60 protein-coding genes and 1 pseudogene (2 of these 61 running past the window's edge) are annotated in these 57,671 nt (G+C 44.7%); 39 read left to right on the plus strand and 22 right to left on the minus strand.

The window, feature by feature from the left end; translation table 11 throughout:
- Positions 1-174: the end of a DUF817 domain-containing protein gene (locus ON01_RS12315; protein WP_010531353.1), read on the plus strand. It extends 591 nt beyond the left edge of the window; the window shows 174 of its 765 coding nt (coding positions 592-765); its start codon lies beyond the left edge, outside the window; it ends in the stop codon at positions 172-174.
- Here ON01_RS12315 and ON01_RS12320 read toward each other — a convergent pair.
- Positions 155-922: a uracil-DNA glycosylase family protein gene (locus ON01_RS12320; protein WP_010531354.1), complete on the minus strand. Its 768-nt coding sequence runs from the start codon at positions 920-922 to the stop codon at positions 155-157. The two genes, ON01_RS12315 and ON01_RS12320, sit on opposite strands and share 20 nt — an antisense overlap.
- 339 nt (positions 923-1,261) lie before the next feature.
- Between ON01_RS12320 and ON01_RS12325 the strand changes: the two genes are divergently transcribed.
- From ON01_RS12325 to ON01_RS12340, 4 genes are all read left to right on the plus strand, one after another.
- Complete coding sequence (locus ON01_RS12325; RefSeq protein WP_010531355.1) at positions 1,262-2,269, plus strand: DUF3231 family protein; 1,008 nt, start codon at positions 1,262-1,264, stop codon at positions 2,267-2,269.
- Between the two features lie 180 nt (positions 2,270-2,449).
- Positions 2,450-3,010 carry a CBO0543 family protein gene (locus ON01_RS12330; protein WP_010531356.1) on the plus strand — a complete coding sequence of 187 codons (561 nt, stop codon included), beginning with the start codon at positions 2,450-2,452 and terminating at the stop codon, positions 3,008-3,010.
- A gap of 66 nt (positions 3,011-3,076) precedes the next feature.
- The gene (locus ON01_RS12335) at positions 3,077-3,598 is read left to right on the plus strand and encodes a CBO0543 family protein (RefSeq protein WP_010531357.1); all 522 of its coding nucleotides are present in this window, start codon (positions 3,077-3,079) and stop codon (positions 3,596-3,598) included.
- A gap of 82 nt (positions 3,599-3,680) precedes the next feature.
- Positions 3,681-4,217 (plus strand): hypothetical protein, encoded by a 537-nt coding sequence (locus tag ON01_RS12340; protein WP_010531358.1) that lies wholly within the window; start codon positions 3,681-3,683, stop codon positions 4,215-4,217.
- Between the two features lie 9 nt (positions 4,218-4,226).
- Here ON01_RS12340 and ON01_RS12345 read toward each other — a convergent pair whose 3' ends face one another.
- Entirely contained in the window at positions 4,227-5,192 is a 966-nt protein-coding gene (locus tag ON01_RS12345) for a calcium/sodium antiporter (RefSeq protein WP_010531359.1), read from the minus strand.
- Positions 5,193-5,366: 174 nt separating this feature from the next.
- On the opposite strand from ON01_RS12345, the gene ON01_RS12350 reads away from it, so the two are divergent.
- From ON01_RS12350 to ON01_RS12365, 3 genes are all read left to right on the plus strand, one after another.
- On the plus strand, positions 5,367-5,981 hold the full coding sequence (locus ON01_RS12350) for an NUDIX hydrolase (protein WP_010531360.1): 615 nt from the start codon (positions 5,367-5,369) through the stop codon (positions 5,979-5,981).
- 289 nt (positions 5,982-6,270) lie between these two features.
- Positions 6,271-7,176 (plus strand): hydroxymethylglutaryl-CoA lyase, encoded by a 906-nt coding sequence (locus ON01_RS12355; protein ID WP_010531361.1) that lies wholly within the window; start codon positions 6,271-6,273, stop codon positions 7,174-7,176.
- A 316-nt stretch (positions 7,177-7,492) separates the two neighbouring features.
- Positions 7,493-8,080: a helix-turn-helix domain-containing protein gene (locus ON01_RS12365; protein ID WP_010531363.1), complete on the plus strand. Its 588-nt coding sequence runs from the start codon at positions 7,493-7,495 to the stop codon at positions 8,078-8,080.
- Positions 8,081-8,121: 41 nt separating this feature from the next.
- Here ON01_RS12365 and ON01_RS12370 read toward each other — a convergent pair whose 3' ends face one another.
- From ON01_RS12370 to ON01_RS12385, 4 genes are all read right to left on the minus strand, one after another.
- Positions 8,122-9,354, minus strand: coding sequence for a dicarboxylate/amino acid:cation symporter (locus ON01_RS12370; protein ID WP_010531364.1), 1,233 nt, complete (start codon positions 9,352-9,354; stop codon positions 8,122-8,124).
- Positions 9,355-9,512: 158 nt separating this feature from the next.
- Entirely contained in the window at positions 9,513-10,292 is a 780-nt protein-coding gene (locus ON01_RS12375; protein ID WP_010531365.1) for a CAP domain-containing protein, read from the minus strand.
- 78 nt (positions 10,293-10,370) lie between these two features.
- A complete protein-coding gene (locus ON01_RS12380; protein ID WP_010531366.1) occupies positions 10,371-10,550 on the minus strand; it encodes an H-type small acid-soluble spore protein in 180 nt (59 codons plus the stop codon).
- Positions 10,551-10,572: 22 nt separating this feature from the next.
- On the minus strand, positions 10,573-10,758 hold the full coding sequence (locus tag ON01_RS12385) for an H-type small acid-soluble spore protein (protein WP_010531367.1): 186 nt from the start codon (positions 10,756-10,758) through the stop codon (positions 10,573-10,575).
- A gap of 158 nt (positions 10,759-10,916) precedes the next feature.
- Between ON01_RS12385 and ON01_RS12390 the strand changes: the two genes are divergently transcribed.
- Both ON01_RS12390 and ON01_RS19530 read left to right on the plus strand, forming a co-directional pair.
- A complete protein-coding gene (locus ON01_RS12390; RefSeq protein ID WP_010531368.1) occupies positions 10,917-12,194 on the plus strand; it encodes an MFS transporter in 1,278 nt (425 codons plus the stop codon).
- Positions 12,195-12,216: 22 nt separating this feature from the next.
- Positions 12,217-12,372 carry a hypothetical protein gene (locus tag ON01_RS19530; RefSeq protein ID WP_010531369.1) on the plus strand — a complete coding sequence of 52 codons (156 nt, stop codon included), beginning with the start codon at positions 12,217-12,219 and terminating at the stop codon, positions 12,370-12,372.
- Positions 12,373-12,384: 12 nt separating this feature from the next.
- Here ON01_RS19530 and ON01_RS12395 read toward each other — a convergent pair whose 3' ends face one another.
- On the minus strand, positions 12,385-14,769 hold the full coding sequence (locus tag ON01_RS12395) for an immune inhibitor A domain-containing protein (RefSeq protein WP_010531370.1): 2,385 nt from the start codon (positions 14,767-14,769) through the stop codon (positions 12,385-12,387).
- Between the two features lie 352 nt (positions 14,770-15,121).
- Here ON01_RS12395 and desA point away from each other — a divergent pair, with 352 nt between their 5' ends.
- The 9 genes from desA (at position 15,122) to ON01_RS12435 (ending at position 21,929) form a co-directional block, all read left to right on the plus strand.
- Positions 15,122-16,156: a Delta(5) desaturase DesA gene (gene desA / locus ON01_RS12400; RefSeq protein WP_010531371.1), complete on the plus strand. Its 1,035-nt coding sequence runs from the start codon at positions 15,122-15,124 to the stop codon at positions 16,154-16,156.
- Between the two features lie 135 nt (positions 16,157-16,291).
- Positions 16,292-17,425: a sensor histidine kinase gene (locus ON01_RS12405; RefSeq protein WP_010531372.1), complete on the plus strand. Its 1,134-nt coding sequence runs from the start codon at positions 16,292-16,294 to the stop codon at positions 17,423-17,425.
- On the plus strand, positions 17,422-18,021 hold the full coding sequence (locus tag ON01_RS12410) for a response regulator transcription factor (RefSeq protein ID WP_010531373.1): 600 nt from the start codon (positions 17,422-17,424) through the stop codon (positions 18,019-18,021). The genes ON01_RS12405 and ON01_RS12410 overlap by 4 nt, the downstream gene beginning before the upstream one ends.
- A 66-nt stretch (positions 18,022-18,087) precedes the next feature.
- Positions 18,088-18,222, plus strand: coding sequence for a hypothetical protein (locus ON01_RS20090; protein ID WP_010531374.1), 135 nt, complete (start codon positions 18,088-18,090; stop codon positions 18,220-18,222).
- Positions 18,223-18,282: 60 nt separating this feature from the next.
- The gene (locus ON01_RS12415; RefSeq protein WP_010531375.1) at positions 18,283-18,813 is read left to right on the plus strand and encodes a D-glycero-alpha-D-manno-heptose-1,7-bisphosphate 7-phosphatase; all 531 of its coding nucleotides are present in this window, start codon (positions 18,283-18,285) and stop codon (positions 18,811-18,813) included.
- 75 nt (positions 18,814-18,888) lie between these two features.
- The gene (locus tag ON01_RS12420) at positions 18,889-19,632 is read left to right on the plus strand and encodes a hypothetical protein (RefSeq protein ID WP_010531376.1); all 744 of its coding nucleotides are present in this window, start codon (positions 18,889-18,891) and stop codon (positions 19,630-19,632) included.
- Positions 19,633-19,795: 163 nt separating this feature from the next.
- Entirely contained in the window at positions 19,796-19,999 is a 204-nt protein-coding gene (locus ON01_RS12425) for a CDGSH iron-sulfur domain-containing protein (RefSeq protein ID WP_029329112.1), read from the plus strand.
- A gap of 185 nt (positions 20,000-20,184) precedes the next feature.
- Positions 20,185-20,832 (plus strand): SDR family oxidoreductase, encoded by a 648-nt coding sequence (locus tag ON01_RS12430; protein ID WP_010531378.1) that lies wholly within the window; start codon positions 20,185-20,187, stop codon positions 20,830-20,832.
- A gap of 170 nt (positions 20,833-21,002) precedes the next feature.
- Complete coding sequence (locus ON01_RS12435) at positions 21,003-21,929, plus strand: nucleoside hydrolase (RefSeq protein WP_010531379.1); 927 nt, start codon at positions 21,003-21,005, stop codon at positions 21,927-21,929.
- 264 nt (positions 21,930-22,193) lie between these two features.
- On the opposite strand, the gene ON01_RS12440 is transcribed toward ON01_RS12435, so the two are convergent.
- Both ON01_RS12440 and ON01_RS12445 read right to left on the minus strand, forming a co-directional pair.
- Complete coding sequence (locus ON01_RS12440; RefSeq protein WP_029329113.1) at positions 22,194-23,234, minus strand: C45 family autoproteolytic acyltransferase/hydrolase; 1,041 nt, start codon at positions 23,232-23,234, stop codon at positions 22,194-22,196.
- 214 nt (positions 23,235-23,448) lie between these two features.
- On the minus strand, positions 23,449-24,861 hold the full coding sequence (locus ON01_RS12445) for an alanine/glycine:cation symporter family protein (protein WP_010531381.1): 1,413 nt from the start codon (positions 24,859-24,861) through the stop codon (positions 23,449-23,451).
- 488 nt (positions 24,862-25,349) lie between these two features.
- Here ON01_RS12445 and ON01_RS20275 point away from each other — a divergent pair, with 488 nt between their 5' ends.
- The 5 genes and pseudogenes from ON01_RS20275 to ON01_RS12465 all read left to right on the plus strand — a co-directional run bounded on the left by ON01_RS20275 (position 25,350) and on the right by ON01_RS12465 (position 28,216).
- A complete protein-coding gene (locus ON01_RS20275) occupies positions 25,350-25,430 on the plus strand; it encodes a putative holin-like toxin (RefSeq protein ID WP_483466324.1) in 81 nt (26 codons plus the stop codon).
- Positions 25,431-25,708: 278 nt separating this feature from the next.
- The gene (locus ON01_RS12450; protein WP_029329114.1) at positions 25,709-25,909 is read left to right on the plus strand and encodes a hypothetical protein; all 201 of its coding nucleotides are present in this window, start codon (positions 25,709-25,711) and stop codon (positions 25,907-25,909) included.
- 336 nt (positions 25,910-26,245) lie between these two features.
- Positions 26,246-27,061: a type II pantothenate kinase gene (gene coaW, locus ON01_RS12455; RefSeq protein ID WP_010531382.1), complete on the plus strand. Its 816-nt coding sequence runs from the start codon at positions 26,246-26,248 to the stop codon at positions 27,059-27,061.
- Positions 27,062-27,214: 153 nt separating this feature from the next.
- A complete protein-coding gene (locus ON01_RS12460; protein WP_010531383.1) occupies positions 27,215-27,571 on the plus strand; it encodes a hypothetical protein in 357 nt (118 codons plus the stop codon).
- An 88-nt stretch (positions 27,572-27,659) separates the two neighbouring features.
- Positions 27,660-28,216 (plus strand): annotated as a pseudogene (locus tag ON01_RS12465) (sugar O-acetyltransferase).
- A 67-nt stretch (positions 28,217-28,283) separates the two neighbouring features.
- On the opposite strand, the gene ON01_RS12470 reads toward ON01_RS12465, so the two are convergent.
- The gene (locus ON01_RS12470; protein ID WP_010531386.1) at positions 28,284-28,784 is read right to left on the minus strand and encodes a CarD family transcriptional regulator; all 501 of its coding nucleotides are present in this window, start codon (positions 28,782-28,784) and stop codon (positions 28,284-28,286) included.
- Between the two features lie 140 nt (positions 28,785-28,924).
- Here ON01_RS12470 and ON01_RS12475 point away from each other — a divergent pair, with 140 nt between their 5' ends.
- Both ON01_RS12475 and ON01_RS12480 read left to right on the plus strand, forming a co-directional pair.
- Positions 28,925-29,353 carry a MarR family winged helix-turn-helix transcriptional regulator gene (locus ON01_RS12475; RefSeq protein WP_010531387.1) on the plus strand — a complete coding sequence of 143 codons (429 nt, stop codon included), beginning with the start codon at positions 28,925-28,927 and terminating at the stop codon, positions 29,351-29,353.
- A 349-nt stretch (positions 29,354-29,702) separates the two neighbouring features.
- A complete protein-coding gene (locus ON01_RS12480; RefSeq protein WP_010531388.1) occupies positions 29,703-30,377 on the plus strand; it encodes a phosphatase PAP2 family protein in 675 nt (224 codons plus the stop codon).
- Positions 30,378-30,440: 63 nt separating this feature from the next.
- On the opposite strand, the gene ON01_RS12485 is transcribed toward ON01_RS12480, so the two are convergent.
- Positions 30,441-31,853, minus strand: coding sequence for a M20/M25/M40 family metallo-hydrolase (locus ON01_RS12485; RefSeq protein WP_010531389.1), 1,413 nt, complete (start codon positions 31,851-31,853; stop codon positions 30,441-30,443).
- Positions 31,854-32,302: 449 nt separating this feature from the next.
- Here ON01_RS12485 and ON01_RS12490 point away from each other — a divergent pair, with 449 nt between their 5' ends.
- The 4 genes from ON01_RS12490 to ON01_RS12505 all read left to right on the plus strand — a co-directional run bounded on the left by ON01_RS12490 (position 32,303) and on the right by ON01_RS12505 (position 35,226).
- Positions 32,303-32,863, plus strand: coding sequence for a protease complex subunit PrcB family protein (locus ON01_RS12490; RefSeq protein ID WP_010531390.1), 561 nt, complete (start codon positions 32,303-32,305; stop codon positions 32,861-32,863).
- 11 nt (positions 32,864-32,874) lie between these two features.
- Positions 32,875-33,036, plus strand: a complete 162-nt coding sequence (locus ON01_RS12495; protein ID WP_010531391.1) for a GNAT family N-acetyltransferase — start codon at positions 32,875-32,877, stop codon at positions 33,034-33,036.
- 151 nt (positions 33,037-33,187) lie between these two features.
- A complete protein-coding gene (locus ON01_RS12500; protein WP_010531392.1) occupies positions 33,188-33,493 on the plus strand; it encodes a coiled-coil domain-containing protein in 306 nt (101 codons plus the stop codon).
- A 116-nt stretch (positions 33,494-33,609) separates the two neighbouring features.
- On the plus strand, positions 33,610-35,226 hold the full coding sequence (locus ON01_RS12505) for an FMN-binding glutamate synthase family protein (RefSeq protein ID WP_010531393.1): 1,617 nt from the start codon (positions 33,610-33,612) through the stop codon (positions 35,224-35,226).
- A gap of 47 nt (positions 35,227-35,273) precedes the next feature.
- Here ON01_RS12505 and yidC read toward each other — a convergent pair whose 3' ends face one another.
- The 4 genes from yidC to ON01_RS12525 form a co-directional block, all read right to left on the minus strand.
- Complete coding sequence (gene yidC, locus ON01_RS12510; RefSeq protein ID WP_010531394.1) at positions 35,274-36,080, minus strand: membrane protein insertase YidC; 807 nt, start codon at positions 36,078-36,080, stop codon at positions 35,274-35,276.
- Complete coding sequence (locus ON01_RS12515) at positions 36,026-36,403, minus strand: hypothetical protein (RefSeq protein WP_010531395.1); 378 nt, start codon at positions 36,401-36,403, stop codon at positions 36,026-36,028. Before ON01_RS12515 ends, yidC begins: the two co-directional genes overlap by 55 nt.
- A gap of 104 nt (positions 36,404-36,507) precedes the next feature.
- Positions 36,508-38,028 (minus strand): murein biosynthesis integral membrane protein MurJ, encoded by a 1,521-nt coding sequence (gene murJ / locus ON01_RS12520; protein ID WP_010531396.1) that lies wholly within the window; start codon positions 38,026-38,028, stop codon positions 36,508-36,510.
- An 18-nt stretch (positions 38,029-38,046) separates the two neighbouring features.
- A complete protein-coding gene (locus tag ON01_RS12525; RefSeq protein ID WP_010531397.1) occupies positions 38,047-39,087 on the minus strand; it encodes an ATP-grasp domain-containing protein in 1,041 nt (346 codons plus the stop codon).
- A gap of 258 nt (positions 39,088-39,345) precedes the next feature.
- Between ON01_RS12525 and ON01_RS12530 the strand changes: the two genes are divergently transcribed.
- Positions 39,346-40,614 (plus strand): CynX/NimT family MFS transporter, encoded by a 1,269-nt coding sequence (locus ON01_RS12530; protein ID WP_010531398.1) that lies wholly within the window; start codon positions 39,346-39,348, stop codon positions 40,612-40,614.
- Between the two features lie 258 nt (positions 40,615-40,872).
- Here the strand turns inward: ON01_RS12530 and ON01_RS12535 are convergent, their stop codons facing one another.
- The 5 genes from ON01_RS12535 to ON01_RS12555 all read right to left on the minus strand — a co-directional run bounded on the left by ON01_RS12535 (position 40,873) and on the right by ON01_RS12555 (position 47,728).
- A complete protein-coding gene (locus ON01_RS12535) occupies positions 40,873-42,411 on the minus strand; it encodes a solute symporter family protein (RefSeq protein ID WP_010531399.1) in 1,539 nt (512 codons plus the stop codon).
- Positions 42,408-42,761 carry a DUF485 domain-containing protein gene (locus tag ON01_RS12540; protein ID WP_010531400.1) on the minus strand — a complete coding sequence of 118 codons (354 nt, stop codon included), beginning with the start codon at positions 42,759-42,761 and terminating at the stop codon, positions 42,408-42,410. Before ON01_RS12540 ends, ON01_RS12535 begins: the two co-directional genes overlap by 4 nt.
- A 418-nt stretch (positions 42,762-43,179) precedes the next feature.
- A complete protein-coding gene (locus ON01_RS12545; protein ID WP_010531401.1) occupies positions 43,180-43,938 on the minus strand; it encodes a LytR/AlgR family response regulator transcription factor in 759 nt (252 codons plus the stop codon).
- Between the two features lie 500 nt (positions 43,939-44,438).
- Positions 44,439-46,187 (minus strand): LytS/YhcK type 5TM receptor domain-containing protein, encoded by a 1,749-nt coding sequence (locus ON01_RS12550; protein WP_010531402.1) that lies wholly within the window; start codon positions 46,185-46,187, stop codon positions 44,439-44,441.
- Complete coding sequence (locus ON01_RS12555) at positions 46,184-47,728, minus strand: solute symporter family protein (RefSeq protein WP_010531403.1); 1,545 nt, start codon at positions 47,726-47,728, stop codon at positions 46,184-46,186. The genes ON01_RS12550 and ON01_RS12555 overlap by 4 nt, the downstream gene beginning before the upstream one ends.
- Before the next feature lie 280 nt (positions 47,729-48,008).
- On the opposite strand from ON01_RS12555, the gene ON01_RS12560 reads away from it, so the two are divergent.
- The 4 genes from ON01_RS12560 to ON01_RS12575 all read left to right on the plus strand — a co-directional run bounded on the left by ON01_RS12560 (position 48,009) and on the right by ON01_RS12575 (position 52,549).
- A complete protein-coding gene (locus ON01_RS12560) occupies positions 48,009-48,623 on the plus strand; it encodes a PH domain-containing protein (protein WP_010531404.1) in 615 nt (204 codons plus the stop codon).
- A gap of 305 nt (positions 48,624-48,928) precedes the next feature.
- Entirely contained in the window at positions 48,929-50,065 is a 1,137-nt protein-coding gene (locus tag ON01_RS12565) for a hypothetical protein (protein ID WP_010531405.1), read from the plus strand.
- 22 nt (positions 50,066-50,087) lie between these two features.
- A complete protein-coding gene (locus ON01_RS12570) occupies positions 50,088-50,474 on the plus strand; it encodes a reverse transcriptase-like protein (RefSeq protein WP_029329117.1) in 387 nt (128 codons plus the stop codon).
- A gap of 149 nt (positions 50,475-50,623) precedes the next feature.
- Entirely contained in the window at positions 50,624-52,549 is a 1,926-nt protein-coding gene (locus ON01_RS12575; protein WP_010531407.1) for an FUSC family protein, read from the plus strand.
- A gap of 23 nt (positions 52,550-52,572) precedes the next feature.
- Here the strand turns inward: ON01_RS12575 and ON01_RS12580 are convergent, their stop codons facing one another.
- Positions 52,573-53,199 (minus strand): metal-dependent hydrolase, encoded by a 627-nt coding sequence (locus tag ON01_RS12580; protein ID WP_010531408.1) that lies wholly within the window; start codon positions 53,197-53,199, stop codon positions 52,573-52,575.
- A gap of 176 nt (positions 53,200-53,375) precedes the next feature.
- Here ON01_RS12580 and ON01_RS12585 point away from each other — a divergent pair, with 176 nt between their 5' ends.
- The 4 genes from ON01_RS12585 to ON01_RS12600 all read left to right on the plus strand — a co-directional run bounded on the left by ON01_RS12585 (position 53,376) and on the right by ON01_RS12600 (position 56,707).
- Positions 53,376-54,356, plus strand: coding sequence for a superoxide dismutase (locus ON01_RS12585; protein WP_010531409.1), 981 nt, complete (start codon positions 53,376-53,378; stop codon positions 54,354-54,356).
- Positions 54,357-54,854: 498 nt separating this feature from the next.
- Positions 54,855-55,328, plus strand: a complete 474-nt coding sequence (locus tag ON01_RS12590) for a hypothetical protein (RefSeq protein WP_010531410.1) — start codon at positions 54,855-54,857, stop codon at positions 55,326-55,328.
- Positions 55,325-55,834, plus strand: a complete 510-nt coding sequence (locus ON01_RS12595; RefSeq protein WP_010531411.1) for a hypothetical protein — start codon at positions 55,325-55,327, stop codon at positions 55,832-55,834. The genes ON01_RS12590 and ON01_RS12595 overlap by 4 nt, the downstream gene beginning before the upstream one ends.
- Positions 55,835-55,918: 84 nt before the next feature.
- Positions 55,919-56,707 carry a Cof-type HAD-IIB family hydrolase gene (locus ON01_RS12600; RefSeq protein WP_010531412.1) on the plus strand — a complete coding sequence of 263 codons (789 nt, stop codon included), beginning with the start codon at positions 55,919-55,921 and terminating at the stop codon, positions 56,705-56,707.
- A 169-nt stretch (positions 56,708-56,876) separates the two neighbouring features.
- Here ON01_RS12600 and ON01_RS12605 read toward each other — a convergent pair whose 3' ends face one another.
- On the minus strand, positions 56,877-57,671 hold the 3' portion of the coding sequence (locus tag ON01_RS12605; protein ID WP_010531413.1) for a S8 family peptidase. The gene runs 411 nt beyond the window's last position; only the last 795 of its 1,206 coding nucleotides appear in the window; its start codon lies beyond the right edge, outside the window — the gene reads right to left on this strand; the stop codon is at positions 56,877-56,879.

Genomic DNA, 57,671 nt, shown 5'->3' on the forward strand with positions numbered 1-57,671 from the left:
TTTATATGGATCGCCGAAAATATCGCAACGTTCTTTGGAGCTTGGGAATACCCAAACCAGACCGATGCGTGGAGCATCGTCCACCTGGGCAAGATGAGTTCTTGGCTCTTATTAGTGATTGTTAGCTTTCTTATCGTAGCGACGTTAAAGCAAGTTAAGGAGAAATTCCACTAGAAGGTATTCCGTCACCCCATGTTTTTACTTTTGCTTGAAGCTGTACTTTTTGTTGCCGGAACTGATTGACGCGATGCCCGTTTGCCCCGGATGGATGGGGAAATCCGGTTAAATAGGAATGATCAGGCAGTTTATGTTCCTTTGCCAGTCTTGACATTACGCGGTCCGCTGTTTTTCCAAGCGGGATGACAAGTGCAGGCGGTGTTATTTCTGCCAATTCTTTCGGGAATTCAGTGTAAGCGTAATGCTGCAATATAGGTGAACGATCGATAGATGGCTGATGTCCCGTATAGTTTTTTCCTTTTATAAACACTGGGTATTTGATAATCGATGTGGTATGCAGGAGGATCCTGTTTATCCCAAACAAGTCAGCTGAGCCTGGGATGTCGAGTACTTCTGGAATACCGCATTTATCAAGCATGTTAATAAGGTTTTTTCGCATGGAGCCAGCGAAACCGGCTGCTTGTTTGGTTTCCTTTAGGCATGCTTCCAGTGGCTTATCGGCCGCAAGACTTTTGATGAATTGCTCGTAAGCGGTCTTCATTTGATGCCATCCCGGGGTGATGCCGGCAATCACAACCTTTGCCCCGATGTTAATGTGCTCGTTATGGGGGGCGTAGTACATGCCGAGACCCCCATCTTTTTTTATTAAAAACGAATCCGCTGATAAGTCGTGCTTGGTCAACGGTTTGTCAGTGTCCAATGTTCGAATTGCCGGCAAAAATTTTTGGAGTCTTTCGTGTGACATTGATCTAACCTCCTTGTGTTACCTACATTAAACCATTTTGACGGCTATTACACCATTATAATGAATAGAGCCAAAGATGGTTTTGCCGTATGGTGCGATGACACATGTGGATTGTGACAATGGTACGTTTTCGATTTTGGAGAGCGGTGTGGAATCGTTATAATAAGCGAACTTAATAAGACTCTTTCTAAAAACAACCTCGATGAAAGGTTGTTTTTTATTTAATATAGTGCTCTTTGAAATGCTTGCAGGTTACAAACGGTCAAGCCCTTGGAACGAATAATTTAGATTTTGAGTCAAATAATAACAACAGAATGATTATTCTGGAGGAATCGAATGATGGCAAACGAATCAGCTGTTCAGTTGACTTCTGCCGAGCTATCGCAGATCTGGACATCCTACCTAAATGATACGGCATCCATATGTATCCTGAAATATTTTTTGAAAACGTGCGAGGATCCTGACGCACATAACATTTTAGAACACGCTTTAAAATTGTCCGAGGGGCACGTCGCGAAACTGACGACTATATTCAACGGGGAAGATTATCCGGTGCCTGCTGGTTTTTCGGAAAACCAGGACTTAAATATCGAAGCACCAAGGCTGTTTTCCGATCAATATTTACTCCATTTCATGTTTCAAATGTCACAAATATCACTGAATGCGTACAGTGTCGCCAAGTCATTGGCTGTCAGACCCGATATTGATGCCTATTTTGCCGAGTGTCTGCAAGAATCCAAAGAATTAGACACGATGGCAAAACAGGCTTTACTTTCAAAAGGACTTTTCGTCCGCTCGCCATTCATTCCGTACCCGGATAAAGTGGATTATGTCAAAAAACAATCCTTTCTGACTGGGTGGTTTGGGGAAAGACGGCCGCTCTTGTCATTGGAGATCGCAAATCTGTATGCCAATTTCCAGCGTAATGCGTTGGGGAGTGCGACATTGGTGGGGTTCAGCCAAATTGCACAAACCAAAAAGGTCGGGCAATTTTTTACTCGAGGCAAAAAAATCGCAGATAAACATAATGAAATATTCGGTTCTATATTACGGGAGGATGATTTGCCTGTACCGATGACATCCGATACATTTGTAACTGAATCAAAAGTTCCGCCCTTTTCCGATAAAATGATGCTGTTTATCGTGACGGCGCTCATCGGCCTGGGTGTTGGCTATTATGGAACAAGTATTTCCACGAGCCTTAGACGTGACTTAACAGTACATTATGATCGGTTTATCCACGAAATTCTGAAGTACTCGGAAGATGGTGCTAACCTGCTTATTGATCATGGGTGGATGGAAGAACCGCCCCGTGCGAGTGACAGGGACGAACTGGCCAACGATTAAAATGACATGCAATCAACGGGAATCTCGCTGTTCGATGAAAATGCAGATGTTTAAGTTTGAAAGGCTAAAGCCGCATTTCCCCATAAAAAATGCGGCTTTCTCAAAAGTGGTTCAAATTGTTTTGTGTTATTGATATTACACTAAAATATGAGGGTAAGTTAAAAGAAAAAGGGGATTTGAATGTTTAAATCGCAGCAAACAGACACCATCGACAGTTATTTTGACCGGTTCCAGCAGCTTCATGATGAATTCACACCTTATTGGATGGATCATATATTTCTGCATGGTGGCTGGTGGATCGCTGTTTTATTAACAATAGCTCCGTGGATATTCTGGCTTTTTTATCGTAAAAAAGATAGCACACACCGGCTGTTATATGCGGGATTATTTTCGATCATCATTGGAGTGAGTTTGGATTATATCGGTATAGCACTTGATTTGTGGCATTATGGCAGTAAAGTCACGCCCACGTTTCCGGCGTGGTCGCTCTACCATTTTGCTCTACTGCCGGTGACCATCATGTTTTTGATTCAGACAAAACCACACATTGCCGCGTGGAAAAAGGGGATATTTTATGGCTTGCTGACAGGATTTATCGGTGAGCCGATCTTCGTATGGGCTGGTTACTATGTGATGACTGGGTGGGAGTATGTCTATTCCATTCCTATTTATACCGTTATTTATATCGTTTGTGACTGGCTGACGAAAAGAGAGGCGTTCGAATGGCTTTCAAAGCAGTAGCCGAAATGCATAATCTCTCCGTTAGTGTAAAACATTAAAAAGAGGTTGTTTTTTTAGGAGGCAACGATGAAACAGAAATACGAAAAATTTTTTCTGGGTATTTTAACATTACTTGGTATAGCCATGATCCCCGTATGGTTTAACAAACGTCCCCGCAAAGACTGGACGATTGTCTTTTTGCTGGCCGGTTTTTTATCAGGCATGCTCGACTTATTTGTGACGGCTCTAAAGCTGATACGCTACCCCACAAAAATATTCGGGGAAAAACTGAATATTAGCTTGTTGTTTGATTATTTACTGCTTCCGAATATGGGTGTTCTCTATAACCAATTTTCGTATAAGTCGGGGTTTTGGGAGGCTCTCGCTAAATCACTTTTGTTCAGTATCCCTATGACAACCGTGGAATATCATTTGGAAAAACGGACGAATTTAGTCATCTGGGAGAAATGGAACTGGTTTTACACATTTATTTCGGTGACACTGTTTCTTTGGCTTGAACGAGGATTTATGGCGCTCATCAGAAAATACTCCAACCCGCGCTTTGCCCTGGTCAAAAAGTTGAAGAGGCAGTTGCGGCATCCTTTCTGATTGACTTACACCGGACTTCTCTTTGGAACACCACTTGACCACGTTTTTGCGCTCCAAAAAACCTCAGTGAAGAAGGTCTTGAATGAACAAAGGCGAATCATATAAATCTCCCGTGGCCGCTATGCTATGGTCATTTGCATTACCGGGGTTCGGACAAATTTATAACCGGGATTATTTGCTTGGACTGTTGCTGGTGGTCTGGGAAGTTATATTAAATTTATACTCCAATTTAAACATTGCATTGATGCACTCATTTCATGGGGACTTTGAAGTAGCGCATGATATCATTAACTATGAGTGGGGATTGTTTTACCCGTCAGTGTTTGCATTTTCATTATGGCAGGCATATAACAAGGCAAAGGCTATTACATACAGGCATGAACATGGAAAAGAACTGACGGAAGTTTATTTTACCGGTCTTTTCTTCGGTTTGACTGCCGGAATGAACATTGGGCTTACGACACATCATTTATATCAGTTGCAAGGGCTCCAATTCCTTGCGGTTCCAGTTTTTAGTGGACTGTTTTTTGGAATCATTGGCGCTGTTCTTGGTCATCTGATCGAAAAGCATTTCGTAAAACGGAAACAAAAGAGCAGCAGCCATCAGCCTGTCAACTGATGGCCCGGACTATATCATGTTTCTCAGAATCACATAAATCATATACGCCGCATACGCGATCACAAGCACAATACCTTCAGTTTTTCCGATCTGGTAGCTTGTTCTTGAGAAAATGAGTAGGATACCGGTCAATAGGATCATCAATAATGCGTCAGCAAATACCTGTCCGTCAACCGATAGCGGCGAAATGATTGATGATGTTCCCAGTACGAGCAGGATATTGAAAACGTTGCTGCCGACAATATTACCGACGGCAATTTCGCTTTCTTTTTTGACGGCTGCCGTAACAGACGTGATCAATTCCGGCAGAGAAGTACCGACCGCAACAATGGTCAGGCCCACCATGGTTTCACTCATGCCGAATGACATGGCGATTTCTTTTGCATTACTGACGACCAGTTCGCCTCCAAAAATAATCGCAGCCAGACCACCGACAGTCAAGATAATGTTCTTTGTCCATGAATTTGGTTTTGTGCCTGTGCTTTCTTCACTTACTTTCTCTTCTTTGGATGTTCGTGCGACCCCAAACAAATAGTATAAAAAGATGGCAAAGAACAACAGCAGGATAATACCGTCACTTCGTGTAATCAGATTTTCACTCATCGACTGCAAACGCATATCACTGATCATGACAAGAAAAGCCACACTTGCCACCAGGGTAAACGGGATCTGCTTGCGGATGGTCTCCCGTTTGACGGTTAGCGGATTCAAGATTGCCGTCAGTCCGACAACAAGCGTAATATTAAAGATGTTACTCCCGATCACGTTACCAATCGAAACGCCCGCACTTTCTTCAAGTGAGGCAACGATACTGACGGTTGCTTCCGGTGAGCTTGTCCCAAACGCCACAATGGTCAGTCCGATTAACAGTGGCGACACATGGAGTGCCCGGGCAATTTGGGAGGCGCCATCTACAAAGTAATCCGCACCTTTTATTAGAAGTACAAAACCGATAATCAATAAAACATACGTCACACATCTCAACCTTTCTGAAAAACAGATTGTCAGTTAGTTCAGCCTGATAGGAATACACTACTACAAATGAATGATATTCGCCAATCTTGAATAATGTGTAAGAGGAGGAGCATTTTGGTTATCCCAAGACATCTATTCTGCTATAGTATAAGTAGCAATGCCTGAGGTGATTGGATGGAATTAGACCGCATTACGGCCAGAATTAAGGGTCATATACCAGCAGTATTAGGACATCAACAATTTATGAAATCCGCTGTTCTTTTGCCCCTCGTGCAACAAGAAGACGAGCTGCATGTGCTTTTTGAGGTCCGTTCGGAGACTATGCGGCGCCAGCCGGGGGAAATCTGCTTTCCAGGCGGACGGGTTGATCCTAGGGATAAGAGTGCGCAGGATACGGCCATCAGAGAAACAACAGAAGAGCTTGGCATCAGTGAGGCGAAGATTTCGAATGTCTACCCGCTCGATTATCTGGTCACACCATTTGGCATGATTGTTTATACACATGCAGGGGTGATTAGCACGTCTGAGCAATTTGACCCGAACCCTTCCGAGGTTGAAGAGATATTTACGGCCCCACTATCTTTCTTTTTAGAAAATGAACCGGAGATTTATCATGTTAATTTACAGGTGAAGCCGGAAAAGACATTTCCGTTTGAACTGGTTCCCGGCGGTGAGAACTATAATTGGCGCACGAGCCACATAGATGAATATTTTTATATTTACGGCGAAAAGGTTATATGGGGCTTGACAGCACGGATTTTGGCCCATTTCGTTGAGATGATCCGCTGAATAGCCGATTTCAGAAAAGTGAATCGTTGGCATTCCCAAATTTGACAATTTGGGAACTTTTTTATACACTGAATTCAACAATGTTGAATATAAGGAAACTCAATTGAATAAACTAGTGGAAATAGGAAACAATGTCCAATTTTTATCACATTCATGTAAGCGAATTCATATGTAAATTTATACGTTTATTTAAGCTAAAGGCTGCCATGGGCATTGTTTGCGTATTGGATGCTCCAGCAGTGAGGCAAGGGAAAAGAGCCATTTTCAATAAACCAAGGAGGGGTTTATGATGGGACGTTGGCCGGAATTTGTACAGATAAAAGAAGTCGGGCCGCGCGACGGACTGCAGAATGAAAAGCAAAGGATATCAACGGCTGATAAAGTGCACTGGATTAATACATTGTCTGAATCAGGGGTAACGGAAATCGAATATTCTTCATTTGTCCATCCGAAATGGGTGCCTGCGTTGTCAGATGCAAATGAGGTGGGGGGAAGAATCAGACGAAACCCGAATATCCGTTATTCGGCACTGGTTCCCAACATGAAAGGCCTGGAACTTGCACTTGGAGCAGGTATTGACGGGGCTTCAGTATTCATGTCGGCAAGCGAGACGCATAACAAGAAAAATATCAACAAATCAATTGATGAGACGTATCCGGTCCTCGAGGAAGTAATCCATGGGGCAAAAGATGCGGGAAAACATGTAACAGGATATGTATCGACGGTGTTTGACTGCCCGTATGAGGGTGAGATTACCCCTGAGCAGGTGTTGCGGGTTTGTGACCGGCTGATTGAGGCCGGCGTTGACGATCTATCCCTTGGTGACACGATTGGTACGGCAGTCCCGGTTCAAGTTGATCAGCTGCTAGGCGAGGTGCTTGAACGCTTCCCAAGCGAAAAAATCATCATGCATTTTCATGATACACGCGGCATGGCAATTGCCAATATTATGCGCTCAATGGAATACGGCATCACCCGGTTTGACAGTGCAATCGGCGGACTCGGCGGCTGCCCTTACGCACCGGGAGCAGCCGGCAATGTGGCAACAAATGATGTCTTGTATCTATTGAATGGCCTCGGTATTAAGACGGGAATGGATGAACATAAACTACAGGAAGCAGCGATGTATATTCAAAGCAAACTCGGCAAGTCGCTGCCAAGCAAATCTCTGGCGTATGCTGCAAGCCAAAACTGAAAGCACAATGATGAAGAAGATAAGCCTCACCCTTTGTGATTTATTGGGGGGAGGTTTTCTTTTTTAATCAGTATATATCCGCTAAAAGGTTGATATCAGCGGAAGGGAAGAAACATCGCCAGAAGAGAAGAAATATCAACAGCAGACAGGAATCATCTGCAGAAGAAGAAAAACATCAGCAGAAGGAAGGAATTATCGCCAGGAAGAGAAAAAATCAGCAGAAGCTGAAGGATCGCATAAGATATCAGGGCATTAACAATAAAGCAGATTCCCTGTTGCCATATTTGAAAAATTAATCTATCCTGTGATAAGAAGATTGTATAGGACGAGGCGAAAGGGGCGAGTTACCATAGATCTCCAAAATATTGGCCAGAAACTAAAACAAGCCCGGCTTAAAAGCAAACATACACAGCAGCAAATAGCGGATCAATGCGGTATCTCCAAAAGCCTGTTATCGAAAATCGAAAATGGCCAGACCTCATCTGCTGTTGCGACACTATCGAAAATTTCCGAAGCATTGGGTGTGCCGCTCTCCTGGGTGCTGGATGGGCATCCCGAGACAGATCTTGTCATGCTTCCAAAAATGGAGCGGAAGATCAGTGCGGATGATGAAAATATGGGTTATTCGCTTGAATTGCTTGCCAACCGCTCACGCTTTTCACGGATTGAACCGACGATTGTTCATGTGACACCGAAAGATTACAACGTTCGGAATGAGCCGTATACACATTCACAGGATGAATTCATTTATATCGTCGAAGGGTCCATCGAACTGTATTACGACGGGGAAAAGCATTATATGGAAAAAGGGGACACCGGTTACTTCAAAGGGATTAAACCGCATTTATTTATCCCGGTGGACAATGATGGCGCCAAGGTTTTGGCGGTCTTTATTGATGAATAAAAAAATTGCCTTCCGTCAATGGAGGCAATTTTTTTAGCACGTCAGCTTGCTCGTTCCGTTTCCTGTGACTTCTCTGTCTTATTAATAATACTTGTTCCAGCGAGGTCACCGGTCACATTTAATGCTGTACAGCCCATGCCGACAAGTACATCAATGGCAGTCAATAAACCGACTGCTTCCATCGGCAGGCCAAGTTGCGCGAATACAGTAGCAATCATGATGATGCCTGCACCGGGTACACCCGCCGTACCAACTGATGCGAGTGTCCCAATCAGGACTACCTGTAATATTTCTGCAAAACTTAATGGGTCGCCGACGACGTTTGCGGCAAATACAGCTGAAACGGCAATCCGGATAGCGGCTCCGTCCATATTAGCCGTTGCGCCAAGCGGCAGGCTGAACCCGTACAAGCTTTTTCGCAGATTCAGCTCGCTCGCAGCATTGAGCGTCAGCGGCAGCGTACCGGAGCTGCTCTGAGTGACAAATGCTGTAATCATTGGTGTGCGTCCATGCCTGAAAAAGTCTTTTATATTGACTTTGAAAACTGCCATTATCAGGACGTAAAACAGTAGCTGAACAATCAGTGCAACATAGAGGACGCCTACCATGCTGCCCAGTTCCGCTAATGTATCAGCCCCCTGATTACCAACCACCTCTGCTATAATCGCAAAAATACCGATCGGAACATACTGGATGACAGCCTTCATGATCGTTAAAGTGGCTTCATTCAGGCCATCCACCAGATTATAAACTGTTTCGCCAAGTTTCTTGTTGGCTTCGGATGACCGGAGTGCTGATATGGCGATTCCGAACGCAAGCGCTGTAAAGATAATGCCAAGCAGGTTCGGTTCACTGAATGCCGTAATTATATTTTTCGGAACAATGCTTAGTAAAACACTGATGGTGCCCGGGTCTTCTGGAACTTCAAATTCTTCATTCGTATCAAGTGTCATGCCTGTACCGGGATTGAACATGCTCGCAACCGCAATTCCCACAGTGATGGCAAATGCAGATGACACGATGTAATAGATGAATACCTTTCCGCCCATGCGGCCCAGATCACCAAGCTTTGTCTGGTTCACGCCGACAATCAGTGTGAATAATATCAGTGGAACAATCAGAAATTGCAAAAGCCGCAGCAGCAAATCCCCGAATGGAGACAGAATAGCTATATCTTCCCCGAAAATCAGCCCGGCAAGAACCCCGAGAGCAAGTGCAATCGTAATTTTTAACATTAAGGATGCTTCGATATATCCTCTCCAAAGTCTCCTCATTAATATACCCCCCTCGCCAATCATTCACGGTTCCTATTCCGATCGAATTAATTGGTGTTATGTTTAGACATTATCTTGTTTAGAGGGTGCTGTCAAAAGTATTGATTCCAGTCCAATCTGTAAAAAGCCATGCTCATGTGAACATGGCTTTCATAGTGCTATTTTTCAATAAACATTTGTGACCAGTAACCGCCATCACTCGTATAACCGACGCCAATATGGGTGAAGGACTCGTCCAGGATATTTTCCCGGTGTTCTGTACTATTCATCCACGAGTCGACCACCTGTTGTGGCGACTGTTGGCCCCGTGCGATATTTTCGCCGGCTGACTCAAATGAGACATTGAATTCACGCATCATATTAAACGGTGACCCGTATGTCGGGCTTGTGTGTGAAAAGTAGTTCTTTTCCTGCATGTCCTCAGATTTTTGCCGGGCGACACCACTTAACGGTTTACTCACTTTTAAGGGGGATAGTCCTTGCCTGCTTCTTTCCCGGTTCGTCAGGGAGATCACTTTTGAGGCAAATTCATTCATGCCCTGCTGTGACTGGTTTTGCTGCTGCCCGTTAGTGTCCTGGTTTTGTTCAGGATGTGGTCGTTCCTGACCCTGCTGCAGCTGTCTGTCCTGCTCTCTTCCGGGGTCCCGGGCATTTCCGCTAAATGGATTCTGGTTTTGGTTATTGTCGTCTAAATTTTCATTTCGGTTCCGGTTGGTCTTTCCCAGATCAAGATTATTGTCGTTGTCCTTCTCAAATCTGATGTGTTGCGTGTCAGGTCCGGCTTCGTCACTGGATGAATCAGTTTGTATTGATGAAATGGGCAGCTGATTATCATCGGTTTCTGTATGGGACCGGCTGGCGTTTTCATCATTATTGCATCCCGCCAGACCGATGATGAGCAGGCCCATAAACATGAAACGTATGACAGCGTTCTTCATGTGAAGCCTCCTTTCGTTTGTGTTGCTTCATTTTCCACTTTTTGAAATGGGGTGGAAATATCCTCAACTACTGACGTGTTAAAACTTTTCGTTTAACTTTGCCAACTGTGCATCAAATTCAATCTCGGGATTGTTAAGCGCAAAAACACGAGCTGTATGCGAATCGTTCACATGCTGGATATAAACCTGGTTTCCGTTGTATGTTACATCCTTCATCTCCGGTGATTGGGCGATTTCATCAGCGCGTTGTCTGTTCAATCAAGGCACCTCCTTTGATTCGCTAAGGTCCTTCCTCAAATAAGCCATTTAGATCGACTTCCTGTTCATGGTCCATCTCATCAAGCGGGAAAACGAGTGCTGTATCGTTTTCTTCATTTATTTCTTTCAGATAAACGGGAAAACCGTGATATTTTACATTTGTCATGGTGATCGCATCAATGATTTCCTGGGCACGGTCACTCTCCATAGAAATCTCCTTTCTGATCGTTCTCAGTCATATTTTTTGTTCGGATAAAAGGAATATACGAGGCGGAAATATCCATTTTATCAGTTTGTCTCAGGTGGTAAAGTGGAGTAGAATTTATGTTGGATTGCAAAAAGACGGTTGTTCAGGGGGAATACAGCATGAGAGGAAAGTCGGGGTTTTTTCAAAAATTTTATTACGGGTGGTTTATTGTCTTTATCGGCGGTCTGGGCATCTTCTTTTCAGGTCCCGGCCAGACGTATTCGAACTCAGCATTTATCGATCAGTACATCAACGATTTTGGCTGGTCCCGGACAGAGGTTTCCAGTTTATACTCGATAGCGACCTTGATTGCCGGGCTGACGATGACGTTCGTCGGACGCTTTATTGATAAGTATGGGCAGCGGTTCATGATGGTTACGGTCGGTACGCTGTTTGCGTTTGCTTGTTTTTTTAACAGTATGGTGACGAACATGCTTATGCTGGGCATTGGCTTCTTCCTGGTGAGGCTGCTCGGTCAGGGCACGATGTCGCTTATTCCAAATACACTTGTCGCCCAATGGTTTGTTGAAAAAAGAGGCCGTGCTTTCAGTTTTATGACGATGGGCAGTTTTATCAGTGCTATGTTGTTCCCGATTATCAATACATGGCTCATTCAGACGTGGGACTGGCAAGTAGCATGGCGTTTTTGGGGCATTATGCTCTTAGTGGTTTTTGTCCCGTTTGCCCTTTTTGGAGTCCGCAATCGTCCTGAACAGATGGGCCTAGAACCGGATGGTTTTAAAAAATCAAAGGATGACGGGCCGGACACCACTAAGGGGACAGCACTTCCGGAGGCAGACGAGGACTGGACACTGAAAGAAGCGATGCGTACATGGGCTTTCTGGGGCATTTTGATTAGTGTTGGAATCCCGGCGATGATCAACACCGGAATTACGTTTCATATCATTTCAATTTTCGATACCAATAACCTGTCACCCGGAGTAGCTGCGATGGTGTTAAGTTTAATGGCCTTTGCCGGCATGCCGATGTCGCTCATTTCAGGTTTCATAACAGAAAAAATCCAAACAAATTATTTGCTGGCATCTGTGTTTGTGATTGAAATTATTTTCCTGTTAATGCTTCTCGTAACGAATAGCTTCCTGATGGCAGTTTTATTTGGTATCGTATGGGGTATCGCTAATGGCCTGGAGCGGATTGGCATGAATGTGATCTGGCCGGATTATTTTGGTCGAAAGTATGTCGGCAGCATTAATGGTGTCGGTATGACAATGGTAGTGCTCGGCTCTTCATTTGGGCCATTACCGTTTGGCGCCGGTTTTGATATTTTTCACAATTACACCCCGGTATTGCTGGTGTCGCTGGTTTTTCCAGCTGCAGGACTGATTTGTGCAATCACTGCCAGACGCCCGCAAAAAGCGAAACTAAAAGCAAAATAAGGAAATTAAGCGGTGAATTCAAATGTTAAAAAATACAGGTGAGCGTATTATTCCTGAATATATGAAAACAACTGATGAACAGCTGATTGAGCATATGGCAAGGTATTTTTTTGCATTGGAATATGTCCATGGTCGCATCAAAAAGCCGGTGCGCCCCATATGGACGCTCCGGCTATAATAATCTGTAAACTTATTTAAAAAGCAATATGTCACCAACCGTGTTGTCATCACTTTTTCCGATGACACGGAAGTTCAGGCCATATTCCGGAACATTGCGTCCGGCATCAACAAGGCCCGGGTTACTCCAGTCAGCACTGTCGTCGAACAGCGGTGTGCGCTTCGTGTAATTATCTTTCATGGTAACGTTTTGCAGATCCAAGTAATCGATAAACATCTTCTCGGTTTTCTCAAATGTGAACGCTGAGTCATGCAATTGATAGCGTGTCGCTCCGGCCGAATGGTCACTCCATTTGACGGCGCGCTGATCGGCATCGACAACGCCAAGGAATCCGTCGCCCGGATGCTGGCCTGTCCAGTTGTTGTCGTAGGATTCATCAACATACCAGACAACAAGCCCTTCCCCGTAGGTCATCAAACTGTCGCCGCGGCGGATGTTGGCAAGTCCTTCATCGACACCGTTGTGTGAGCGCCATTCGAGCAGGTAATAGTGATCTGTGTAATACGTTCCGTCATGCTTTTCAAACCCGTTCAGATTAAATTGTGTCTCACCTTCTGCACCGTCTGAGAACACTTCGTTTCCTTCCGCCGTTACGTTGACGTTATCAAAGAAGATGCCATCGAGATTGGTGGCCCAGTCAGTCATGGAACGGAACTGAATCTGGATTTTCTGACCGGCATATTCGCTAATATCAATCGATTCATGGACCCAACCGTCACTTGAACCGGTGTAACCCGGCATGTTCTCTTTAATGGCCGGGTAGCTGTCAGGTGTGATGTCACTCGTTGTACGTTCACTTGACAATGACTCCCAAGTATCGCCGCCATCAGTTGAAACTTGTACCATAGCAAAATCCCAGTTGGATTCGAGGTTATACCATGTGTCAAAGTCAAGCGTTGCGTTGGAAGCGCTGGTCAAATCCACTGTTGCCGCCATTTTGCTATCCATTTCATTGCCTTTGCCGCCATAGTAAGCTTTTTCACCAGATGCCGGTGTGGTCAAAACATTTTTCTTCTGCGGCAGGTTCACTCGGACGGCATCATTGTTGGTACCTTTCGTGACGCCCTCATCAAGCAGGACACTTGTACCGTTTTCTGTAATGTCATTCGAATGGATAGTCGTACCGCTTAGCCAGTTGCCGCCATGATTGGTCTGCAGCATCTCTTTTGCAAATGGACTCATTCCGGGCGGTTCGGTCCCTGGAACATCGCCGGCCCAGCTACCGCTCGCCATCAATGACCAGTAGGCAACGGCTTCACCTTCACCGGTGTACTGGGTGTCATATTCATCAGGGAGACCCAGATCGTGGCCATATTCATGGGCAAACACCCCGGCTGCACCGTCTTCAGGTTCAATTGTGTAATCCCAGGCACCTAACGCACCGCCAAACCGGTCACTGTTTGACTCTGCACCTGGAATAGCAACAGGCTGAGTGCCCAAGTTCCAGCGATGGGACCAGATGGCATCTCCGCCAAGTGCACCGCCGCCAGCTTCTTCACCGACACCGGCATGGATAACCATCAGATGATCAATAAGCCCGTCTGGTTCGTCATAGACACCATCACCATCATAATCATTGCGGTCCCGGACGTCATATTCACTCAAGTCAATATCCGGGTCTTCTGAAGCTTTTTCCAGCGCTTCATAAACTAATTCGCGTGGACGCGCGTCACTGCCATCAGGCGCTGGATAGTTGCCGCCATAATAAGCAGCAGGTTTCTCAGCGGTGTACCAGCCAGCAATTTGGCCGTCTACAGTGTAGCTGCCGCCTGATTGCGCTTCATAATATTGCTTCATGGAAACCAGATTTTCACCATTAGGTCCTTCATAACCATTTTCACCAAAGATCATGTTTTGGAAATGGTCATCGGTATAGTTGTCATAATACATGTCAGTTTCATCCGGCTGAATGGAATTCCGTGAATAATCCGGGAAATCGATATTCAGCACCAATACTTTATCTTCCCGGACGTCGCCGTTGTAGGTCTCTTCTTTAGCCGGATCGACATGGTTCTTTTTGGCATGTCCAAGTTTATTTCCTTTCCCGTTGGTAAGCGGGTTGTTATTCTTCTTCTCATTATTTTTCATCTTGGCGTCTTCAGTGCCAGACTGATTGATCTCCATTTTCTTGCCGCTTTCGGACTTTGACTGCAAGTATTTTTTAAGTGCTTCATTTGCTTCTGATGCAGATGCGTCCGCTGCAATGGTTCCTTTTTCCTTGAGCATCTCAATTAGCCTCTCATCATTGGCTACTCCCAAGTCTACCGGTGAGCCTAATGATGAGGGTATTTGAGTTTTTAATTCAGCATTTGCATTTCTGCCCTGTTCTGCACTTACCGGCAGCCCAAGACTAAGCGTCAGCGCTGCTGCAGCAGATAATATAAAACCTTTCTTCATTAACGTAAACCCCCTCCTGAATTATGTAACAGAATGTTAATTTTCTGAATTTAAATCTATTAAAAAGCACACTCCTTCCATAAAAATTTATAGAATATTTTTTATGATATAATGATGCGTTAAGATTGTAAATATTTTGGATGGAATATGACAAAAAACATGATAATAGACCTAGTACTAATACAGGAAATTAGACCTTGAAACAAAAGAAGGTTTCTAAGGAAGTTACCCCAATCTAATTATATGACATTTGTCATACCCACAACTTGACGTTTATGACTTCTATAACGTGCATGTTTTCACTAACATATAGAACAGGATGACAATACATATCCTTATTTAGGAGGCAGTTATGAGTATACAAAAACAAACCAATTTAAAAAAACGCGTCGCAGCTTTCGCTAAGCCGGATAAGAAAGCAAGTATCCTCCAGCTTATTAATACTATCCTGCCATTTCTCTTGATCTGGTTTCTTGCCTACCAAAGTTTGTCTGTTTCGATCTGGCTAACACTTGCACTTGGAGTTGTGGCGTCAGGATTTGTCGTTCGCATCTTTATTATTTTCCATGATTGTACACATGGTTCCTTCTTCAAAAATCCCAAGGCGAACCGGATTGTTGGTACGGTTACGGGAGTCATGACACTGTTTGCTTTTGAAAAATGGAAGCGAAGTCACGCGATTCATCATGCGACTAGCAGTAATCTGGACAAACGTGGTACCGGTGATGTATGGGTGATGACGGTTGATGAATATGCTGATGCTTCTTTTTGGGGCAGGCTGGTATACCGTCTTTACCGGAACCCAATAGTCATGTTCGGGTTAGGTCCGTTTTATCTTTTTCTCATATCGAATCGTTTTAACCGAAAAGGGGCAAAACGGAAGGAAAGGTTAAACACGTATGTCATTAATGCTTCTGTTGCAGCAATCTATGGTCTGTTAATATGGGCAATCGGCTGGCAAGCTTTTCTCATTATCCAAATGCCCATTATCTTTATAGCGGGTTCCCTGGGGATCTGGTTGTTTTATGTCCAGCATCAGTTCGAGGATTCTTATTTTGAAAATGAGGATGAATGGGATTTTGTAAAAGCCGCAGTGGATGGTAGTTCCTATTACAAGCTGCCGAAGATTATGCAATGGATGACGGGCAGTATCGGCTTTCATCATGTGCATCATTTAAGTCCAAGAGTACCGAACTATCATTTGGAAAAGGCGCATGAATCCACGCCGCCTTTAAAGAAGGCAACGACAATAACATTAGCCTCCAGCTTAAAATCGATTCGCTTCCGGCTGTATGATGAAGCAAGCAAGTCATTTGTAAGCTTTAAAGAGGTTAAAGGACTTCTGCGTAAAAGGAAACAGGTAAACTCACGTTTGCAGGAAAATTAAATTTATCCCGCATATAGCTGGCAGTAAGACCCGCACTGATTGAAGCTCCACTTTATGATTGAAAGGCCCTCTATGATTGTATAGAAGGGTCCTATTTTTTGTTATACTTAATGAAGCTGAAAGGAGGGAGATTGTATGGAGAAATGGTATCATATCATTCCGAAAAATACGGGGCTTAGTATTTATGCGTGGATTATATTTTGTGTTCTCCCATTTTATTTTATATTTCGGACATCCGGCACCTGGGAAATTATTTTCGGTATTTTTATGATTTTCCTGTTTTTTACCGCCTACAGGGTATCTTTCCTTTCAGAAGGCTGGACGGTTTATTTGTCGGTCGGTATTGAAATGGTCATAAGCATTGTGATGACAATATTATTAGGTTATGTATACTTCGCCTTGTTTTTGGCGTTTTACATTGGCAATTTACAGCATAAAGTAAGGTTTATAACGCTTTATGTCGTCCACATTGTTACGACTGTTGCCGCTGTTACAGCAGGCTTTTTTACCCAAAACGAAATCTTTCTGTCGCAGCTTCCGTTTATTATCTTTAGTGTCGTCGGTGTGATTCTTTTGCCCATAACTCTCTATCACCGCAACAAGCGTGAAAGACTGGAAGACGAATTGAGAGATGCCAATCGGAGGCTTTCCCAGATGGCAGTCCTGGAAGAACGCCAGCGCATTGCCCGTGATTTGCATGACACCTTAGGGCAGAAACTGTCCTTAATTGGGCTAAAAAGTGATTTATCAGGCAAGTTAGTCGACGTAAAACCTGATAAAGCCAAAAGTGAAATTGATGATATCCACCAAACGGCACGAACAGCATTGAAGGAAGTCCGTGAGATGGTGTCCGATATGAAGGGCACCAAGTTAAAAGATGAAATAAATCGTATTCAGCAAGTTCTTAAAGCCGCAAACATTAAATTTTATCTCAAGGGCAACACACAGCTCAAAAATATCTCATTATTAGTGGAAAATGTTCTAAGTATGTGTTTAAAGGAAGCTGTCACAAATGTCGTCAAGCATAGTCAAGCTGATTCTTGCCATGTTATGATTACCCAAACACTGGAGGAAGTGCATATTCGTGTACAAGATAATGGTCTTGGTATGACGGGTATTAAGGATTATACGGAAAATGGACTTCAGGGGATGAAGGAGCGGCTGGAATTTGTTAATGGCAGCCTGGCTATTGCCTCGGAGAACGGTACATCACTTATAATTCGGGTTCCAAGCGTATCGCATCGAACTGAACAGGAGGGCTTATCGTGATAAGCATTGTCATTGCTGAGGATCAAAGTATGCTGCTTGGTGCACTGGGGTCATTGCTCGATTTGGAAGAAGATATGGAGGTTGCCGGTAAAGCCAGGAATGGGGAAGAGGCCCTCTCGCTAGTAAAGCGGCATGAGCCCGATATTTGCATCATGGATATTGAAATGCCATTGAAAAGCGGACTTGATGCAGCGGAAGAATTAAAGGATCACCCATGCAAAGTAATTGTTTTAACAACGTTTGCCCGTACAGGCTATTTTGCACGCGCACGACAAGCCGGGGTAAGCGGTTATCTGTTGAAAGACAGTCCGAGCGAAGAATTGGCAAACTCAATCCGAACGATTATGGATGGCAGGCGGATATATGCACCTGAGTTGATTGATATGGTATACGACGACGAAAATCCGTTGACTGAAAGAGAGGGACAGGTCATAAAATTGATTGCTGACGGTAAAAGTACAAAGGAAATAGCGAGCCAGCTTTATTTGACCAATGGGACAGTCCGTAATTACGTTTCGGTCATCCTCGATAAACTTGAAGTGACGAACCGTATTGAGGCTATTTCAAAAGTTAAGGAAAAAGGCTGGATTAAGTAGCCATCTTATATTCTGCATAATTACTCCCCCTTATTCAAAGCCTAAAATGGGAAAGGGGTGCAGAAGATGCCGAATAAGAACAATCAATTCAAGGAAAATAAAAACCATGGTGAATACCGTAATGGCCGTAAAAGCCAATATAAAAACAGCAGTGTACATGGCAAGCAATTGAATGAGTATGTCAGCAACAAAGACGACTGATTTTTAAGAATAGGCGGTGTGATATGAAATCACACTGCTTTTTTGGTAAGGAGTGGCAACATGAACCCAGGGATGTTTCTTGACCGAGACGGCGTGGTTAATGAAGTGCTCAGCGCTCGGGTGAAATTTGTGAACAAGCCCAGCGATTTTTACCTCCTAGATGGTGCCGGGGAAGCGATTAGGCTATTCAATGACATGGCATTTAAGGTTTTTATCGTAACCAATCAGGGCGGCATTGGGCTCGGTTATATGCAGGAAGATGCATTGAGCGCCATACATAACAAAATGGAAGCGGATCTGGCAGAATTTGGTGCAGTGATTAACGATATTGCCTGCTGCCCGCACAAACCGCATGCCAATTGCTCCTGCCGCAAACCGAAGCCGCAGATGATTCTGGACCTTGCAAAGAAATATAAGATTGACTTAGCCGAAAGCTGGATGGCAGGAGATAGGGGACCGGATATTGAAGCGGGTAAACGGGCAGGCACGAAAACGGTTCTTATTAGTGCCAGGGAAAAATCAGCTGCTGATGCAGACAGTTCCTTCCCGGATCTTTTGTCATTTGCGGAATGGCTAAAAGGCCACCGTTGATTTTTCATGGATTTATTGTTTCGGGTAATACTAAAACCCGATGCAAAAAAACATTAACGAAAGGATGGATCTGTTATGAAAAGCTTGATATCTCTGATGGCCGTGGCCCTGATGCTTTTTACAAGCGTGCCGTCCGTATCTGCTTTTTACAAAGGATTTGCCGAGGATTTACATGAACAGCAGGCCGAGAAAGAGGAAAATAAAGACACATATCACCAAATTTTTCTGACGCTTGAAGCAAAGGACCTTGGGATTGAAACAGAAGGTAAAGATAATGAACAATTAGCCAAAGAGGTTGCTGAAGCAAAAATAATAAAAAGTGCAAAGGAAAAGGATATTGAGACAGAAGATAAAGATATTAAGGAACTCGCCAAGGAGGTCCATCATGCTGAAGTGAAAGAAAAAGCTGGAGAAATGGGCATCAAACAAAAAGGCAAGGATCCCCAGATGCTCGCTGAGGAAGTTTATGAAGCGATTCTGAAGCAAAAGGCGGATGAACTGGGTGTTGATAAAGAAGGGAAGAAACCTGAGGACCTGAAGAAAGCCGTTATAGAGGCTTCCATTAAGAACGAAGCGGAGAGATTTGGCATCGAAACCGAGGGCCAAGATTTCAAGGAACTGCAAAAAGCCATTCACGAACAGAAAACTTTTCAGACAGCCAAGGCTCTCGGCATCGGAGGCAAGGATAAGAATGCAGACAAACTATTCGATGAAATTATGACACAGCATGCCGAAAAGGCAAAAGAACAGAAACTGTACCCGTTTGAAAAACAGGAAGGTGAATTTTTTAAAGGGCACCATCACCTGCATAAAAAGTAAACCTTATGCCTGACACTTTCGGTTATAACGTTTCCCCCATCTTATTAATTGGTATGGAATGGCGGGTTTAGCCTTTTGACGAAAAATGCTTCTGAAAAAAGGTGTTGCGGTATTTATTATTGAATATACTATTAAAGTGAGCTGTGGAAAGGGGAAATGGAATATGAGCGAAAAAGCAAAGATTAAAGTAAACGACGACGGGCCATATCTGGTGAAAGGTGAGGTAGAGATGGTGGATGCTGAGGGGAATGTTTTTGAAACAAAAAAGTCTTTTTCCATTTGTCGCTGCGGTCATTCGAACAATAAGCCGTTCTGTGACGGCTCCCACCGGAAAGTCGGCTTTGAAAGCGAGCCGCGTGCGGACTGATTAGCTTCCCTCTATGCCATGTATGGTGTAGAGGGTTTGTTGTTGAACACCAATGACCGGCTACAAACTGCTCTGCCTGACGGGCTGGTCATGGATAGATTTCCCATTATTCAAACAATATAGTTGCGATGATGGCGTCAGTTTGGAATAATAATAGTATATTCTTAATGCAGGGAGTGGAATGCATGAAAGTCTTAGTAGTAGGCGCAAATGGACAAATCGGAAAACATATCGTGAAGCAATTGCAAAATAACGATCAACATACAGTACGGGCAATGGTCCGGAAAGAAGAACAGGCAGAAGAGCTGAAGAAAAGTGGCGTGGACGCTGTCATTGCAAATCTTGAAGGGAGCAAGAATTCCATCATTAAAGCGGCAAAAGGCTGCGAGGCGGTCGTTTTCACGGCAGGTTCAGGGGGCGGCACGGGCCCTGATAAAACATTGCTCGTTGACTTGGATGGCGCTGTTAAAACGATCGAAGCTGCAGAAGAAGCAGGAGCAGAACGCTTTGTAATCGTCAGCGCCCTGCAAGCCAACAACCGTCAAAATTGGAATGAAAAAATCAGACATTATTATGCAGCCAAGCACTATGCTGACAGAATGCTCGAGACAAGCAATATGAATTACACGATTGTTCGGCCAGGCGGACTGCTGAACGGAGAGGGAACAGGTAAGGTGAATGTAGCTGAAAACCTTAACGAACGCGGATCAGTTCCACGTGAAGATGTCGCAAAAACGGTGATAGCCTCACTGGCTGAAGAAAACACATTCAAACGCGGTTTTGACCTCATTTCCGGCGATACAGCAGTGGCCGATGCTCTGAAAAACCTATAGTAAAACGTCATTCAGCGGTTTTTTAAGGAATCGGACATTTATGGGTCGTTCGCTTCGTCCTTTGGGGTTACTGTTGTTATAGGTGAAAATAAGACGCCAGGAGCCAAGGTGCTTTTGGCGTTTTTCTTTTTATTTGAAACAGTTGTATAATGAGATATGAGGTGAAGCATATGAAAAAGAAAATCATCATTGATTGCGATCCCGGCCATGATGATGCGATGGCCATTTTACTGGCGGCATCGGGTGTAAGCAATTTGCAGATTGAAGCGATTACGACTGTCGCCGGCAATGTCGGCGTTGGGAAAAACACTAAAAATGCACTAAGAATTTGCGATCTGTCTGGACTGCATACTGTACCGGTGGCGATGGGAGCTGACCGATCGCTCATCCGAGAGCCGTTGGAAGCAGCCCACGTACACGGCGAAAGCGGTCTTGATGGAACAGGGTTGCCGAAAGAGCCGATCAAGAAAGTGGCCGATGCGCATGCGGTTGATGTCCTCATTGAGAAGCTGCTGGCCTCTGATGGAGACATCACACTTGTACCAATTGGACCGCTGACAAACATTGCAATAGCTATGCGGAAAGAGCCGTTAATCATTCCGAAAATTAATGAAATCGCACTGATGGGCGGCGGTACATATGGCAACCGGACACCCGCAGCCGAATTTAATATTTATGCAGATGCCGAAGCGGCCCGCATCGTGTTTGAGAGTGGCACGCCCATTAAGATGTTCGGGCTGGATGTCACGCATCAGGCACTGGCAACGCCTGATAAGCTGGAGGAACTGACGGCAATCGACAGCCCGGCTGCTGCAGCGGTTGCCGACATGATCACGTTTTACTCCGGTGCGTACAAAGGAAATTTTGCGGGTGCTGCATTGCACGACCCCTGCCCGATCGCTTATTTAATTGATCCTTCTATTTTTGAGTTGAAGAAGGCAAGAGTGGATGTGGAGACAAAGGGTGAGTTCACATATGGCATGACTGTTGCCGACTTTAAGGGCAGGACAGGCAGAGCACCAAATGTCCAATTTGCAACCTGGCTGGATCAGGAAGGCTTTTGGCAGCTGTTTATGGATGCGCTGCGGTCGTATTGAACCTTAAGTTGAGCGGGAAGGCCCAGAATTCGTGCGAGGGAGGGCTCAACTCGTCCAGGGGTGCTCTAAACTTGTGCGAGGAAGGCCTCAACCCGTGTAGGAAAGCCTTAAACTTGTGTGAGAGCCTAGCCAACTTGTGCAGGAAAGCTTTAAACTCGTGCGACAACTTCATAAATATATGCGATAGCCCAGGTCGCTTGCTCTTACTATGATTTCGCCCAGTAGCAGATCCCAAAAATCACTCTTTTAACGATAATCGAAAGGCTATTCCATATTCGCTATGCCGAGCTGGGTGTCGAGCTTACCATGAATCGTTTCAGCAGTGGCATCTTCATCTTCCAACCATTCGGCAAAGTCAAACTCAACCGGATCCCGATCGCCGCCCAGAGCAAACCACGCCTTCAATTCTTTTGGAAAATAGGCGGACGTATGAATCGTGCCGGCCCAGCTCTTATAAAGGTCAGAGAAAATACCCTTATCTTTGTCATTGAACAAGCGAAATGCGTCATATGCACTGGCGGGCTGATTAGCTTTATGATCGATGATTTGCATTCGCCGCTTGGAGTCATCCAAATAATGGCGATTCTCATGCTGCAGCAGCTCAAAATGATTCGTGCAGATATTGGATTGCCGTACTTCAACGCCTCTTGGCGATGCCTCAATCACATAAGTTTGTTCATTTCGATCCATCACAACGTAGCTGAACGACCCGCGATGGGGAATTTCCTTCAGCAGTTGAATGGCATCATCAACAGTAGTGCATGTTTGAAGAATTATTCGGCCAATCATGTGGCAGACAAAACCGTCACCGGGCTTCCGGCGCTGCATGAAGTTGTAACCCATGACCAGGCCCTTTTCATTCATACCATCCATACGTCCGGTGATCCGCGATGCCGGACCAATGATTGCATAACCTTTATCACTTGGCTGGAAAAAGTCGTATCGACCGTCATAAGTGAGTGGATGATAATCATAATTGCGTACCATAAAATCCGATCCCGTTAAAATTGAGCAGCCGCTCGGTGTTGAGTTCATCCGGTAGTGGCCGAAATCACGCAGAACATTCTGCATCGGCATTTTGAGAGCATCACCGAGACCCAGCAGCTCATTCCAGATTCCTGGGGCAAAACGCGAAAACGCCTCTTTGGCTTCCGCTTCATCAATTGAAAAGCGCGGCTTTCGGATGCGCCAGTTGCCCTGGCGATTTCGGAGCACTGCTGAATCCTGCAGCATACACCCTTGCGTATAGCCAAAGTCATAATGGTTGCCTCGGAATTGTGTGATATCAACATGTATGCTTGTCATGGCATTCATCCCTTTTAGTATACTACCCCCATTTTACGTCAGCCCTTAAGAAAATAAAATTATCATGATTCAAAAAGCCACCGAAAGCACAGCAAACAGTGTGAACAAGAGCAGCATCAGATAGGGCAAGGCGCTATTACAGACAGAAATGCAGTTAAAAATAACTGCATCATAAGAGAATGGGAGTTAATATATTAATATTGGAAGTTAAGGATCAATTCCCGCCAGCATCTTTTTCATTTGGCTGGGGATGCTTTCCGATGTCTTTTAAGTAAAAATCAAAGGAATTAAAATAGTCATCTTTTAACTGCTTGACTTCCCTGCTAAGCAGCAGTAGCGCAATAATATTCGGAACAGCCATTGCTGCAAGGCTGATATCAAGCAAGCTCCAAATCGCCTTAGCGCCTCCGACAGCCCCAATGAATAGAGAGACAACATATATAACTTTTACAACCCAAACTGCCTTTGCCCCAAATAAAAATTCAGCCTGTTTTTCACCGTAATAAGATAAAACAATGACGGTTGATACCACGAAGAATAGTAATGCAATTGATACGATATAACTTCCAATACTGCCGAGGCCTTCAGCAAAGGCAACGGAAGTGAGCCCAGATGGATCTTCAGTAAATCCCTCGTTTGTCCATACGCCAGTTGACAGGATGACAAATGCTGTTGCACTGCACACAATCAGTGTGTCAATAACGACTTCTGTTATTGCCCATAGACCCTGTCTTACCGGATGGTCCGTTTCTGCCGCTGCATGCACGATAGGCGCCGTACCGACACCTGCCTCATTCGAATATACACCTCGGGCAAAGCCCCATCTGACCGTCTGTGCGATTGCTGCGCCACCAAATCCCCCTGCGGCTGCCATTGGCTGAAAAGCGTAGCTGAATATTAGACCAAGGACTTCCCCAATCATATCTGCATTTATGATCACAACAGCAAAGGCTGCGGCTAAATATAGAAATATCATTAACGGGACAAATTTCTCAGTGAAGCTTACAATTCGTTTAATACCGCCAATAATCACGATACCAACAATAATCATTGTTATAATACCTGTTATAACCGGACTTATATTAAAAGTTTCTTCAACAGTTAGTGCCAATGAATTACCTTGCACCATGATACTTGCCAATACTTCAAACATCATGGCGGCAGCAAACCATACACCAAGCCACTTCATATTCAGTCCTTTTGTCATGTAATACATTGGCCCACCAACATACTCGCCTTTTGTATTTTTTTCTCTGTAATTTACTGCCAAAGTAACCTCGGAAAACTTGATGGCACCTGCGATTATGCTGATCATCCACATCCAAAAAATAGCCCCAGGCCCTCCGAACATGATAGCGACGGGGACACCGGTTATATTGCCGGCGCCAATTGTACATGCCAGGGCTGATGTTAGCGATTGATAAGGGCTTACTGTACCTTTGCCTTTTGCATTTGATTTTTTGAATATGCTTCCTATCGTTTGTTTAATAATGTAAGGGGCATAACGAAAATGAAAAAAACCTAGGCGTATAGTCAAAAATATGCCACTGAATAGTAGCAGGATTATCATTGGAAGCCCCCAGATCCAATCTGAGACTGCTACAATAATGTGTAGTAAAGAATCCATTTTAGACCTCCGTTAAATTGGAATTATTTGAGTTCAAAGATTGTTAAGCTGAACCAAGTGAGCCCCGGTGCCCGGTTGCTTTGGCCATACAGCCAGCAAGTACGTCATAGCCAGGTTCTTTGATACCGATTTCATAAAGTAGTTCCTCGATAAGTCAAATTATCAGTTTTCTCATCACATGCTACTCTCCTAAACTAATCTCTATTATTCTAGCGCTTGAGATGTTGTTGTTGATTCCTGACTGGGGATATAAATAGTTTTTATTTTACCGAGATCAGACTAATCTGTCAAATTGCGTTAAGGATTTTAGTGACTTAGGAAAAACTATTTAAATTCAATGAAGGTAGCGGGTGGGGTTAAAACAAGTGATCTGTAAATATGTAATATGGTCTATTTAAATAACCGCTACGTCTGGTAAAATGGAGAATGTACAATATGGCTATTCTGGGTGGTGGCTCACTCCCTTTTAAGAAAGGGGGTGATGCGATATAACAGTATTTGAGACGCTGGTTCTGATGATTTCGTTTGGAACGCTGGTCACGATGATACTGTCTGACATGAAAAAATAACCACCCTATGAGCCTGGCAAGCATGTAGGGTGATTATTTGTCACGAAGCATGTGAGCCGCCCCTTTGAAGGGCTATTGTACACGGCCGCCAGTGTTCAGCACTGGCGGTTTTTTCTTATCTTTAGTATAACGGATTTTGCAGGAAATGAACACAGTAATATACAGGGTGATTTAAATAAAGTAATCGAACACTTGTTTTGGTTTGGTTTTATGGTATAATAAATGCAGCGACAACATCCCGGTCATTCCACTTCATAACCCCCAATGGATATGGTGAAATGTTATTAGCTACAACCGTACACGAACGAACAGACAGCTCCAAGTATACCAAGCATGATCAGCTGTTTATAAAGTTGACTCAAACCTTCTTCAAAGAATTCATCGATGTATTTTTCCCGGACGTTCACAGACATATTAATGATCATCATACGACATTTTTGTCCGAAGAAGTCAATATGGATCCGGGGTTTTTTATTTAATAAACAGAAACTTTAGACACTTTCATCCGTATGAAATAAAGGAATTTCAAATTATATTGTCGAAATAGTCTAAGTATCTGCTTTTATCGAGCGATATGGTTAGGGAGATATACTATACCATCCGTGATCCCGTTATTACATAAACTTAAATATGCACAGCAGGGGTGATGTTTCGTGAATCATGTTGGGCCGCTTGTATACGATCTTTTAGCTGACATTTGTATTGACGGTTTTTTATGTTGTATTTGATTTGCAAGGGCTTGGGCTGTTTGTATTTCAGACGGTTATTCATTGATAAAATAAGTACAGCAGTTCAATTTAAAGGGAGATATGAACATGCAACCAACAAAAATAGGCATTGATGCCGGGGGAACACTTATAAAAGTGGCATACACTGAAAATAGAAGAATTCATTACCAGTCTTTTCGCTCCGGGGCGGTTGATGATGTCGTGAAGTGGATTGGTGAACACTTTAAAAACCCCGACATATGTGTAACAGGCGGGAAGAGTGAAGTGCTGGCCGAAAAAATGAACAATCCGGCTAAAACAGTTATCGAATTTGATGCCACCACCCAGGGCATTACATATCTGGCGGATCAGCAAGATAAATCTCTTGGCGGCGATTTTCTATTTGTCAATGTCGGTACTGGGACGTCCATGCACTATGTCCAGGATGGCAGGCAAGAGCGTGTTGGCGGCTCCGGTATCGGTGGTGGTACGTTGCTCGGATTAGCTTTTTTAACCACGGGTATGCAGGATTATGAACAGATTGTCCGGGGTGCTCGTGACGGTGACCGGGAGAATGTGGATTTGAAAGTGAAAGATATCTTTGAAGGGGCTCTACCGCCTATTTCCGGTGACCTGACTGCCAGCAACTTCGGGAAGACAGAAGCGATGATGCTGGAGCCGCCTTCCAATCCGGATATTTTAGCAGCCAATATCGGTTTTATCGGTGAGGTGATTGTGACCATCAGTAGTCAGATGGCAGGACAGTATGACGCTGAGGCGATCGTTTATGTCGGCTCGTCATTCCGTTCCAATCCGCTATTGCAGGAAATTATTGAAATGTATGCCGGGATGATAGGAAAAAAGCCGGTATTCTTAGATCATGGTGAATACAGCGGGGCTGTCGGAGCATTGCTGTCGCTTTGATTTAGAAGGGAGTATATCAATTGGAATTGCTGTTCCATCTGCCTTATTCCTGCTGTGAATCTGGTATAATTATACTATGCAAAAAACGGGAAGAGATTTAAAAGTTTCCGTTTTAAAAATCTTAAAAAGCAAAAAGGCAGGTGAACATGTGGTATGACGTTAGAAGGCAGCATTCCAGCTATTATCTTTTTTATTCTATTTATTATTATTGCATTGGCCGTAAGTTATCTGTATGGCTGGAAAATGATCGAAATGACCGGCTTATTTGGCTCGCAGACATTTGTCGCAAGTATCATTAATTTATTTCTGTGGGTACTCGCGGTATTCGGATGGTTTCTCTATACTGCGGGGCGTGGCGAGGAACTATTCTTCGGCGGATTGGTGCTCGGGGCTGTTTTGTTTGTTCTGGGTGAAGCAGCACTTATCATCACATTGTTTCTCAGACGGGAAAGATTTATAGAGACCTATCACGAGCAGTCTGATAGGAGCAATGTCCCGGAACGGGAATAATGGGAGTTTCAAAGAAGGATACACAAATGTGTTGCAGCAGGGAATGTCCGGTTAACAACATAGCAAGTCAACCAAGGAGAAAATTGACATGAAATCGGAAAAAGAAAAAATGCTAAATGGGGAGCTGTATGATGCTCAGGACCCTCAATTAAAAGCAGAACGTGAGCAGGCGCGCAAGTTAACAAGATTATTCAACCAGACCCTGGAAACAGACGATTTGAAACGTGTTGAGCTGCTGAATCAGCTTTTTGGCTCAACCGGAGAAAATATCGATATTGAGCCTTCTTTCCGCTGCGACTATGGCTACAACATACATGCGGGCGAAAATTTCTATGCCAATTTTGATTGTGTGATTCTGGATGTATGTCATGTCAGGTTAGGTGATAACTGCCTGCTTGGGCCAAGCGTACATATTTATACGGCAACACATCCAATTGATTCAATTGCACGGATTTCTGGAGAAGAATATGGCAAGCCAGTGACTATAGGAAGTAATGTTGGATCGGCGGACAGGCTCTCATCAATCCGGGCGTTACGATTGGCAATAACGCCGTAATCACCTCCGGGGCGGTTGTGACAAAGGATGTGCCCGATAATGTGATTGCAGGCGGAAACCCTGCGAAAGTTATTAAACAGATTGGCTGAGTGAAAAAAAGACCATCAATCGAATAGAAATTGATGGTCTTTTTTAAGATTCTTCGAGCAAGATAGATTAGGCTGTTTGTTTGATTTGGCTGTTAATCAGCTTAGCTATATTTTCATAAGATGTATCAAGTGATATGGCCAATTCCTTAAACATAATGCTCTTAATATACTCTAATAGTTTCCGGTCTTGGTCCTGCATTTTGATTTGCCTTCTGTGTGTCTCTAATTCTCTCCGCAATAACGTATTGGCCACCTTGCAAATATCTGTACGATTACCGGTGTTGATCAGACTGCTATAATGTTTATGTCGCTGTCTGGCATCATCGATCCATTGAATGCCCTGATCCTTGAAAGAGTGTAAAACCCTTTCTGCTTCGTCTTTGTCCATAATGGCCAGCATTATTGACTGATCATTGTTGACAGGTGTGTTTATCGTTAATTCTGGAGATTCAATCGGATGCATGACATAATAAGTTCTCCTCGAATTACTGTAATCTCTTTCACTTATATCATCAATCTTGCACAATCCATGTGTGGAATAGATTATTGTATCCCCAATATTAAACATTCGGATTCCTCCCAAATACAGAATCGTCAACTCAGTTTACTATAATAGTATATACCTGTCTTGCAAAAATGTCAATTAGGTTGACAATATAGTTCAGTTTTTGTATAGTTAGGTCGGAAAAATTGATAGGAGCGATCGAGTTGAGTCAAGAATATAAAAACCTGGATTTAATTGATGCATTGAGCGAGCGCCATCACCAGCTTCGGAAAATAACCGAACAATTATGGAATGAGAACAGTGATATTAAATTGTCAAACTCTGAATGGTTCATTATGGCAAGAATATACGAAAAGCAGCCTGCCATCGCCTACGTTACAAAGAATGTGGATATTTCCAGGCAAGCCACTCATAAATTTATAAAGAAACTTGAAGCTAAAGGCTTAGTTGAAATCAATAGCGTGAAAGACAATAAAAAGAATAAGCATATCCGGTTAACCGAATTAGGCGAAGAATGTTATGAAAAAAATGAAGCACTGAAAGCGGAACAGGAGAGAAAAATCGCCGATAAAATCGGTTATGAGCAATTGCAGCTTCTTAAAGATATATTGAAAGCTGATTGGGGCTTATAATCGTTCGGTAAATGTTGGTTGCCATGTTCCTGAAAAAATAAGTGAAACGTCACCAGCCGATTGGTTTTTTGAAAATCAGTCGGCTTTTTTATGACAGAAACGTCCATGGATACGGCTGTTTGTTTGTGGTGATATTAAGGTTGGATTCCTTTATACAGCGGAATTTACAGGGTTTTAGTAAAAAATCGTGTGATAGTTATAGAAAAGACATAGCTATTGGAGGAACGCCTTCATGAGGACCAGAGTAAACCTGTCATGAGGAAAAGTCCAAATCGTCCCTGCTGAAAGCGATTGAGAATGAAAATTCCAGGGAAAATAAATACAACAAAATGAAAAAAGGAGTAGCATAATGACGGTTCATCAAAGACAGGTTTTATTATCCTGTATGATTATATCAGTGGTATTGTTTGTGTTGATTGCATTAAATTTTAAAGAACCATTGATGTTGAACTTCGGCGAGTGGGTACAATCCTATTTGTACGATTTTCTTGGCTCATATGGCGACTTTGTTTTTGTTGTGATTACCTATGTCGGTTCAGCATATGTTTCCTTTCCAATTATGGGAATTCTCATGTGCGTTTTTTTGTTTCAAAAAAGATACTGGACCACGCTATTGCTTATCTTTAATCTTATTGGGGTCCGGCAGCTTAATTGGCTGCTGAAATCCATTTTCGAAAGACCCCGTCCAGAATTAGAGCACCTTGTCCAAGTCAGTTCGGATAGCTTTCCGAGTGGCCATTCAATGAATTCGATCGCCTTCTTTGGCTTTCTTGCATATTTGCTGCATCTGAAATTAAAGGACAGCAGAAAACTTTCTCGCTGGGTTTGGGCAAGCGCCGTTGTTTTGATAGGACTAATTGGTCTTAGCCGCGTCTATTTAGGTGTTCACTATCCATTAGATGTCGTCGGGGGATTTCTGGCCGGAGGAGCATGGCTGTTACTCAGCATTTTTCTATATACTTATGTCCCGCAAAAAGAGCACTTCAATCAGCGGGCTCCCGTTAAACAAGAACAAAATCGCTGACTGAAGCAAAAATGATGGCTGCCAGGATCCGCCTGATAGCCCCATAAAATTGGTGTTCAATGGCTATTGAATTGGCGCAGGGTCTTCATTCAGCAGATAATCGTTGGTGTTGGAGTCTGGTTTATTTTTCGATTTGCTCCACGGAACATCCTGCCTAACTGTATCATAAACCGCAGCGCCAATCAGCTCGCCATTTGTTTGAATTCGTTCCTGGCTGATTTTGTCTATCGTATCGAGAGGAGTATGGTACCAAGGCTCCAGTGATGCGGTTTCCGGGTCCCTCAGGATGAAATTAGCCGCATCGATTCCGGCCTCATAGAAGGATACATGGTCTGAAGCCCCTCTTTCATACAGCTTGAGACTATCGTTGCCAAGTCGTTCACCGGCTGCCTCAACTGCCTGCCATACTGCATTTGGCGCGCCGTCCATTACATTCACGTATAATGCTGTAGCCTGATCCCATCCGGTTCCGACCATGTCCATATTGAATGCTGCCAGGCTGTTTTCCACATCCTGTGTGGAAAGTCCGCTGACATATTGCTGGGATCCAACAAGACCAATTTCTTCTGCACCAAAGAAGACAAAGCGGATTTCTTTATCTGTCGGGAAGGGCTGTAAAATTCTTGCCAGTTCAAGTGCGACGCTTGTCCCTGAAGCATTGTCACTTGCCCCGGGTGAATATGGTACACTGTCATAATGTGCTGTGACGTAGACGATATCATTGTCATTGGTCGGTTTGCCTTTAGGCTCTTTGACAGCAATAACATTTTGAGATTGCTGGTCACTGATTTCAGTGATATTCAGAGTCGCGCGGACTTCTTCACTTGCCATTTCCTCCTTAAGTTTTTGTCCATCTTCCATTGTGATGGCCACTACCGGGATGGAAGCCTCATTGTCTCCCAGACTTGGCGTAATAGGAACCAGACCTTCCGTATTATCATAGATGATTATACCTGCAGCACCGGCATTCATGGCATTTTTAGTTTTTTCCCAGAAAGACATGTCACCGCGTTCAATCAGAGCAATATTTCCCTCGACCGCTTCAGGAAAGTTACCGGGCAGCCCGATGCCAGAATCAACAATGGCTCCGATAACATTTTCACCCTGTGTACTTGCCGAGCCCGTTGCCACACGAATGGCAAGCTCTTCATCATTATAAGAAGTGGTTAGCTCGCCCTCAAGTCGGTCAGCAATGCCAAATTCCTCTGTTTTTGTTTCATAGCCATAATGCTGTAATTTTTGACGGATATACTCAGCTGCATCCAGCTCTTCTTTAGTTCCTGCCACACGAGGACCAATGTTTTCGCTAAGATAAGAGATATGTTCCATGGATCTGTCAGAGTCAAATCGTTCAGTAATTTTCTTATCGAATGCTGACCCGTTTCCTGCCTTGTTCGGGAGGGCAGATGCAATTCCCGGCTGCACGATGGAAGCCAACAGGGCAAGGGCCGCCATCCATGTTATTTGTTTCTTCAATAGCAATCTCTCCTTTTGTGCAAATTTGGATTTGAGACATAAAAGATTTGAAGAATTCCTATCAAGGAAGGTCTACATAAATGATCACTCCTAATAGATTATTATATTGTATGCGCTTTCATTTGGTGTTACTATTTATTTTACTAGGAAGATTAATAGAGGCAATAGGCCATCAGGACGATTGCAGGATTATCTTGACAGGTCCCTGTAACTGTTGGACTAAGACTTTTTGACAAGCTGAAAAACAACTTTAAAACCGGAATATGTAAAATAGTATGTGTAAACCATTGAAATAAAGGAAGGAGGATATTATTCTTAGTATTAATAATGAGGATAAGCCGCTTGCCGGGAAAGGGATCCGGTATATGTTTAAAAGCAGTAAGAATGAGAGGAAAAGATTCACAGGATTCAGCTGGAATAAGTACTATAGCTGAGAGGGGTATCTGATAATGGAGCGGAATGTTGTGAGCAATTTCTTGCTAATCATTTTGTCAGCCCTATTATTAACTGGCTGCGGGTCAGGAACAACGGAGGACGACACAATGAGTGAAGAAGGACCAATTACCAAGGAGACATCTGAGCTTTCATTTAAGAGGATTGATTCAGGTGAAGTGCCGGAGAAAGTACAAGAATGGATTGACAAAAACAGGAAAGAGGGATCGAAAAAAGTTTTCCATGCAGACGGTAAAACGTATGTAATCATCATGCTCGGGCAGAAATCAACCGGCGGCTATGCAGTAAAAATTGATGATATGCAGCTTGAGAAAATTGTTTCGCCTGAGTCCAAGGCGGGCAAGGGAACGGTTAACGTCACATACCATACGATTGAACCGGGAAAGGGAAGCATTAACACACAAGCGCTCACATATCCAATGGCGATAGCTGAATTGGAAGGGACGCATGATTATGACTATCAGTTTTCAGAAAAAGGCAAGCAGAATAAGCTAAAAGGAAGCAATGATGGGGAGCAGACCGAACACGTCAAGCCTGAAAAGCTGACGAACGAGTGAGGATGCATATTATGGGAATCGCAACAAGGCTGGAGCTTACTGTCATTAAAGACAATATGAAAGCGGTCAAGCTTTACCAGAAAATGGGGTTCCAGATTGAAGGCGAAAAAGTTCATTCATTGATAATCGATGGACAGCCTGCCAATGAGTATTATATGTACAAGCTGGTTTAGATGCCGATCCAAAGAACGGCTATCCGGAATCAAGACTGGCGGAGGCTTGGGATAGTTAGTGCTTGGCCAGCCAAAGGGTTTTTAAATGAGAGTTATTATGGTCTTTTTTGTCCGCCAATGGTATAATGACCTAAACAAGGGGGATGGCCCGATGGAAGAAACGTTAAACCAGATTTTAAGTGAATTGAAGGGATTACGCACGGGTTTAGACGGAGTACGCACAGATATAACGGATATACGTACAGATATGACTGATATACGAACAGATATAACCGATTTGAAACAAGGGCAGAAAAGAATTGAAGACGGTCAGGAAAGACTTCAAAAAAATCTGGTAGCCAGTTTAGGTGACTATACTGAAAAAATCATTGACCATTTTGATGATAAGACGGATGCATTGAACAATCGCGTATTCAAAGTTGAATCAGAAATGAAAAGCTTAAGCAGGCAGCAGTGAGATAAATCATTGCTGCCTTTACTTTTTTAACAATGCTTACCCTCCTTCATGGATATTTTTCATTGAATGGTACACCCTACTGAATATAGAGTTTTATAAAAGGTGGGGACCATCAAATGAACATAGCAGATATTATGACAGTGATTGGCTTTATTGTTGTTTCGATTGTCATTCTAATATTGCTGGCAATTGGCATATACATATATTTCATCGACCGTACCCAGCGGCAGCATCCGGTGCTCCGCAACTATCCGATTGTGGGACGGGCGCGCTATTTTTTTGAAAAGATCGGTCCGGAACTGCGTCAGTATTTCTTTAATAACGATCGGGAAAGCAAGCCAATTTCGCGGGAAGAGTATGGGCATATCGTAAAGAAGGCGAAATATAAGCGCGATGTTGAAGGATTCGGCTCGCAGCGCGATTTTGAAAAAGCAGGCTATTATATCCGGAATAGCATGTTTCCGAAATTGACTGAGGAATTGAAGATGGACGGGGAAGCTAAAGTAACGACCGACCGTTATTTGCTGACCAAGGATCCGCTGTTCACACAGCGGGAAGAGCATTTAGAGGAAGAGAATTCACCGGCTTATCTACTAGATGAGGAAGATACCATTGTGATCGGCGAGAATACCTCCCGCAAGCCATTTAAGCTTCGCGGACAGATCGGCATGTCGGCGATGAGCTATGGTTCGCTTGGCGAGCGGGCGATTACGGCTTTATCGGAAGGTCTCGGGATGGCCGAGGGAACTTGGATGAATACGGGAGAAGGCGGTCTCTCGGATTATCATCTAAAAGGCGGTGGCGATATTATCATGCAAATCGGCCCTGGCATGTTCGGTCTCAGGGATAAGGAAGGCAACTTCAACTGGGATGAGCTGAAGGAAAAAAGTCAGATTCCAGAGCTGAAGGCGTTTGAAGTGAAATTGGCACAGGGTGCGAAAACGCGCGGCGGGCACGTCGATGCTGAAAAGGTTAATGAGGAGATTGCCCGAATTCGCATGGTTGAGCCGTTCACGTCCATTGATAGTCCGAACCGTTTTCCGGAATTCACAGATTTGCCTTCGCTGTTTGATTTTATTGAGCGTGTACGAGAGCATTCCGGAAAACCTGTTGGCATGAAAATTGTAGTGGGAAGCCATTTTGAAGCTGAGGAACTGGCAAAAGGGATACGTGATATCGAAAAGGGCCCTGATTTCATCACAATTGACGGCAGTGAAGGCGGTACGGGCGCTTCGTATCAGGAGCTGACGGACAGTGTCGGGCTTCCGATCAGGTCTGCCTTGCCCCTGGTGGACAATGCGCTGAAAAAATATGGAGTCAGGGATCAGGTCAAAATCATTGCTTCCGGCAAATTGTATTCACCTGACCGGGTGGCAATTGCTCTGGCAATGGGTGCCGATCTCGTCAACATCGCCCGGGCATTCATGATTACAGTCGGGTGCATCCAGACGTTGAAATGCCACTCCAACGTGTGCCCGGTTGGGGTTGCTACAACCGATCCGGATCTGCAGAGGGCACTTGTCGTCGATGAAAAGAAACATCGGACCGCTAACTATCTGATCTCCATGCGTAAAGGATTATACCGCGTTGCAGCGGCGGCCGGGCTGGAATCGCCACTACATTTCAAGCGCGAACATGTGGTATATAAGGATGAGAAAGGCAAAACGTGGTCGCTTGATGACATATATCAGTCGATGATTCAGCCGGGCGGTGAAGGATCGATGAATGCGTGAATTAATCAAAAAGAAGGAGATTGCTGTCTTAGCAATCTCCTGAAATCTTAGGACGTTTCGGCCGTCCCTTTTTTATGGGCTAAATAAATTTTTTTTGAAATCAACGTTTGTCCAATTATGAACAATCCCCCGACAGCCCAATACAGTGGTAAGGCTGCCGGGGCGTTTAGGGAAATGATGCCGATCATGACCGGCGAGAAGATCCCGATAAGCGCCATCTGTTTTTTCTGTTGCGGTTCAAGACCAATTTGCGTGACTTTGAACTGAACAAAGTAGATGATGACAGCCAGGATAGTTAGCAAAATGTCGGTCTCTCCAAGATCAAACCATAAAAATTGATGTGCCGCTATTTCCTGAGTACCGCGTATTGCCCAGTAAAAGGCTATTAGTATCGGCATTTGGATCAGCATCGGCAAGCATCCGGCAAATGAGGCGAGCGGGTTGAAATTGTGTCTTTGATATAGCTGCATCATTTCCTGCTGCATGTTCATCTGTGATTCCCGGTCTTTGTGATCCTTGTATTTTTTCTGGACCTTGTCCATTTCTGGTTTCAGTTCTTTCATCTTATCCTGCATTTCAAGACTGCTTCTCGTCTGTTTCAGCATAAAGGGCATGACGGCAAGCCGGATAATGAGCGTGATCATGATGATCGACAGTCCGTAGCTTCCGTTGAAAAAGGATGCCAGACCTTTGATTAACAGAGAAAAGTTGTAAACAAAGTAGTGATTGAAAAAGCCTTCTGTATCAGCACTGATCGGCTCGTTTCCCAATCCGCACCCTGACAGAAAAATGATGAGAGTCAGTCCGGCAAGGCTAAATTTCTTCGTGAGTGTGAATACAGATGTTTGTTCCATCTAATGCCTCCTCGTTTTTTCATCATTGTGCTGAAAAAAGAGCAGGCATGGTCGTCATTATCATCGTCCGGTGCGTCTATCCGCTTTGCCTTTTGGACAATCCAGACCATTACATCTGTCACCTCACCGATAGATTCTTGGATGGGGGCCGACTGGATTTTGACTGAATGGGAATTTTTCGTATGCACATAGGCATGCCCGACAAACTTATTCAAACCGAGTTGTGTGATTTTAATGCTGCCGATGACAGACAGGAAAACGCTGAAGTAAAAGTAAAAAGGCGATGTCTCGGCAAGCAGTTCATATAACAGTTCGATGATCATCTGTATTCACCTCCTTTGCTGTGCTTTTATTTACCTATAATTATATGATACTACAAATCGTTGAGAATAATAAGCCTGAAACGTTTTACACCGCTTTCTGTATATCACCGCCGGGAAAGCCTTTGTTTGATTCCCTTAATAATATCGTCGGCAGCATTGATCCGCATAAAATAAACGAGCACGGCGTACAGCACTGCAGCCATTACCCCGGATAGCAGCAATGCAAGGGTAAGGCCAGTCACGGCTATCAGTTGGTGGTAAGCCATATACGCGATCCATCCTGTAAAAGCAGAGGCGCCGGCTATTTTAATCACAGATAGAAAAATGTATCGGTTTTCGAATGAGCCGATTTTCCGTCTTAAATTAATAAATAACAGAAGTGTACAGAAAATCATCGACAGGCTCGTCGCCAAAGCTAGTCCGCCGATGCCTATCCATCTGGCCAAAAGGAAATTCAGGATGATGTTCAGGACCATTGCAATAGCTGCATTAATCATCGGGGTTTTCGTGTCCTGCAGCGAATAAAATGTTCTTGAAAGTAACGTCCTTAAACCAAATCCAATCAGGCCAATCGAATAATAAAAATAGGCATCTGATGTCATGGCTACAGCGTCCTCCTCGAAGGCGCCTCTCCCGTAAAGAAACGAAATGATCGGTTCGGCCAGAAATAAGGAACCGGCCGTGGCGGGGAGGATCAGCAAGCTGACACCTACAATGGACTGGGAGACGTTCTGTTTTAGTCCGTCCATATTGCCTTTGGCAGCCATTTTAGATATTAATGGGTACATCACAGTCGAAATGGACGCCACAAATATGCCCAATACAGCAATATTGACGGTATGGGCGTAATTTAGCGCTGATATACCGCCTACATCAATTCGGGAAGCCAGTGTCCTGTCAACAAGTTTATTAATCTGGGTAACAGATGACCCAAGAATGACTGGAACCGCCAGAACGAGCATGTTTTTAAGGTCAGTATCTTTCAGATCAAATGCTGGTTTGTATCGGTAACCTTTTTTAAAAGAAAAATACAGTAACAGCAGCAGCTGAACGAATAACGCTGTCACATAGCCAATCCCCATGATGATGACCAGGTCAAGCTGGTAGCTGAAAATAATCGAGAGGATTAAAACGGCATTCATCGGTAAGCCAATCAATGCCGGTACGTTGAAAAGTTTTTTGTAATTCAAATAGGCGCTCAATATTCGTATAACTAATGTAAAGTATATGCCAATGATCGTTATCCTCGTAAGCAGCACGGCAATATTTAAATTTCCCCCCGAAAAACCGCTTGCAAAAACGTTAACAATGGGTTCAGTAAAAACCAGGGCGCCGGCGATGGTCAATGTGCACAGTACAAACAGAACAGTGATAAGATTATTGGTGAACAGTTGGCCGCGTTTCTCGCCAAATTGCTCTTCAATTCTGCTGTACATTGGTATGTAGCCAGTCGAAATGCCTGCCGCAATTATGCCGAATATGACTGTCGGGATCGTAATCGAAATAAGATAAGCGTCACTGATCATGGACGCCCCGTAAAAGTAAGATAGAGTGACATCTCTTAAAAAGCCTGACATTTTAGAGATGATTGTTATCAGCATGAGTACCAGAACTGCTTTTTTCATAATGAACCCCAATGTGCTTTAGTTAAATTCGTGTGAAGCTTCTTCCTCATAAATGAATAATTGTTCCCTGTACCGGAGCATTCGTGTATTCCAGCGCGGGTGAACTTCAGGGAATTCTCCCAATACATTATATTGCAGAAATAAATGAGGGAAGTTAACGCCTGCTCCCAGACTCATCACCTGGCTGCCGCAAAAACGTGGATTGATATCTGTCAGTTTGTATCCGTTCTGACCTGTCATAAATTGCAGATTGATAAAGCCATCTGATATTAAAGATGTTGCTATGTCTCCAGCTGCATCGATCAGCTCCTGATTGAATACGACTCTTCCGTCCAGCACAATGCCATTTGACACACCAGTACGCTCTCTGGGTATGGCTGTGACGACGTTTCCATTATGAAGGAACATATCAACACTGTACTCCGGGTCATCTAAAAGCTCCATAGCAATGTGTCTTTCACCGGAGAGGACTTCACAATAGTCATCAATACGGTAGACTTTTGCTTTACCTTTTTTAACAGCTTCCAAATAGTTATGATGGTCAGTAAGTATGGCAAATCCCATAGCGCCATGTCCGTTGACCTGCTTCACGACGACTTGAACATTCTTCGAAAAGGCATGTTCAATAATCTGACGTAATTCAGAAGCATGATTAAACCCATAATATTCCGGGATATATCGGTGCAAGCCTATTTCCCGAAGATAGTGGTAGGTTGACTCTTTGTCCATTAGAATGGAAAACAAATGACTCTGAGGCAATGCGACAGCCGCATTAATCGTATCTTTGAGCTCGCAGAATAATTCAATTTCCTCATGGAGCGAAGGAAAAACGGCATGGATATTTTCGTTTCGGACGATATCCATGATCGCTTCTTTGTACAGTTCTTTCTGCGTATAACGCGGGATTTTATATGTCGTATCACAAAATTGATTTCCGGGCGTTATCTCTCGCCTATCTGAGCCTACAATACGCACTTCATCTATGTCTTTGAGCCCTTGGGCAACACCTTGGGCAGTCGGGCCGCCGATTCCCGTAATTAAAACATTAACTTTTTGCATGTGTCATCTCCCTTAGCTGTTAAAGCTGCAAATCTAGTATTATTATAAATGGGTAATAACAAAAAGTAAAAAAACAAAATTACGATATTTCTCTTTTTCTGATGTGAATTGAGCTCTCATTTGATGGTATTATGAAGAGAGTATGCTAAATTTTGTTTGAACTGGTCGATCTTATGGAATAGTAAGGGTACAAAAGAATTTTGCTCGTACGACATGATGCATGTGGAATCTGCTAAGAGGAAGGGGCATCATTTTTTAATGGGGATTTATCAGTTTGAGGACTTAAAACGCTATAATCAAATTTTGCTCGTCACCGGAATTATCGTGATTGCCTTTAATTTGCGCGCAGCGATCACATCTGTCGGCCCATTGGCAAACGTTATCGGGGACGACCTGGGGCTCGCCAGCTGGAGTGTCGGAATACTGACGAGTCTGCCGCTCATTGCGTTTGCTGTAATGTCGCCAGTTGCACCTAAATTGGGAAACAAATTCTCGAACGAGATTGTACTTATTGCCGGGATGGTGGTGCTACTTATTGGGATATTGGCGCGTTCGGTACCAATGGCGGTTTTTCTTTACGGCGGCACCTTGCTGATTGGACTGGGGATCGCGGTGTCCAATGTTCTTCTGCCTGGTATCATTAAGGAGAGATTTCCGAGGCGGGTCCCGCTCATGACAAGTGTTTATTCTGTCGCTATGGGACTTGTCGCTGCTCTGGCGTCCGGTGTCAGTATACCGCTTGCAGATAAGGCAGGTTTTGGCTGGGAATGGTCGCTAGCCGTCTGGGGAATCCCTGCGCTTGCCGGGGTTATCATCTGGGTTTATTTTGTCAAACGTCGCAGGGCCGCTAATGAAGTGAGTGTTCATTATGTGGCGGCCAGTGACGTGAGAATGTGGAAGTCGCGTCTTGCATGGGAAGTTGCTATATTTCTTGGCTTACAGGCCTTACTATATTACGTCATTATTGCGTGGCTTCCGGCTATTTTACAGGACTATGGCGCAAGCAGCGGAACAGCGGGCTGGATGCTGTCTTATGCCCAATTTATCGGACTGCCCGCCAGTTTACTTCCGGTGTTGGCCGGTAAGTTTAGATCACAAAGCGGTTTGACAGTCGGTATTTGTCTGCTGGCAGCAGCAGGCTCCGCCGGGCTGCTGTTCGGCCAATCCAACCTTATAATGATCGCAAGCGTGACGTTGCTCGGTATTTCAACGGGTGGATTGTTCCCATTGGCACTCTCCTTTTTGGGGATGCGTACAAGTGACGCACAGCAGGCAGCGGAGTTATCAGGGATGGCTCAAGCGCTTGGCTACTTTCTGGCTGCATTGGGGCCAATTATAATCGGGTATTTAAATGATATCACCTCAGGTTGGCAGATGCCGCTGACAATGTTGCTTGTCATATCGGTGCTTATGGCTATCGTCGGTTATGGCGCCGGTAGGAACCGGACGGTAGAGGATGAATTCAGAGATATGTCCGAGCGTGAGGAGGAAGATCCAGAGGTTGATATGAGCTCAAAGGATTTGTAAAAGGATGCTGTGGAGAGGGGTTTCATGCGAGAAAGGGAAAAATTCGCTTGATATTGAGTTTGCCGCGCAAGAACGGCTCAGTTCGCGCGAGAAATTGTTGAAGTCGCGCGACACCAGCAGAAATTCGCGCGACAATCATATAAAATCGCGCAACACCTGCTTTTTTTCGCGCAACAGCGTAAGCCTTATCCTAATCCCAGAAGCAGCTATACCCGTAGATCAAAAAAAGCGACTGCCATGTCGGCAGTCGCTTTAAACTTAACTTCCGGTCTCCCGGTAGCCTGTATGTGCTTTTACTTTCACTTCAGCATACCGCTTCGCATCGGATTTACTAGAGAAAATCGTACCAAGGTAGCCACCGAGAAAGCCAATCGGTACAGACACCAACGCCGGATTGCTAAGTGGAAAGATCGGGTTACCGACAAATAATGCTGCACCTTCTGTCGGTGAGAAAACACTCGGGCTTACCGACACAAGAATCAATGCTGAAAACAGACCGGACAAGAGCGCCGAAACAGCCCCTGTTGTATTGAATCGCTTCCAATAGACTGTATACAGAATGACCGGTAAATTGGCACTTGCCCCGATACAGAATGCTAGCGAAACAAGGAATGCCACGTTTAAATACTGCGCAAACAACGACAGAACAATTGACAGGACTGATACGGCTAGAGCGGCATAGCGTGCAGCGAGCATTTGCTGCTGATCGGATGCTTTACCGTTTTTTATGATCTGCCCATATAAATCATGGGCAAATGCCGATGCACCGGATAGAACAAGACCAGCAACAACCGCCAAAATAGTGGCAAAGGCCACAGCAGAAATGAATGCAAACAGGAATTCACCACCTATTGCCTCGGCTAAGAGTGGTGCGGCCATGTTTCCGCCTGGGTTCGCCTCTCTGATTGTTCCCTCACCAACGAAAATCGCTGCGCCAAACCCGAGGAACAGTGTCAGGACATAGAAAGCTCCAATGATCCAGGTAGCGGTAACGACCGATTTCCGGGCGGTTTTGGCATCTTTAACCGTGAAAAAACGCATGAGAATATGCGGCAGTCCGGCTGTACCAAGAACCAGTGCGAGCATCAGCGAGATCGTATCCAGCGGTGCTGTGTACTTCAGCCCCGGATTCAAATAATCGGCGCCGTGCGCTGTAGCTGTTTTGGCCTCTTCGAACATCGCTCCGATATTAAAATTGAAATGCATTAGGACAAGGAACGAAAGAATCAGCATGCCTGCCATTAACAGGACCGCTTTAACGATCTGCACCCAGCTAGTAGCGATCATGCCGCCAAACAGGACATAAATCGTCATCATCACACCAACTATCAGGACAGCTACTGTATAAGGAATATCAAACAATAGTTGGATGAGTGCACCCGCCCCAACAAGCTGAGCAAGCATATAGAATATAGAAATCGTAATGGTACTTAAGGCCGCGGCTCCTCTGACTTTTTTGGCATCGAACCGGGCATTGATCATGTCGGCCAGGGTGTATTTGCCAAGATTCCTGAGCGGTTCCGCGACTAGAAACAGAACGACCAGATATGCAATTAGAAAACCAATGCTGTAGAAGAAACCGTCAAAACCGAAAAGTGCAATCGACCCGGCGATTCCAAGGAAAGATGCTGCCGATAAGTAGTCACCTGAAATCGCAAGTCCGTTTTGAAAACCGGTCAGACCACCGCCCGCTGTATAAAAATCCCCGGTTGTCTGAGTCTGCCTTGAAGCCCAGAACGTAATCACAAGTGTTAGAGCAACGATAATCAAAAACAATACAATAACTGTAGGGCTCATGAGGCTTTCCCTCCATCCCCATTGTGAATCTGATCTTCAATGATCTGGTCAGTCTCTTCATCAAAAGCTGCTGCTTTTTTCACGTAAATCGTACACAGAACCCACGTCATCACGAACTGGGCAAAGGCAAACAACCATACCCAGGAAATATCACCAATTGCCGGTGTATTCAAAAAGGTGGTATACGACGTCAATACCGGCAACAGAAAATAAAATATCAGGAAAAAGACGGTATAAGGTATAATAAATTTTTTCTTCTTTTGCAAAAAGCTTTTGAACTGGTCACTTTGTTCCACCTTTTCAAAATCGACTTTTTGATTGTCTGTATTAAATTCGTTAACAGTACTCATATTAACCTCCTTATATTAAGTCATGATGAGGTAACTAATTCAGGCCCCAACTGACATCTATTTCTCTATCGCCTGAGAAGATCCCTATTGGTTCATCAAGGTTCACCTTTCCCGTTTCATGCCAGGAAAAATGGCTCTTCAACTTCCTTCCATGAAAAGTCGCAGGTTCCAAACTCATCATGAGATATGTTGGCCTGCCTCTTTTTCGACGCAATTTTATCAACCACTTTGATTCCTCCTCACACTATTAGTTATGGTCATCCGAACAGTCTGCTGAATAAATTTAGCCGAAATGAATCACCTCCGTATATTGTAAGCGCTTACGATACATTGTAGCTGATATTCAGTTACTTGGAGGGGGTTTTTGTGTCAGCTGTTGCCCATGATGTCTGAAAAGTTTAAATTTACTGGTGAATGGTTAATTTTTGAATGTCTCAAGCAATACCTTTCGTGCTGATCGGCTGACCGGCAGTGTTGTATGGTTATCATCCTTCAGCGTCAGATTGTATGCTCCGTTGAACCATGGGGTAATCTCCCGAACATAATTGAGGTTAACCAGATAGCTCCGGTGGGTCCGGAAAAAGAACAGCCCCTGCAGTTTATCTTCCAGTTCCTGCAAAGTCATGCGGCTTTCGATCACTTCATCATGTGTATAGATTTCCAGCATACGGTTGGATGGGACGGCATAGTAAATTGAATCCGGCGACAGCACGACCAAGCGTTCACCGTCATCTATAAGCAGCTTTTCGGCAGCCGAATCGTTTTGCACCTTAGCTCGCCTGTTCCGTTTCATGCCGATCTGTGCCATTTGCTTGCGGATCCGCCGCATGGTTTTTTGAAAACGGGCATCATCATAGGGCTTGAGCAAATAATCAACCGCTTCAATTTCAAACGCGTCCATCGCGTATTGGTCATAGGCTGTTGTAAAAATAAACAATGGCGGGTGAAGGTATTCCAGTTCTATTATCTGCTTTATAGCGTCCACTCCGGTCATGCCGGGCATTTCTACGTCGAGAAAAATAACGTCAGGTTCATGTTCAACATACAAGTCTAACAATTGCTTGCCCGTTTCAGCACTGGGACAGAGTATGACATTCGGCTCCTTTTCCAATAAATAAATCATGTCCTCCCGTGCCAGCTGTTCATCTTCGGCAATCATGGCGTGAATTGATCGCATAACGAAACTCTCCTTCTTTAAGGCTGTATTTAAAAAGGTATTGTTTCTAATACAAAATCCATAAACTGCGACGTAGTGACAGGGTTGATTTCCGCTTCAGGCAGTTGCTTTCCGCGGGCAACGCTTCAGCTTCCTCGGAAGCAAAACCCGCTTCCTGCGGGATCTTCAGCTGTTGCTTTCCCGCAGGAGTCAACTGCCCTCCGCTCCAATCAACACCATATTAGCGCAGTGTACATCAGAAGCTGGATTGTTTACGATATGTGGCACATCACATGAAATATAGTGAACAAAACTAAGCGGAGGAAATACACGGAGACTCCTGCGGGAGCAGAGGCATAGGTGAGACCCCACAGTGCGAAGCACGAGGAGGCTCACCAGCCGCCCGCGGAAAGCGAAGTGTATTTCCGAAGCGGTATTATCGCACACAAATTTTTCACTATGTCGCAGTTTATCTCAAATTAAAAGGTTAAGAGCTGCGGAGTTTGTCTGTATAGCCTTTTTTAATGATCACTATATGGAATCGTAAAACAGACTTCACTTCCGCGTTCAGGCAAATTGCGTATATGCAGGCGTGCCGAATCGCCGATCAGGCTGATCAAACGCTGGTTCACGTTATAAAGACCGGCACCCCCGTTTTCGCTGTCTGACAATGATGGCATTCCGGCTTCCCTCAAAAGCCTTTCGGGAAATCCATCTCCGTTATCACGGACGGCGATATGAATGCTGTCTTCGTTTTCTTCCATGATAACGTTCACTTCACCCCCGCTGGTTACATTTTTCAAGCCGTGCTTGATGCTGTTTTCAACAAGCGGCTGGATCGTTGAAGGCGGTATGTCCACTCGTGTCATTACCTCAGGCTCTGAAACGTGAATGGTCAACTGGCTGGAAAAACGGGCCTGAATGATTTCGACGTATGATTTAACGTGTTGATATTCTTTTTCCAGCCGGACGAGTGATGCTGATACAAGGCCGATATTGAAGCGCATATAGTGTGCCAGGTTAACGGTGATATGCCGCGCTTTTTCCGGATCTTTACGAAAAAGGGCCGCAATCATGTGAAGTGTATTAAATAGAAAATGCGGATTAATCTGAGCCTGAAGGTTTCGCAGTTCCGCATCACGAATATGTTTTTTCAATTCTTCTGTTGCGATAGTATCGAGCTGATTGGTAATCAATTGTCCGAGTCCTTTGGCGAGAACAAGCTCCATCGGCCGGATATGCTGTGTTTTTTCGAAGTAGAATTTAATCAGTCCTGCAGATTCCTGGGTATCGATGATCGGGATGAAAATTGCCGCTTCAAACGGACAATTCTTATAGCGGCACTGGATCTCCGAACGCGAATAAGCGATTTGCATCTGCCTGGTTTCAAGTGCCTCATAGGATAAGGGCGTCACGATCTGATCGCCTTCCTGATGATGATCACCGCCCATCCCTTTGTGCGCTAGAACTTCGTGTTCATTGGTGACAGCAACTGCAGCCAATTCCAGACGCTCATAAAGTAAATCAGCAATCTCTGCCGCCATCTCTTTTGGCGAATGGTGTTTTCTTAAAAAAGGGAGAGCCTCTTCAGCAATGGCAAGCGCCTGTCCGGTGGCCTGCGCTGCTCTAGTTTCCTGCTCCCGTAGGACAATACCGATCATAGCTGTGAAAATCGCGATGGAGATGCTGTTTGATAAGACCAGTGGCAGTCCGATCGTGTTGACGATTGTAATCATTTCCTCTGAGTTTGGTTCGGCAATCAGCAGCATATGCATCTGCAGGACCGGAGGGAAAACACCGATAAAGAGCGCCTTCATAGGTGATATAACCCGCTCATTGGAAAAAAATCGAGCCGTCCACCCTGCCAGGAGTCCGGTAATCGGGTTGACCAGGCTGTTCGCTATAAATCCTATGCCTCCAAGGTAAAAAAGATGTGCCCCCGCAATCACACCAGCACCAAGCCCAACGATAGGACCTCCCAGTAAACCGGCAATGACAATTGCAACCAGACTTGAACCAGTTACCATCTGATCATCACTGACAGGCATCAGTACGAGGTCGCGTGTGGCGACTGTATCTCCTTCAATTACAATTCCTGTAATTGTACCTGCTATGCCAAACAGACCAAAGACACAGGCATGGACCAGCAGCATTCCTTTACTGAACTCACGGTCCAGGAGTGATCTGAACCCGCGGGTGCGTGTCAGGACAAAGGCGATGACGAGCAATAGCCCGAGACGTTCGAATAAAATCAGCGTCAAATAGTTCATGAGCTTTTGTCCCTCGTTTCAATCCCAGTCTGTGATTTTATGAAAAACCGCCGGAATTCCGCAGTGCTCTGTGTCGAGGACTGGGTCAGCAGCGAACCGATGATGGCCCCCAAGAATCCGATCGGGATGGCGATGATACCCGGGTTGGATAACGGCAACAGTGGTTCGTGCGGAATCCAGCCGCTCTGTGGATTCATGATATGCGGGCCGATTAAGAGCAGCGCGAGCGAAGCAATCAGGCCGCTCACCATACCCGTGATAGCCCCCTTTTCATTAAAACGCTTCCAGTAAATCGTGAACAAAAGCACCGGCAAATTGCTTGATGCCGCCACGATAAATGTCAGTGAAACAAGGAGTGTCACATTGATATTTTTTAAACCAAGTGCAAACAGGGTTGAGGTAAGCCCGACGACAAAGGCTGTCCATTGGGCCGACCGCAGCTGCGTTTTCTCGGTTGTCTGTCCTTTTTTAATGATATGGAAATAAACATCGTGCGAAAAGGCGGTTGTGGCTGAAATCACCAGACCGGCTACCACAGCAATGATCGTTGTAAACGCAATAGCTGCAATAAAAGCCATCAGAAAGTCGCCACCCAATTCTTCTGCCAATAGGGGCGCTGCCAAGTTGCCGGTCGGATCAAGCCCGACCAGCTGCTGATAGCCGATTAACGCAACGGTCCCCAGCCCGAGAACAAGTGCGATGATATAAAAAGAACCAATAATCCAGCTGGCGGTCAGCAGTGATTTGCGTACCTCTTTTGTGTTGCGAACCGTAAAGAAGCGGATCAGGATATGCGGTAGCCCTGCTGTTCCAAGAATTAACGCCAGATGCAGCGATATGCTCTCCAGCGGGTCATCGTATAAGTTGCCGGGCAGGAAAAACTGCTCTCCCAGAGGCGTACCTGTTTTCACCTGGGCGATTAACTCTGCGATATTCCAGTCGAAACGTGAAAAAACAATTAACGCTAGCAGAAAGGTACCGGACATGAGTACAACTGTTTTTACAATTTGCACCCAAGAAGTGGCAAACATGCCGCCGAACACCACATAGACAGTCATCAGACTCCCGATGATCAATACGGAAGTTGAATAGTCAATATTTAAGAGCAGACGAAGCAGCAGACCGGCAGCCACCAACTGTGGAATCATGTAAAGAATCGAGATGATCAGGGCCCCGATTGCCATCATCCAGCGCATCCGTTTTCCCGGGAAACGCGAACAAATAACATCCCCGAGCGAATACTTGCCTAGACGATGAACGGGTTCGGCAATAAAAAATAACACAATTAAATAGGAAACCAAAAAGCCAATCGCATATAAAAACCCGTCATAACCGCTGATAGCGATGGTTCCGATTATCCCGAGAAACGATGCGGCACTAATATAATCCCCGGCAATCGCCATGCCGTTTTGTATACCTGTTAAACTGCCTGCTGCTACATAAAATTGGTTCGTTGTTTTACTCTGCTTCGCTGCCCAATATGTAATGATTAAGGTACACACGATAATGCACAGGAAAAACAGGAAATAAGTCAGGTTCACGTTCCCACCCTCTTTTGCTGTCCCGGGTTGAGGGGCTGTTTTTAGATCAAACCGCAAGATACTATTCAATAAATTATAAATTTAAGCAATACTCTTGTTATGAATCGTACCGCAATCTTTGCTGTACGTAAAGTTATTTAGACAGTTCACCGCAACGATGGTTCTAATATCCAACCTTTCATGCTATACTGGCGGTGAGTTAAAATGCAATGGCTTTGTGAGAACAGACGCGGCAGTTGATCGGATATGCACAGAGCCAACGCGAAAAGGGGACTTGAATATGTTTAAAAAAATTGCCTCAGATGCGCTGGGTCTATCGGACATTGGTAAGATCATCGACCCGGAGGACTATGACAAAACCGATGCGGATGATTATGTCCGGCATGAAGATGATGAGAAAATCTACTTTCTGATCAAGACAAAGGCGGATGAATACTGCTTCACGAATACCGCCCTCATTCATGTTGACGGGGAAAATGCAGCATCCTCCAAACGGACACTGAACCGCTATCCATATGCACAACACAAAGTTGCAAATGTCTTCCTCGAGACGGCCGGAAAAATTGATATGGATATTGAAATCAAATTCTCGCTCAGCAACCAGGCCTTCAGCATTGATGTACATAAGGATGAGATCGAGAAATTGAAAGATCTGTACAAGGCGCTGCTGCATATTGCTGAAACCATGCATGAAAATGAAATTATCCTGGAAATGGGTAATCAAAGCCTGGATAAAGCAGTGAATGTGCTCCAGCATTCACGGGCGGCTGATGCTGATTTGGCGAGCCAGTATAAGGAGATGACGGAGTACAGCTTCTCCTGGCTGAAGTCTGTAAGGGAAGCGTATCATGCGAAAGACTTTGGCGATATTTTTGAAAAGTATATCAACAATTGATCGCGAAAAGGGCTGGACGATGCTGCGGCATTGTGCAGTCCTTTGTTCGCGCGATAGCATCGAATTTCGCGCGAGGCCTCCAAGAAATCGCGCGACACTCATCGAATTTCGCGCGAGGATGCCATGAAATCGTGCGGCGCCCCCACAATTTCGCGCGACACATCCCCATCACAGTCTTTGGGAAAAACGCTGGATCCAGTGACCTGCGCAGATGGCCTCATTTGTTTTTATTTACTTAAAATGGGGAATGACAAAGGTGATTGAAAGGAAAACTATCCGTGAAGTCATCTGAAGGGGGCACTCGTTTGTCACAAAAAATAACCGTTGGATTAATCCCGGCTCCGGAGTTGCCGGAAACTATTGCTTATAATTTAGTCGACAAATTACCCGGTGCCTTTAATGAAGAAATTGACGGCGACATTTCATGGGAAGTCGGTGTTTTCCGAGACCCGTTAACGGGTGCTGCTGAAAATGTGGACAATCTGATTGAACGGGCTGGAGCCATTAAAGAGGCTCACAATTGGGATTATACTGTGTGTCTGACAGATCTGCCCATTTTTTCTAAAAAGGGTGTCGTGCTGGGGGATGTGAATGACAAAGAAGGTGTTGCGCAAATATCCATCCCTGCGTTCGGGCTTTCCCCTGTGCAAAAAAAGGTGAATCAAGCCATTATACAGGTTGTCGGTGAATTATATTTCAGGGTGAATGAGGATTACAGTATCAATGGGGAAAGTGCAAATAGACATAAAGGTTTGCTGGAGCGCGGTTTTCTATTTTCTCCAATCCATAAAATGACGCAAACTGACGGGATTGAAAAATCAGATGTGCGCTTTATTCTTAAACCAAAGCTGTATGGAAGGTTAAAGTTGCTGCTTGGCATGACCCATGCGAACCGCCCGTGGTCGATTATTCCGTCATTTAAACGCGTGATGGCAGTTGCTTTTGCAACCGGTGCGTATGGATTAGTATTCCCGACACTGTGGCAGCTAAGTGCGGCTTATGACATGAATCGATTTTGGATATTAACGCTGTCGGCCCTGTTCGGTATGATTATCTGGATTATTTTTGCGCATAATCTTTGGGAAAAACCGAGCGCAAAAAGCCACCGAAAATTGCGGTTACTCTATAATGCGGCGACATTCCTAACCATAACAGTTGCCGTCAGTGTTTACTATGTTATGCTGCTGCTGTTGTTTCTAATTGCAGTTGCGTTTATCGTGCCACCGGGGTTATTCAGTGAGGTTGTCGGCTTGGAAAGAGAAGAGGTAGGTTTTATGCATTTTTTCCGTCTGGGCTGGCTTGTTGCCTCGATTGCCACGGTAGCTGGTGCTATTGGTTCCAGCTTGGAACGCGAGACGACCGTTCGGAACATCATGTACGGTTACCGGCAGCAGCAGCGCTATGAGGAAATGGACTACTATGGTGAAAAAGACGAAGCGTAACTGTCAGGAAGGAGTTCATGCATTGATTGAGGTTTATACAGACGGCTCATCCAGCGGCAACCCGGGTGCCAGCGGTGCAGGTATTTACATCAAAGCTCACGGGGGAAAATATGAATTTTCGTTTTCGCTCGGCGTCATGTCCAATCATGAGGCCGAGTTTCATGCGGTCTTGAAGGCGTTGGGGATTTGTTTGGAGCATTTTCCGGATGAAATCTTATCATTCCGCTCAGACTCCAGGCTGGTTGTTGACGCGATTGAGGCTGGCTTTATCAAAAATCAGGTCTACAAGCCGCTACTTTCTCAAATTAACGAGAAGGCAAGCAGCTTCCCCTATTTCTTCATCAAATGGATCCCCGAAAAGCAGAACCCTCATGCAGACAGACTTGCCAGACAAGCAATCAGGGTGTAACCGTGCAAGGGGAAAATTGACGTATAAAATTTAGGCTTTAAAATTAGTCTGTATGAGAATTTACATACTTAACTTAATTATGGACACCAACAGACTTGCTTAGAAAGTAGTTTGAATGCTGTCTGTTTAAGAGAAAGAAGGAAACTTAATTGGCAACATCGATCATTAAAGATGCTTTTAAGGTAAAAAGAACCCCTTTTCCGTGGCGAAGGGCAGTCGGAGCGGGATTAAGTGCATCCATTCCCGTCATGATTGGCATCTTGCTTGGGAACTTCCAATACGGCCTAATTGCCGGGATTGGAGGATTTTCATCGTTATATGTGTTTAATGAACCGTATAAACATCGCGCCAAAAAGGTGTTTTTCGTTATTCTGGGCTTGTCTGCTGCCATGGGACTTGGCACGCTGACCGCTATTTCGCCAGTTCTATTTGCGGTCTTGTTGGGGCTGATTGGCGGAGTCGGGACGTTTGTCTTTGGGGCTTTGAAAATCCAGGGGCCGGCTTCGATCTTCTTCGTTATCATATTTGCCATGACATCCGCCATGGAGATTAACCCGAATGACGCACTGCTGAGGGCTGGATTGGTTGCCATGGGTGGTACCGTTTCCTGGGTGGTTGCGATGGCCGGATGGTTTACTGATCCTTACCATCCGGAGAAGAAGTCAATTTATCGCCTTTATGCCACGTTATCGGCTTTACTAGATTCGATTGGAACAGCCAAATTCAATGAGATGAAGGAAAAAACGTTATTTTCGTTACAGGATGCTGAAAGGACACTAGCATCTGGCTATATTTCATGGCGTAGCACCGATTCATTTAAGCGTTTATACGTATTGAAGGAATTGGCACATGGAATCTGGATGGACCTCTTGGAACTGGAGGCTGAAGGCAAAACGGAGCCCCCTTCAGAAATGGGCACTTTTTTAAGACAGGTGACACAATCACTTCGTAAAAAGCATCCGGCGACAAGCATCACTGCTCCTGCTATAAAGCAGTTAAGCACCTTGGAGGAGCGTCTCTTGGCCAATCTTGTCGAGGCAAATGCTGTAATTCACGAGTCGTTCCCAAATTTGGATCAGGAGGTTCATTTGCAGAAACAGCCGATTATAAAAAAATTTGCGGATGCATTTGATAAAAATGCCGTTGTATTCTTAACGTCCATTAGATATGCCATTGTTTTGGGGCTTGCGGCATTGATCGCATTCTCGTTCGAATTTGACCGGTCATACTGGATTCCCGTTTCATGTGGGTCTGTCATGCTCGGTTCAACCATCATCAGTACGTTTCATCGGTCGATTCAGCGTTCGCTCGGCACCCTGTTCGGAATTCTTGTCGCTGTGGTAATTCTGTCCATCAGCCCTGCACCGGTTGTTGTGGCACTATTAATCGCGATGTTTCATTTTCTAACAGAGACGTTTATGGTGCGCAACTATGCATTTGCCGTTACGTTTATCACACCGAATGCGATTTTAATAGCTGAGAGCACAACGCAAATTCAAAACGTATCCTTTTTTGCCAGTGCTCGGATCACCGATGTCATCATTGGTTGTATCATTGGGATTTTGGGTGTGCTGCTCGTCGGCCGTCATTCAGCATCAAGCCGCCTGCCGCATTTATTAGCCAAAACCATTCGCAGTCAATCACAGTTATTTTTCAAAATTTTTTCGGATAAAAGTGTATCCGTTGTTGAGGATTACAGTCGTACGCAAAATAAAATGCGGACGAATTTAAATAATTTACGTACCGTTTACAATACATCATTAGGTGAGATTCCGAATGACTTTGATTATCTGACTCATTTATCGCCGGCTATTTTCTCGTTAGAACAGCTTGGCTACTTTCTTGACACTGCTGCAGTGAGCGGTGGGCGAACAGTATTATCCAAAGACGAAACGGCCCGATTTGTTTATTTTTTCGAGTCAATGGCCCAGTCCATTGAGCAGCAGGAATTGCTTGAGACGTTTGACATTCCTCACATACCGGAACACACGCAGATTCGCCAGGAACTTAATACATTGCAGGAAACATTGACGCTTAGTTTGAACAAGTTAGCAAAACCGGAAGAAAGGGAGTAGCGGCCGGGTTCCGTTCTCTCCTCTCAAACCCCTTTTTGGCTGAAAGGCAGGAATAATTTAATGCCCCGCTTATTCCCCGGCAAGAACTGCATATCGATCAGCAAATGACTTCCGTAAGCTAGCACAAGCGCCCAAAATAGTCCCTGAACGGCAAAGTCCTGATTGATGTAATAGGCGATCACCCCAAAAAACAGCCACCCGATGAGTGAGTGCGTATAACTCCTGTGCGGTACCAGTGCAGCCATTGCGACATAAACACCCGCCAGCCAAACCCATATTTCCGATATGAATACACCTCCTGCAATAATAGCGGCACCACTGATAAACAGCATCAGTTTTTGTGAAAATACCGGTGCGATGAATAACAGAAACACCCCAAGCGCCAGCCCGATGTACTTTTCCGTCCCCGCTAGGCCGAACCAGGCATAAAGACCGGCTAAAATCCCAATTAGCCGCACAAGGTTCTGAACCATTTTATATGACAATGAAATTTTATTGGCAAGTTTTCCGCCTGTATCTAAATCCGGCACCAGTGAGGCAACTATTCCAGCACCCATCAATACGGCGGTGTTAATTGCGTCCTGACCGGTTGACTGGGCTACAGCTATGCTAGTCCCCGCTCCGACGATTGCGTGAATTTTTCCGTCCATTGGCAGTCTCCTTTAATTCGTGATGACAGGGTTATTATACAGGATGCGGGCCTCTTTGTGCAGAGGTTGGAGCGATTGGCCAAGCCATTCACATAACAGTGTATTACCAAAATGGGCTATCCGGCATAGGCTGAGAATGGAAGTATTTTATCTATACAGAGGAGGACTTTGCTGTTATGACGATGCAATCGACAGAAGCAGAATGGCTGGAGCATTTGGTGGAATGGACAGAGCAGTGCGATCAGCTGGTCGCTTCATTAGAAACGCGTTCAGATATGCCAGATTCAAACATTGAACCGGGTGAGTGGCAGCTCCGTTTTCGTGAACTGGGCGAAAGGGCAGATGCTTACCGTGAGCAATTACTGCAGGATGAAGACACGGCTGATACGGCAGTTGATATTAATTCATTGAATGAGAAAGCGCACCAGCTCAGAAGTGAATTTGCTCAATTGATGGAGGAAAACAGTTCCGGCGGGTTTTCAGAAGACAATGAACCTGATGCGGATGATGAGGACAGACAATCAACGACAGCTGTTCCAATTGGCAAACATACCCTGCCGCCGCTCCCGTACGATTACAATGCACTAGAACCGCATATCAGTGAGGAAATTATGCGACTGCATCATGACAAACACCATCAAGGCTATGTGGATGGCTTGAACAAAGCTGAAAAGGAGATGCAAAAAGCTCGGAAAAACGGCGACTTCTCGCTGATCCGGCATTGGGAAGTTGAAGCGGCATTTAATGGCGCCGGGCACTATCTGCACACGATTTTCTGGGAAAACATGAGTCCGAATGGTGGCGGAAGACCGGATGGCCCGATTGCAAAAGAAATCAAGCAGACATTCGGCAATTTTAATAAATTTAAGGAGCATTTCTCCAAAGCAGCTGAAAACGTCCAGTCTGTAGGGTGGGCGCTGCTTGTCTGGTCACCAAGATCACACCGGACCGAAATCTTGCAGGCAGAGAAGCATCAGAACCTCACCCAGCAGGATGTGATCCCATTGCTCGTCCTTGACGTATGGGAGCACGCATATTATCTGCAGTACCACAATAACCGTACAAACTACATCGATGCGTGGTGGAACGTTGTCTGCTGGGACAGTGTGAACAGACGGTTTAACGAGGCGAGAAAGGTAAAGTGGCAGCCGTATTAATCTGTTTAAGTTTAAGATAGCTAAACTTGTGTGAAGCGGCAGTAACTCCACCCCCAACTTGTGCAGGACCGCGCCTAATTCGTGCGCGCATCACATCCCTAAATGACGATTTTCGTTCTTGACTGAAAATCAACTACCTTCCAGTAAATTAAAGTAAAAGCTCCCGGCTTCGTGCCGGGAGCTTCAATACTATGAAAGAATAGCACATCATAATTACATTAACGTCTGGAACCAATACCAAGTCTGGTTCCGACGTAATTGCCGATGATGTATCCGAGCGTTCCCACAACCAGCGTTGGCCCCCTTGAAGCCTTGAAGAGATCGGGGACTTATTGCGCCGTCGGTGTACCAGTACCGGCGGTTTTTATATCATATGTTACTATTGTCATTCAACATCCTCAAAATCCCATTCTATTACTTGCTGCACTATTATTGAATATATAAATTAACCCTAACCCATACTACAGTTGTACACTTTCTGACTTGGGGGGTTGTTTTTTGGCTTTTCCTATCTTCTTCTTTCTGACATGGCTTGTCGGTTCCATATTCGCTGTTATGCGGAAAAAACTATCCTTAGTGGAGAACACGTTTGTATTTCTGATCATCCTGATTGTGAGTATTAATTTTTCATGGATTATTGCGGATGAGTTAAAATTGATTACAGTTACAAAACAAACACTTCCACACACGGCATATTTGATCAACCGCAGCGTCATTATTCCGGTTCTTATTCTAATACAGCTGAATATCTCGATGGCACGTGATTCATTTGGCTGGAAGACGATGATGGTTCTGTTTTCTGTCCTGTTGTTGACTGGCGTAAATTATCTTATGACTGCTTTGAACATGGTGACATACACTAACTGGAATCTTGGCTTCGATGCCATCTACTTTTTGCTTCTCAATCTGGCTGCATTTTTGGCTTACCGCATTATGGAAAAGGCATCTGAGAAAGCGGTGAATCAGACATGATGTTATGGGAAACATTTGGTAAAAATGAAATTTATGTTCTGGTGATGCTGATTGTTGCCTATGCTGCTTTTTTTATATTCCCGAAAAAGATTCCGCGGGACATTACTTTATTGTTTTTAGTTTGGGGGTTTACAATTTCCACATTCTTTGATTTCACCGTTGGCGGTGGATTAATGGATTTTTACAAAGTTAATGACTCAGATAAGTACGAGTTGACCGATCTTCTCACATATTTTTTGTTTGCCCCGTTCAGTTATTTCTTTGTTTACTTTTATCACCGCTTTCAGATTGACCGGAAAACAGTCATTTTCTATATATTAGGGTGGGCAATTCTTGGGCTTGTAATGGAACGGGTATCGAGGTTTATGGAAGTGGTCCATTATCAGAACGGATACAGTATGAAATATTCAGTTGCCGTTTTCCTTGTTACACAGACGATGACCGCACTTTATTATCAATGGACTGTCAGAGAACAGAACAGGATGAGGGGTAGCTCCCGCCTTTAAATCTTCACCAAATCCTTACACCACATTAACTTCTAATTAACATTCAGGTGATATAGTGGATGTATCATAAGGAGGGAGAATAATATGAGTATACGCGCCATGTTCATCGATATGGACGGAACACTGCTTACCTCATTGAATGAAATATCACAGCGTAATGCGGAAGCGATAAACAGACTGAATAATCAGGGTGTGAAGGTTTTTCTGGCGACAGGACGGCAATATGAGATTACGGCGCCATATCATAGGCTGCTTGGTTTGAAGACACCGATGATTTGCCTGAATGGTGCTTCAATCCATGAAGGGTTCACAGGAAGAGTAGCTCAGATGAAACCTGTTGTCCTTGATGAGGCACATTTTCATCGTGTCACGAGTGAACTTCCGTGCAACGTCATCGTGCATACCACAGATGGTCTCTATTGCAGTAGGATGTGCAAGGAGGTGGATGTGTGGACAAAAGAAAGTCATATCCCACCAAAGTATATCGGCGATTTGCGGGATGCGGATTACCGGCGTGCGCTGAAATACACAGTCAAGACCGGCCGTCATGGTTCGCACATGTCACATTTATTCCGTAACGAAGCGGATGTGATTGACTGGCGAGACGGCTTTGAAATAGTCGCTCCTGGTATTTCCAAATGGTCTGGGATTCAATCGCTGATCAAGGCATTAGGCATTAATCCTGAAGAAACAGCTGCAATCGGTGATGGCCCAAACGATATTCAAATGCTGCGAAATGCCGGAATTAGTGCCGCAATGGCTAATGCCGCGCCTGAAGTGAAGGCGGCAGCTGACCATGTCTCTAGCCACCACGAAGAAGATGGTTTGGCTGAATTTATTGAGCGCTATCTTGTACGGTCATTCGCTATATAAAGCTTGATTGAAAGCACATCTCTGGAAGGTAATCCAACTTGTTTTTTGGCCGCGTGACACTTTTTTAACCCCCGGATAGGACAACCCCTTTGCTGATAATCTCAGCTGTTATAACCCCTAATCATTAAAAAGGCCCCCCTGTGGATAAGGGAGGCTCTGTTTTATGAATTTAGTATTTCACCGCAGACTCAGAATCTATTAATCCATGTTCGAAGTTAGAGCCGGTACCGCTGATAGGGTTTGCGGTATTTTCAATAGCTGAACGGATTTCGGCATTATCTCTGCCCTGTGCAGCTAGAAGTCCAGCCAATCCCGCAACGTGCGGTGATGCCATTGAAGTACCGGACATGTATGCGTAGCCATTGCGTTGTACAGTTGAGGCGATATCCACGCCGGGAGCGGCTACGTCAACCCAGCTGCCATAATTTGAGAAGCTCGCCAGGTTATTCTGGCTGTCAACGGCAGCAACGGCAATCACATTGTCATAAGATGCCGGCTCAAACTGGGTAGACACTCCAGCATTTCCTGCTGCAGCTATAACAACTGATCCTTTATTCCAAGCGTAATTGACGGCATCTTCCATTGCCTGTGTATCGCAATCACATCCGAGTGATAGGTTGATAACTTCAGCGCCATGGTCTGCCGCGTATCGAATGCCGTCTACGATGTTCGCCAATGATCCGCTGCCTTGTGCATCCAGCACTCGTACAGCCAGGATGCTTGATTCAGGCGCCATACCGGCAACTCCTGTACCATTATTCGTTTCGGCCGCAGCTGTGCCTGCAACATGTGTGCCGTGTCCATTCTGGTCCAGTGGGTCATCGTCGTTCTCAACGAAATCATATCCAAGAATGGTTTTATCGCTCAAATCTTCATGGTTATAGTCAACACCGGTATCCACCACCGCAATTTCCTGATTGCTGCTTCCGCGTGTAACATCCCATGCATTATTTGTATTTGTTGT

Origin of the sequence: Lentibacillus jeotgali, from assembly GCF_000224785.1 — a bacterium.
Lineage (GTDB): Bacteria > Bacillota > Bacilli > Bacillales > Amphibacillaceae > Lentibacillus > Lentibacillus jeotgali.

Bases quoted from the DNA above. Each gene is read 5' to 3' on its own strand.
- ON01_RS12320 (WP_010531354.1), bottom strand. From the start codon at position 922: ATGTCACACGAAAGACTCCAAAAATTTTTGCCGGCAATTCGAACATTG.
- ON01_RS12325 (WP_010531355.1), top strand. From the start codon at position 1,262: ATGGCAAACGAATCAGCTGTTCAGTTGACTTCTGCCGAGCTATCGCAG.
- ON01_RS12330 (WP_010531356.1), top strand. From the start codon at position 2,450: ATGTTTAAATCGCAGCAAACAGACACCATCGACAGTTATTTTGACCGG.
- ON01_RS12335 (WP_010531357.1), top strand. From the start codon at position 3,077: ATGAAACAGAAATACGAAAAATTTTTTCTGGGTATTTTAACATTACTT.
- ON01_RS12340 (WP_010531358.1), top strand. From the start codon at position 3,681: ATGAACAAAGGCGAATCATATAAATCTCCCGTGGCCGCTATGCTATGG.
- ON01_RS12350 (WP_010531360.1), top strand. From the start codon at position 5,367: ATGGAATTAGACCGCATTACGGCCAGAATTAAGGGTCATATACCAGCA.
- ON01_RS12355 (WP_010531361.1), top strand. From the start codon at position 6,271: ATGGGACGTTGGCCGGAATTTGTACAGATAAAAGAAGTCGGGCCGCGC.
- ON01_RS12370 (WP_010531364.1), bottom strand. From the start codon at position 9,354: ATGAGGAGACTTTGGAGAGGATATATCGAAGCATCCTTAATGTTAAAA.
- ON01_RS12375 (WP_010531365.1), bottom strand. From the start codon at position 10,292: ATGAAGAACGCTGTCATACGTTTCATGTTTATGGGCCTGCTCATCATC.
- ON01_RS12385 (WP_010531367.1), bottom strand. From the start codon at position 10,758: ATGGAGAGTGACCGTGCCCAGGAAATCATTGATGCGATCACCATGACA.
- ON01_RS12390 (WP_010531368.1), top strand. From the start codon at position 10,917: ATGAGAGGAAAGTCGGGGTTTTTTCAAAAATTTTATTACGGGTGGTTT.
- ON01_RS19530 (WP_010531369.1), top strand. From the start codon at position 12,217: ATGTTAAAAAATACAGGTGAGCGTATTATTCCTGAATATATGAAAACA.
- ON01_RS12395 (WP_010531370.1), bottom strand. From the start codon at position 14,769: ATGAAGAAAGGTTTTATATTATCTGCTGCAGCAGCGCTGACGCTTAGT.
- desA (WP_010531371.1), top strand. From the start codon at position 15,122: ATGAGTATACAAAAACAAACCAATTTAAAAAAACGCGTCGCAGCTTTC.
- ON01_RS12405 (WP_010531372.1), top strand. From the start codon at position 16,292: ATGGAGAAATGGTATCATATCATTCCGAAAAATACGGGGCTTAGTATT.
- ON01_RS20090 (WP_010531374.1), top strand. From the start codon at position 18,088: ATGCCGAATAAGAACAATCAATTCAAGGAAAATAAAAACCATGGTGAA.
- ON01_RS12415 (WP_010531375.1), top strand. From the start codon at position 18,283: ATGAACCCAGGGATGTTTCTTGACCGAGACGGCGTGGTTAATGAAGTG.
- ON01_RS12420 (WP_010531376.1), top strand. From the start codon at position 18,889: ATGAAAAGCTTGATATCTCTGATGGCCGTGGCCCTGATGCTTTTTACA.
- ON01_RS12425 (WP_029329112.1), top strand. From the start codon at position 19,796: ATGAGCGAAAAAGCAAAGATTAAAGTAAACGACGACGGGCCATATCTG.
- ON01_RS12430 (WP_010531378.1), top strand. From the start codon at position 20,185: ATGAAAGTCTTAGTAGTAGGCGCAAATGGACAAATCGGAAAACATATC.
- ON01_RS12435 (WP_010531379.1), top strand. From the start codon at position 21,003: ATGAAAAAGAAAATCATCATTGATTGCGATCCCGGCCATGATGATGCG.
- ON01_RS12440 (WP_029329113.1), bottom strand. From the start codon at position 23,234: ATGACAAGCATACATGTTGATATCACACAATTCCGAGGCAACCATTAT.
- ON01_RS12445 (WP_010531381.1), bottom strand. From the start codon at position 24,861: ATGGATTCTTTACTACACATTATTGTAGCAGTCTCAGATTGGATCTGG.
- ON01_RS12450 (WP_029329114.1), top strand. From the start codon at position 25,709: ATGTTATTAGCTACAACCGTACACGAACGAACAGACAGCTCCAAGTAT.
- coaW (WP_010531382.1), top strand. From the start codon at position 26,246: ATGCAACCAACAAAAATAGGCATTGATGCCGGGGGAACACTTATAAAA.
- ON01_RS12460 (WP_010531383.1), top strand. From the start codon at position 27,215: ATGACGTTAGAAGGCAGCATTCCAGCTATTATCTTTTTTATTCTATTT.
- ON01_RS12470 (WP_010531386.1), bottom strand. From the start codon at position 28,784: ATGTTTAATATTGGGGATACAATAATCTATTCCACACATGGATTGTGC.
- ON01_RS12480 (WP_010531388.1), top strand. From the start codon at position 29,703: ATGACGGTTCATCAAAGACAGGTTTTATTATCCTGTATGATTATATCA.
- ON01_RS12490 (WP_010531390.1), top strand. From the start codon at position 32,303: ATGGAGCGGAATGTTGTGAGCAATTTCTTGCTAATCATTTTGTCAGCC.
- ON01_RS12495 (WP_010531391.1), top strand. From the start codon at position 32,875: ATGGGAATCGCAACAAGGCTGGAGCTTACTGTCATTAAAGACAATATG.
- ON01_RS12500 (WP_010531392.1), top strand. From the start codon at position 33,188: ATGGAAGAAACGTTAAACCAGATTTTAAGTGAATTGAAGGGATTACGC.
- ON01_RS12505 (WP_010531393.1), top strand. From the start codon at position 33,610: ATGAACATAGCAGATATTATGACAGTGATTGGCTTTATTGTTGTTTCG.
- yidC (WP_010531394.1), bottom strand. From the start codon at position 36,080: ATGGAACAAACATCTGTATTCACACTCACGAAGAAATTTAGCCTTGCC.
- ON01_RS12515 (WP_010531395.1), bottom strand. From the start codon at position 36,403: ATGATCATCGAACTGTTATATGAACTGCTTGCCGAGACATCGCCTTTT.
- murJ (WP_010531396.1), bottom strand. From the start codon at position 38,028: ATGAAAAAAGCAGTTCTGGTACTCATGCTGATAACAATCATCTCTAAA.
- ON01_RS12525 (WP_010531397.1), bottom strand. From the start codon at position 39,087: ATGCAAAAAGTTAATGTTTTAATTACGGGAATCGGCGGCCCGACTGCC.
- ON01_RS12530 (WP_010531398.1), top strand. From the start codon at position 39,346: ATGGGGATTTATCAGTTTGAGGACTTAAAACGCTATAATCAAATTTTG.
- ON01_RS12535 (WP_010531399.1), bottom strand. From the start codon at position 42,411: ATGAGCCCTACAGTTATTGTATTGTTTTTGATTATCGTTGCTCTAACA.
- ON01_RS12540 (WP_010531400.1), bottom strand. From the start codon at position 42,761: ATGAGTACTGTTAACGAATTTAATACAGACAATCAAAAAGTCGATTTT.
- ON01_RS12545 (WP_010531401.1), bottom strand. From the start codon at position 43,938: ATGCGATCAATTCACGCCATGATTGCCGAAGATGAACAGCTGGCACGG.
- ON01_RS12550 (WP_010531402.1), bottom strand. From the start codon at position 46,187: ATGAACTATTTGACGCTGATTTTATTCGAACGTCTCGGGCTATTGCTC.
- ON01_RS12560 (WP_010531404.1), top strand. From the start codon at position 48,009: ATGTTTAAAAAAATTGCCTCAGATGCGCTGGGTCTATCGGACATTGGT.
- ON01_RS12580 (WP_010531408.1), bottom strand. From the start codon at position 53,199: ATGGACGGAAAAATTCACGCAATCGTCGGAGCGGGGACTAGCATAGCT.
- ON01_RS12585 (WP_010531409.1), top strand. From the start codon at position 53,376: ATGACGATGCAATCGACAGAAGCAGAATGGCTGGAGCATTTGGTGGAA.
- ON01_RS12595 (WP_010531411.1), top strand. From the start codon at position 55,325: ATGATGTTATGGGAAACATTTGGTAAAAATGAAATTTATGTTCTGGTG.
- ON01_RS12600 (WP_010531412.1), top strand. From the start codon at position 55,919: ATGAGTATACGCGCCATGTTCATCGATATGGACGGAACACTGCTTACC.